The organism is Limnobacter sp. UBA7229 (assembly GCF_002473065.1).
GTDB lineage: Bacteria > Pseudomonadota > Gammaproteobacteria > Burkholderiales > Burkholderiaceae_B > Limnobacter > Limnobacter profundi.
Genome location: NZ_DKTN01000022.1, coordinates 1 through 56343, shown reverse-complemented (window position 1 = coordinate 56343; position 56343 = coordinate 1). Strand labels below are relative to the sequence as shown.

Sequence of the window (56343 nt, the reverse complement as noted above, 5' to 3'; positions counted from 1 at the left end):
GTCTGCGGCTTGTCCAGCTCGATACAGACAAAATGCACCACCCTTCCTATCTGTGTGCAAGCGTCCATTTCTAGACTGCTGATTCTAAATAAAAAAATGTTTTGCCTCACTCTGGCACAAGTTTTGCAATTAATTGCCAAATAACCAAAATAGAAGTATCAATACAATGACCAACTCGGATGTGTTTGTGTGTGGTTGCCAGGGAAGCGGCGAGACGATCGACAAAGCGTTGCAAAACGTGAATGTGGAAGGTATTCGTTTTGTGTCCGCCCAACGTGCTTGCCGAGACGGTATTGCCACCGTGCTTGATGCAAAAAACAAAACCAGCGGTGCACGTTGTTTCGTCGGTTGCACCCAAGAGCAAGCCGTATTCGAATCTTTGGTCGATAGTACAACTTCTCAAGCTGTTGAGTTTTTCAACCTGCGTGGTTTGCTCCGGGGTCAGCCTTCGGCTCAAAACTCCACCGAAGCTGCCGCGACTGTGGCTGCACTGGCTGCTTACGAGACCGACTTTCAGGTTGAGCCCGTTCCTGCCGTGTTGTTCAAATCACAAGGCCGGGTTGCGATTGTGGCGAACAGCGACAAGCAATTGCACCATGCGCAAACTCTTGCCAACAATCTGACTGTCGATTTGCTGGTGTCCGATCCTTCAGGTGTTGTTTTGCCAGCCAAGCGCGATTTGAACGTGCAGGCATTGCATGTAGACGCTGCAGAGGGTTATTTGGGTGCGTTCACATTGAGCACTCGCAAGACCAACCCTGTCGACATGGAAATGTGCACACGATGTGGTGCCTGCGTGGATGCATGTCCGACGCAGTCCATTTCGAAGGAATCCCTGACGATCGACTTGAACAGCTGCGATCAATCTGGTGCCTGTATCAAGGCTTGCGGTGATTTCAAAGCCATTTCCTTCGCGGACATGAGTGCAGTGACCGCACGGCAGTACGACATGGTGATTGACTGCACCATGCCCGGCCTGTTTGCGGATCGCCAGGCACCACTGGGCTATTGGCATGTCGGCGATAGCGATCAGTTGTTGTTGGAAGCGATGCTTGATGCGGTGCAAACCGTGGGCGAGTTCGAGAAGCCAAAGTTCTTTGATTACAAGTCAAATATTTGTGCTCACAGTCGTTCAAACAAAGAGGGTTGCAGCAACTGTATCGATGCCTGTAGCACCAAAGCAATCAAATCTGCAGGCGAGAAAATTGAAGTTAATCCGCACTTGTGTTTGGGTTGTGGTGCTTGCACCACCGTGTGCCCGACCGGTGCCATTCAGTTTGCGCTGAGTCCGGCTACTGTTCAGGGCCGCTCCATCAAAACAGCATTGAAGGCATTCCGGGCCAATGGCGGCAAGAAAGCCGAGGTGCTGCTGCACGGCCCAGATCTTGAGCACAATTGGTTGGAGTCGGCCAAGAAAGCTGCGAAGCCTGCCTCTGGCAAATCGGCAGTTTCAGATTTCAGCTTGTTGCCGATTGAATTGAACCACAGCGCCAGTGTGGGCCCAGATCTTTGGCTGTCTGCCTTGGCTTTCGGTGCCGATCGGGTTACCGTCATGCAGTCTGCTGTTGAAGCAAGTCACTATGGTGAGCCCTTGGCCGCACAGGTGGGTTGGGTCAATGCCTTGCTGGAGGCTATCGGCCTGCAACGCCGCGTCCGGGTGCTGCATATCGGTCAAACAGAGCAGTTGTTTGCTCCCAGCGATTTGCCGACGAGTAGCGTAACGCCGGCCAGTTTCGAGTTGTCTTCGAACAAGCGCACCCGCATGGAATTTGCAATCGACCACTTGGTTGAACATGCACAGGCGAAGTCAAAGATTACTTTTGCTGAACCCATTGCGTTGCCGAGCGCCGCACCGTTTGGTGCTGTTTTGGTGAACAAAGACAAATGCACCTTGTGCATGAGTTGCACCAGTGCGTGCCCTGCGTCGGCCTTGATTGACAACCCGGAAATGCCTCAACTGCGCTTCATTGAGCGCAATTGTGTGCAATGTGGTTTGTGCGTTGAGACCTGCCCGGAAAACGCCATGCAGCTGGTTCCCCAGTTGCTATTGGGTCCTGCGGCGCGAGAAAGACGCGTACTGAACGAGTCACAACCGTTTCATTGCATCAGTTGCGGAAAGGCCTTCGGTACAAAACACATGATTGACAACATGTTCGCCAAGCTAAGCCAGCACAGCATGTTCGAGCGCAATGCAAACCGCTTGAAAATGTGTGCCGATTGCCGGGTGACCGATATGTACAGCGCCAAGGATGAAATGACAATTTTTGAGGTGAAGAAATGATCGCCCCGGTTCAACAAGACGACAATCTGATCGCCGGTGAAGACTGGGCTCGCGCTGATTTCTACGGCCTGTTGTCGCATCTGTACTCCGGCAACGTGACGGACGAATTTTTGGCAAAGTTTCGGGAAATCGACCGAAGCAGCATGGACATCACTACGCCTTTGGGATTTGAGTTTTCTGAGTTGTTGCGCGTGGTTGCACAATTCGACAGCAAACAAATCAATCAGGAGTTCGTAGACAACTTCATCGGCATTGGTCGTCCTGAAGTGATGTTGTATGGCTCGTATTACATGGCGGGTTTCCTGAACGAAAAGCCATTGGTTTTGCTGCGCGATGATCTGGCGAAATTCGGCCTGACCCGCGATGAGTCATTGGTAGAAACTGAGGATCACATTGCATTTTTGTGCGAAGTGATGCGCTACCTGATCCTTGCAGACGATCCACCTGTTGCATTCCCAGAGCAGCGCGCCTTTTTCCATGCGCATCTGGCCAGTTGGTACAACCAAATGGCGGATGACATTGAGGCCGCGGCCAATACTGATTTTTATAAAACTGTGGGTCGTTTGACCCGCGTGTTCTTTGATGTTGAAACACAGTCTTTCGATTTTGAAAGTGCCGTTTGATTGGAGGTGATGAGATGACCAAGAAAATGATAAGTCAAGACAAGCCAAAACTGGCAAGGCGCCAATTTCTGGTAGGTGCCGGAGCAGGTGTTGCTGCAGCCGGTGCTGCGCTCGTGGTGAGCAAACAACCTGAAGTGGCCGAACAAGCCGCTGCCGCAGGCACTGAAAAAAAAGCCAAGGGTTATCAGCTCTCTGAGCATGTGAAAACCTATTACAGAACCTTGCTGGTGTAATTCAAGGAGACCAGGATGTTAAAGCGAAGAGACGAAAAGACAGTGGCCAAAGTGATTCCCAATCACAACCACAGCCTGCTCAATAAAATCGGATCCCGTTTGGGCGCCACCATGGACCGCCGTGCTTTCCTGAAGCGTTCCGGTATTGGTGTGGGCGCGGGTGCTGTTGCAGGCAGCCTGCCATTTGGCATGGTGCGTAAGGCTGAAGCGGCTGCCGAAGGCGGCGCTGCCAGTGGTGCGATCGAGATCAAGCGTACGATTTGTTCACACTGTTCAGTGGGTTGCGCCACAGACGCAGTCGTACAGAACGGCGTGTGGGTTCGCCAGAACCCCGTGTTCGACAGCCCAATTAACCTGGGTGCACATTGCGCCAAAGGTGCAGCGCTGCGTGAACACGGCCATGGTGAACACCGCTTGAAATACCCAATGAAGCTGGTTAACGGCAAGTACGAAAAAATTTCCTGGGACGAAGCCCTGGAAGCCGTCAGCAAGAAGATGATGGAACTGCGCGAGGCCAATGGTCCCGACTCTTTGTTCTTCATCGGCTCATCCAAACACAGCAATGAGCAGGCTTACCTGCTGCGCAAGTGGGTTTCACTCTGGGGCACGAATAACTGTGACCACCAGGCTCGTATTTGCCACTCCACAACTGTGGCTGGTGTTGCAAATACATGGGGCTATGGTGCAATGACCAACTCCTACAACGACATGCAGAATACCAAGTGTGCGTTGTACATTGGCTCGAACGCCGCTGAGGCGCACCCCGTTTCCATGATGCACATGCTGCATGCCAAGGAAACAGGCGCGAAGATGATTGTGGTGGATCCGCGTTTCACTCGCACGGCTGCCCGTGCCGATGAATATGTTCGCATTCGTTCCGGTTCAGACATTCCATTCTTGTTCGGTTTGCTGCACCACATTTTCAAGAATGGCTGGGAAGACAAAAAGTACATCAACGACCGTGTGTACGGCATGGACCAGATCAAGGCCGATGTGATGGCCAACTGGACACCCGACAAGGTAGAAGAGGCTTGCGGCGTTGGTGAAGCTCAGATGTACAAAGTGGCCGAAATGATGGCCAAGTCCAAGCCGGCGACCATCGTGTGGTGTATGGGTCAAACCCAGCACACCATCGGCAACGCCATGGTTCGTGCATCTTGCATTTTGCAACTGGCACTGGGCAACATCGGTATCTCCGGCGGTGGCGCCAACATTTTCCGTGGCCACTGTAACGTGCAGGGTGCAACTGATGTGGGTCCAAACCCAGATTCATTGCCTGGTTACTACGGTGTTGCCGAAGGTTCCTGGAAGCACTGGTGCCGAGTTTGGGGCTTGGATTATGAATACGTCCAGAGTCGCTATGCCGAAGGCATGATCACCAAGGGCGGCATGACCGTGTCCCGTTGGGTCGATGGTGTTCTTGAGAACCCAGAACTGATTGACCAGAAAGCGGGTAATCTGCGTGGTCTGTTCTTCTGGGGCCATGCGCCTAACTCGCAAACCCGTGGTTTGGACATGAAAAAAGCCATGGACAAATTAGACCTGTTGGTGATTGTTGATCCGTACCCAACAGCTGCCGCTGCAATGGCCGCCATGCCAGGCGACCCTGCCGGTTTGAACCCAAACCGAGAAGTGTACTTGTTGCCCGCGACAACCCAGTTCGAATCTTCAGGTTCAATTACAGCGTCCAATCGTTCCATTCAGTGGCGCGAGAAGGTCATCGAGCCATTGTTCGACAGCCGCAACGACCACATGATTATGTATCAATTGGCTGAGAAACTTGGTTTCGAAAAAGAGCTCACCAAGAATCTCACCATGGTGAAAGGCAAGGGCGGCATGATGGAACCAGAAATTGAGTCCATCTTGCGCGAAATCAACAAAGGCACCTGGACCATTGGCTACACCGGCCAAAGCCCAGAGCGTTTGAAGCTGCACATGAAAAACATGCACACCTTCAACGTGCGCACATTGAAAGCCGAAGGTGGCCCCTGTGACGGCGAATACTTTGGCTTGCCATGGCCATGTTACGGCACTCCAGAAGCCAAGCACCCAGGTTCACCAAACCTGTACCAGACTGACAAGCACGTGATGGACGGTGGTGGTAACTTCCGCGCCAACTTCGGTGTGGAAAAAGACGGTGTTAATCTGTTGGCCGAAGACGGCTCCCATTCATTGGGTGCTGAAATCACAACCGGTTACCCAGAATTCACAGCCGACATGGTCAAACAGTTGGGCTGGTGGGACGACCTGACCGAGGCAGAAAAAGCCGAAGCAGAGGGCAAGAACTGGAAGACCGACCTTTCCGGCGGTATCCAGCGCGTGGTTATGAAGCACGGTTGCCATCCGTTCGGTAATGCCAAGGCGCGCGCCGTGGTGTGGAACTTCCCGGACCCAGTGCCAAAGCACCGTGAGCCGCTGTACTCGACCAAGCCCGATTTGGTGGCCAAGTACCCGACACACGACGACAAGGCCGCTTTCTGGCGCTTGCCGACCCTGTACAAGTCTGTTCAGGAAAAGAATGCCGACATTGGCAAGTCTTTCCCGTTGATCATGACTTCGGGCCGTTTGGTGGAATACGAAGGTGGTGGTGAAGAAACACGTTCCAACCCATGGCTGGCTGAGCTTCAACAGACCATGTTTGTTGAAATTAACCCGGCAGCAGCGAACGACCGTGGTATCAAGCACGGCGACACCGTGCGTGTAACAACCCCAACAGGCGCGAAAATCGAGGTTCAGGCCCAGGTTACACGCCGAGTGGGACCCGATACGGTCTTCCTGCCATTCCACTTCTCTGGACATTGGGAAGGCAAGGACATGATCAGCAGTTACCCAGAAGGTTCAGCGCCAATTGTTCGCGGTGAATCCGTGAACACGGCCACAACCTACGGTTATGACGTGGTGACCATGATGCAGGAAACGAAGACCACCGTTTGCCAGATCGAAAAGCTGGTTTAAGCACTAATGCAAAGGAGATAAGAAAATGGCACGTATGAAGTTTCTGTGTGATGCCGAGCGTTGCATTGAGTGCAATGGCTGCGTCACCGCATGTAAAAACGAGCACGAGGTAGAGTGGGGCATTAACCGCCGCCGCGTGGTAACCATCAACGACGGCGAACCCGGAGAACGTTCAATTTCCGTGGCTTGTATGCACTGTTCAGACGCGCCTTGCCAGGCCGTTTGTCCCGTAAACTGCTTCTACAAAACCGACGAAGGTGTTGTGTTGCACGACAAAGACCTGTGCATCGGCTGCGGTTACTGCTTCTACGCCTGCCCGTTCGGCGCACCACAATTCCCTCAGGAAGGTGCGTTTGGTCAGCGCGGCAAGATGGACAAGTGCACATTCTGTGCCGGTGGTCCAGAAGAGGATGCGTCCGAAGCCGAGTTCGAGAAGTATGGTCGCAACCGTTTGGCCGAAGGCAAGCTGCCACTGTGCGCCGAAATGTGTTCAACCAAGGCATTGTTGGCGGGTGACGGCGACGTAGTCTCCGACATCTTCCGCAATCGTGTGGTTGTTCGCGGCAAGGGTGCTGAAGTGTGGGGCTGGAGCTCTGCTTATGGTCAACCTGCCAAGGAGGGCGCGTAATATGGCGCTTCGCGGCAAGTTGATTCTTTCCGGGGCCTTCGCGGGCCTTATTCTGGCCACTGGCTGCTCACCCCTGGAAGACGCCAACAATGGCAAGGGCTATGCAGGCAAAGCCGATACACCAGCATTTGAAACGGGCGGCGGTCAGTACACTGCTGGCGGTTTCAAGGCAGGTGACAAGGAAAGCTGGCAAGAAACCCTGAACGTCCGAGCCAAAGCCCAGAACGAGTATGTTCGTACTGGCGATTCGGCAAAGGCCCAATAAGGAGAGTCAATCATGACACATTCAACCATTCGGGCCGCTACAAAGCCAGGCTTGAACAACGCCCTTGTGGCTTTGTTCATGGCCATGGTTTTTGCCGTGTGCTCTCTGTGGTCGGTGGGGGCCATGGCGCAAGATGCTTCTGAACGCTCACAAGCACAAGTTCAAAAGCAACAAACGCAACCCCTCAATAATTCGCCAGTTTGGGAAGGCGTTGCGTCTGGTGAATCATTCACCACCGTGACCAAAGGCCGTGAAACTGGCGTATTGATCAACAAAAGCGGTGAAACATGGCGCCAAATGCGCAATGACTGGATTTCCTACTACGGTGGCTGGGCTGTCGCAGTAATTTTCCTGTTGATTGTGGGCGCTCATCTGGTGAAAGGCCCTGTAAAGTTGCCCGAACCACGTACCGGCAAGTTGATCGAGCGTTTTACCTCGGCAGAGCGTGTGGCCCACTGGACCATGGCATTTAGTTTTGTGGCACTGGCGCTTACCGGTTTGTTGTTGATGTTTGGCAAACATGTGCTGGCACCGTGGATGGGCTTAACGCTCAACTCGTGGCTTGCATCGATCAGTATTGTGATTCACAACTTCGTGGGTCCGTTGTTTGCTGTCAGCATCATTGTGTTTTTCATCATGTATGTGAAAGACAATCTGCCAGAGAAAAACGACATCGAGTGGCTCAAAAAAGGTGGTGGTTTGTTCGGGCACGCCCCGGCGGGTCGCTTCAATATGGGCGAGAAAATCTGGTTCTGGGGCGGCGTTACGGTGCTTGGCATTGTGGTGTCTGCAACTGGCCTTATTCTCGATTTCCCGAACTTTGACCAAGACCGCTTGCTGATGCAGCAGTCGCATGTGATCCATGCCAGCGCTGCGCTGTTGTTCATCATTATGTCCATGGGTCACATCTACATCGGCTCAATTGGTATGGAAGGTGCACTCGAGGCGATGCGTGACGGTTATGTGGATGAAACATGGGCGAAGGCTCACCACGATGCCTGGTACGAGGACATCAAGTCTGGCAAAATTTCGCCAGTGCGCTCCAAGGAGGGTGCAACAGCCATGGGTTCTCAGGTGATGGCGCAGTAGTTTCAAACGCCGTTTATTCACCTAGGCGCCACTGGCAAATAGGGAAAAGCCTGCTCAGAAATGAGTAGGCTTTTTTTATGTATTTGGTGCATTGATCAGCAATGAATGGTGCAACGCACAAACAGCGTGCGCACTAAATATAATCACACTATCAAATAGTGCGTTAATTTATCCGGAATTAATCAGTAAAACCACATTAGCAAATGATGTATTTTTACTGCTATCAACATTCAAAAACTTCCTTGAAAGCATTGTCAGATTGTGATTGCAAAATAATGTGAATTAAATTGCATTCACCTGGTACGCAACTTGCGATTTCAGACTTGAGGAGCAGGGCTCTTGACCCACCTTAAAGAAATTTGGCTTTCCGCCCTTTTTTATCCTATCCCGGATTTTTTAGCCCGGCAGAAAGAATCTGAACAAGGATTTGCAATGAAACCATTCAAGCTGTTTGTAATTTCCTCTTTTCTAGTATTGTCTGCGTGTGGGTCAGACAATTCCACCAATTCGGAGTCCTCCCGAATCGCTTCCAGTGGCTTTGTCCCAGCTGATAGCCCTTCGCCACCTTTGTTAATTTCCGAGCAAGAACTTGATGCAGCCATGCAGTGCAGTGAGGGCTTTGGCAGCGATTCCGGACGCGCTGTTTTGCTGGTTCCGGGCGCGACCCAAACAGTTGAAAGCAACTTCAGCTGGAATTACATTCCAGCTTTTGATGAAGCAGGCATTCCTTGGTGTGCCGTTGACTTACCCAACAGCAATACTGGCGAGCTTCAAGCATCGTCGGAATACATCACGCACGCAATTCGCAAGATGTTTCGTACCACCAACACCAAAATTGCAATTGTTGGTTTCAGTCAGGGCGGCGTAATGCCCCGTTGGTCTTTGAAATTTTTCCCGGACACCCGTGACATGGTTGAAGACATGATTGGCATTGCTGCTGCAAACCACGGTTTGATTGAGACCAGCTTGTTGTGTGCGACGCCAGTGATCGGTTGTATTACTTCATTCACCCAAATTGCTGTTGCAGCCAAGTGGCTTGATGCTTTAAATGCTGGAGGCGAAACTTTGCCAGGTATCGATTACACGCAGGTCTACACCCGAACCGACGACGTCGCCATTCCGAATTTCGATGAGGAAAATGGCGTGTCAAGCCTGCGTACAGGTGAGGGAAACAAAGTCAATATTGCAACCCAAGACGTGTGTCTAACCAACACGGCAGATCATTTTCTGGTGGGTTCTTCCGATGCGGTCGGGTACGCAATTGTGAGTGACGCACTTTCGCATCCTGGTGTAGCCAGTCTTGAGCGTCTGAAAGCGCAGGTTCCAGCATTGTGTTTGACACCCTTCATGCCTGGCGTTGACCCCTTGTCATTCCCTATTAACTTTGCGACCAAGATGATGAGCACATTTGCACAGTCGGTGGCTTTGCAGCCCAAAAGCACAGAAGAGCCCCCATTGCGTTGTTATGCGGGTGGAATGTGCTGAACTCAATTTGAATAAGAAAAGCCCGGTGACTGGCTTGTCACCGGGCTTTTTTGTTTCAGCACAGGGATCTGGCTGAGACGATATTGCTTTAGTTCGAACCTGACCTGAATTCTGGCTTGGTTTCAACCAGTACCAGGTTCTCGCTTGCAATTTGAACAACCGGCTTGCGCGCACGCGGAACACGTGCGGGTTTTGGTGTGGACGCCAGGTTGGCTTGAACCACAGACCATTTTTCATGGTCAGTTTCAACCCACAGCATGCCAGCACTGCTCAGCATTTGCTCAAGGCCTTCCTTGTTCAGCTTGGGTACCGGAGTTGCGAAAGTCGCGGCAACCGGCGCTTCCTGAACCTTGGATTCAACAACTGTTTCAACCGCTACCGGCACAAACGGTGTTGGATCTGCAGGAGTTTGGTCTACAAACGCATCAACTGCGATCGCAACCGCGGCCTGCTCGGTTGTCGGCTCACTTGTCGCTTCATTGGTAGCTTCATGGGCGACTTTGGTTTCAGTTTGTGTAAGTTCGAGCTCTTTGGGTTGAGCCACCGCAGCAATCACCGATTGCACAGCCTGAATTTCAGGCGCGCGCGCATTGGATTCATCCGGGTTGTTTTCAGTCGAGCCCATTTGTGTTGGCTCGGCTGGCAGTCCCATCTCAGAAACATTCATACCTGTTGCTGCAATGGTGTGCTCCGGGGTTTCCTCTGAAGACTCTGAAGCGTTCAATTCCGATCCTGCGTTTTCACGCGCACCATCACGATTGCCACCACGACCACGGCGACGACGACGGCGACGTGGCTCATCGCCACCTGCCTCTTCATCGCTGCCGTACGACATGGTTTCAGCAATCTTGTTGGCCAGTTCTTCGTCTTCTGCTGCGTCTGCAGCCTGGAATGCGTCTTCCGATTGCATCGCAGCCTGATCCACGGCTGTGCCGGTTTCACCTTCACCTGCACCGCGGCCTCCGCGACCACGACGACGGCGGCGGCGACCACCAGTGCGCTCGCTTTGTTCGGCAGAGGACTCAGCCGAATCCCCAGCTACAGCCTCTACGGCTGCCAAAGGTTTCACTTCCAAGACCTCGGCGCCTGCTGCGCGTTCATCGCGTGGTTTGCCTCGGCCACCACGATTCTGTTGACCAGAACGTGTTTGCTGGGCATCAGCGGCCTTCACCTCGTCGCCGCTTGATGTGCTTGTTGCCTCATCTTCACGACCACGGCCGCCGCGTCGGCGATTTCTTCCACCACGACCATTGCGTTGGTCATTGCGGTCACCTTGTGAGCGGTTTTGCCCGCGGCCTCCACGGTCGTTGGTTTTCTGCTCGATCACCGCCGCTGGCGCTTCCGCCGTGGTATCTCGTTTGAACCAGCCAATAATTCGCTGAATCAACGAAGGGCCTGCCGGTGCAGCAGCCGCAACTGCCAATTCAGTTTTGGGCTTGCGTTCCTGGTGGGGCGGTGCGGGCTGGGTTGGAATTACACCCTTGATCACCGCTTCCTGACGTTTTACAGCTTCGCCTTCGGTTTTCTTGTCGTAGTAGCTTTGCTCATCTTTGGACGTGGCCAACTCAAAACTTTGGCGCGGGTCTTCCAGACGTTCATCGTCATGGCGCAGGCGAGTAATTTCATAGTGGGGTGTTTCCAAATGTTTGTTTGGAATCAGCAGCACATTCACCTTCAAGCGCGCTTCCAGTTTGTAAATTTCTGAGCGTTTTTCGTTCAGCAGAAATGTAGCCACATCGACCGGAACCTGCACATGAACGCTGGCTGTGCCTTCTTTCATGGCTTCTTCTTGCAGAATACGAAGCACATGCAAGGCGGTGCTTTCGGTGTCGCGAATTACGCCGGTGCCATTGCAGCGAGGGCAAGTGGTGTGCGAGCCTTCATTCAGGGCAGGGCGGATGCGTTGACGGCTTAGTTCCATCAGGCCGAAACGGCTGATTTTGCCCATTTGTACGCGCGCACGGTCAAAATGCAGACTGTCTTTAACCCGGTTTTCGACCTCTTTCTGGTTGCTGGCTTTTTCCATGTCGATAAAATCGATCACGATCAGGCCACCCAGGTCGCGCAAGCGTAACTGACGGGCCACTTCTTCAGCGGCTTCCAGGTTAGTGCGCAAGGCGGTGTCTTCAATGTCGGTGCCGCGGGTGGAGCGGGCCGAGTTTACGTCGATCGATACCAGTGCTTCAGTGTGGTCGATTACAATCGCTCCGCCCGAGGGCAGAGGAACCATGCGGCTGTAGGCGGTTTCAATTTGATGTTCAATCTGGAAGCGACTAAACAAGGGAATGTCATCGCGGTAGCGCTTCACCAAATTCATCATGTCGGGCATCACATGCTGCATGAATTGCTTGGCTTGGTCGTAAATTTCATCGGTATCAATGAGTACTTCACCGATATCCGGGCTGAAATAATCGCGAATGGCGCGAATAACAAGGCTGCTTTCTTGGTAAATCAGGAATGCGCCATTGGCAGATTTGCCGGCGCCGTCGATCGCAGTCCACAGTTGCAACAGGTAGTTCAGGTCCCATTGCAGTTCCTCAACTGAACGCCCAATACCCGCTGTACGGGCAATAATGCTCATTCCCTTGGGGTACTCAAGCTTGTCGAGTGCTTCGCGCAATTCCTGGCGTTCTTCGCCTTCAATGCGGCGTGAAACGCCACCACCACGCGGGTTATTGGGCATCAGCACCAAATAACGGCCAGCCAGCGAAATGAAGGTGGTCAGGGCAGCGCCCTTGTTACCACGTTCTTCTTTTTCGACCTGAACAAACAGTTCTTGGCCCTCTTTGACGACGTCTTGAATACGGGCCTTACCCGCTTCAACGCCTTCTTTGAAATATTGTCGAGAAATTTCCTTGAACGGCAAAAAACCGTGTCGGTCTTCGCCGTAGTTGACGAAACAGGCTTCAAGACTGGGTTCTACGCGGGTAATAACACCCTTGTAAATATTGCTTTTCCGTTGTTCACGGCCCGCTGTTTCAATGTCAATGTCGATAAGTTTCTGGCCGTCGACAATTGCGACCCGCAACTCTTCTGAATGAGTTGCGTTAAATAACATGCGCTTCATGCACACTCCAATGGCACCGTAGTGCGAAAAGAGATGCTGAAAAAGCGGAAGGAACAAAGAGATACAAAAACGAATACAACAAAGCGCCGCTCGGCTTTAACCAAGAGCGGCGATTATACTAAGGCATTGATATTTAATAATAAATATTGGTTCAAATTTCACCTGCGTAAGGTGGGCCTGCGTCGTTTTTGTTAGTACCCAGCGCTTCTTGTGCGCGCTGGTGCGTAAAATTCTTTGTTTCCAGCTTAAGGCGGGCATTCAGCCGCGCGCCTCTTTTTCAGCCATCATTGCCACCATCCAGGGTAGGCGGCACACCCACTAAATAAAATCGCGGTGGGGCGTATCCAGAAGTGATTTCGGACGCTTCCCAAGCGATAATCGGATTATATGCTGAACCTGCCCAATTGGTAAAACAAAGAATTGAAAACACAGGAAAAACCCAATCCCGACAGGGCTGTTTTGCTCGAAATTGACGAAAAACATCAAGACCAACGATTGGACAACTTTTTGTGCAGCGTATGTAAAGGCGTGCCCAAAAGCCATGTATTCCGAATTATCAGGTCCGGAGAGGTTCGAATCAATAAAAAGCGTGCCGAAGCAAAAACCAAGCTATGCCTTGGTGATGTGGTACGTATTCCTCCTATTCAAGTTGTTGAAAAACAAACACTTGAATCTCTTTCGTCAAGTAGTGCTGTAAATAAAACGCAACTTTTAAAAGCAGCCGCTGAAATCCCCGTGTTGTTTGAAGACGAACATTTGCTGGTAGTCAACAAGCCTTCTGGCATGGCAGTTCATGGTGGGTCGGGTTCAAGCTTCGGATTAATTGAATGTATTCGAGCACTTAGGGCTGAAACCCATCAAGATTTGGAGCTTGTTCACCGCATTGACCGTGAAACCTCCGGAATCTTGATTATTTCCAAAAAGCGCAGTGCTCTCCGAAAGTTACAAGAGCAACTTAGGGCCAGGTCCTGGAAAAAGTACTATAAAACCTTGGTGTTGGGTTCTTGGCCAGAAACACTTAGGCAAGTTGATCTTCCGTTGTTGAAAACACAGGCTGGCGAAAAAGAGGCGAGGGTTTTTGTTGATGAAGCTGGTGACAAAGCCTGTACAAAGTTTCAAATAATTCAAACCTATAAATCATCTTATTCAATATTTACTTTAATTCAAGCTCAAATTCTGACAGGTCGAACTCACCAAATTAGAGTGCATACCAGTGCCAACAAATTTCCAATTGCTGGCGATGATCGCTATGGCAATTTTGAAATGAACAAGCAGCTTGCCAGGCAGGGCTTGAAACGCATGTTTTTGCACGCAGCACGCCTGCATCTGGTTCATCCAGCCACAAATGAAACTATAGTATTGGAGGCGCCATTGGCCCCCGAATTGGACAGTTTTTTAAAATCGTTACAGGCAGTACAAAGCAGATGACCTACAAAATGGTGGTGTTTGACTGGGATGGCACCATACTCGACTCAACCGGTGCTATCACACGCGCCATTCAGCATGCATGCCTCGATGCCGGGTTGCCCGACCCTGGTGAAGAAATTGCCTCCTATGTTATTGGGTTGGGCTTGAGCGACGCCTTGCGCCACGCAGCCCCCGGAGCCAGCGAGGCTCAAATTGCCCTGTTGGTTGAAAGTTACCGCAAGCATTACCTCAGTAAAGATCACGAATTGGAGCTGTTCAGTGGCGCAATACCCCTTTTGAAGCAATTGAATGCGATGGGCGTTATTTGCACAGTGGCCACTGGTAAAAGCAGGCAAGGCCTGAACCGTGCCATGGCGAACTCCGACACAGCCCGTTACTTCATGGGCTCGCGTTGTGCTGATGAATGCCACAGCAAGCCGCATCCCCAGATGATTCTGGAATTGATGGAAGAGTTTGGTATTGATGCTGCGCATGTCGTGATGATTGGTGACACCACACATGACTTGAACATGGCCAATGCGGCTGGTGTGCATGCACTTTCGGTTCAAACTGGCGCGCATCCGCCCAAACTCTTGAACCAGGTGCCCCACTTGCAGTCTTTTCGTTCAATCAATGAATTGGCCCCGTGGCTAATTCAAACTATTTCAGCCCAGTCATGACTATGCAGCAAATTCAGGTATGCCAATCCGGTGATCTTGAAGAGGGTGGCACAGGTTACCGCTTCAGGGTGCTGTACAACAGCGAGGAAACCACCGCATTCATCGTGCGGGTTGATAACGAAGTCAGGTGTTTTTTGAATCGATGCTCCCATGTGCCCGTTGAGCTTGACTGGAACTATGGAGAGTTTCTTGATGATTCGGGTCGAATTGTAATTTGTGCCACGCACGGGGCCAGTTATGATGCCACCGATGGCAGCTGCCTGGGCGGCCCATGCGACGGTAACCCGTTGGTGCGATTGAATATCGAGGAAAAGGACGGTGCAGTGTACTGGACCCCGACCGAATTAATTACAGTGCCTTCCGATGGTATTGAGGACTAAAGATGAGTGAAGAAAACAATCAATGGGAACGCAAGCTTCTAGAGAAACTCGCCTCTGAGGCACTGGTGGAGCAACGCAGAAAGCGTCGCTGGGGTATTTTTTTCAAGCTGATTGGTTTGGTGTATGTGGGCATTTTGATTGCTTCTGTTTTGGGGCTCACAACTACCTCCAGCCTCGAGGTCAGTCGTCACACGGCTTTGGTCGACCTTGATGGGGTCATTGCCAGCGATAGTCTGGCCAGTGCTGACAGAATCAATTCCAGCCTTCGCACTGCATTTGAAAGCGAAGGCTCCGTCGGTGTCATTCTTCGCATCAATAGCCCTGGTGGCAGTCCTGTTCAGGCAGGTTTGATCAACGATGAGATCAAGCGCCTTCGAGCAAAGTATCCCCAAAAACCCTTCTATGCAGTGGTAGAGGAAGTGTGCGCCTCGGGTGGGTATTACGTCGCCGCGGCTGCCGATAAAATTTATGTCGACAAGGCCAGTTTGGTTGGTTCTATCGGCGTGGTCATGAATGGTTTCGGCTTCACGGGCACTATGGAGAAACTGGGCGTCGAACGCCGCTTGATCACCGCGGGTGAAAACAAGGGCTTTCTCGATCCCTTCAGTGAAGCAGACCCTTATCAAACTGAATTTGCCAAACAAATGGCAGAGGAAATTCACCAGCAGTTTATTCAGGTCGTGAAACAAGGGCGAGGCGAAAAACTGGTCCAAAACCCCGAATTGTTCAGTGGTTTGGTCTGGACCGGCGCCAAGAGTGTCGAGTTGGGCTTGGCCGACGAGCTGGGTTCAATTGACACTGTTGCGCGTGACGTGTTGAAGGCTGAAGATATTTTGGACTACACCGAGCAGGATTCATTTGCGGAGCGTTTCGCCGAGCGTGTCGGTGTGGTGTTCGGGCAGGGTGTTCGCAGTGTGTTTCCAGAGTTCGGTGCTCGCCAAACCCTTGGTTTTCAGTAACCTGATTGCTCAGTAGGTCAGGCCGATAGCCACAAAAACAGGCAAGGTAACTTGCCTGGCGTTGGCATCCGTTTCTTCCATTGCTCCACAGTTTTGGTGTGAATTTGCTGCTCGTCGCCTGTCAAATCCCACCCTATGCACAGCAATGTGGAGTCTGAAAGCTGTTTCAAAAGTGCTTCAATCAGTTTCTCGTTCCTGAAAGGCGTTTCGATCACGATTTGAGTGCATTGCTGAACCTTTGACTCCCGCTCAGTTTGCTTGATCCACGCATCGCGCTGCGCAGGATCTAAGGGAGGGTAACCGTAAAAGCGGAAATTCTGACCATTCAAGCCACTGCCCATCAAGGCCAATAAAATAGAGCTTGGTCCAACCAAAGGGTGAACAGGGCATTGCAGCCGATGTGCCAATGCCACAATTTCTGCACCAGGGTCGGCCACGCCGGGGCAGCCAGCGTCACTCATCACTGCGATGGGTTCTCCCGCCTTGCAGCGCTGAACAATATCCTGGCGTTGCTGTGGGGTCAGTTGCGCAATTTCAAATATTTGAAGATCCCGAATGGCCACTGGCATGTTGAATTGCCCCAGTGCAGCCCTGGCAGGTTTTGCGTTCTCCACCAGCCAGGTGTTGCATTGTCGCACCAGGGGCAGGTCGGCCTCCAGCACAGGCTGTTTTGGGGTTTTCTGGCTGAGTGGGCTTGGAACCAAATAAAGCATGTCAGGGCAAGATGAGTTCGAATTGTCGAAGTGCGTTTGCCACTTCGATCAGAGGTAGTCCTATCAGGGCAGTTGGGTCGCTCGATTCAATCCTTTTGAGCAGCGAAATGCCCAATCCCTCACTTTTCGCCGAGCCTGCGCAGTCGTAAGGCTCTTCTGCAATTAAATAGCGTTCAATTTCCGCGGCGTTCAACTCCCGAAACTCAACGGAAGTGGGTACCGTAAATTCCACCGTTTGCGAAGTTTCATGGCAACAAATGCAAACCGCGGTGTGAAACACAATTGTTTTTCCGCTCATGTTGCGCAATTGTGCACGAGCCCTGTCATGGGTGCCCGGCTTGCTAATGGCCACGCCCTCCACGTCGGCCACTTGATCCGAACCAATCACAATGGCCGCCGGGTGTTCGGTCGCCACAGCCATGGCTTTTTCCCGGGCCAGGCGCTTGCAGGTGTCCAGCGGGGTTTCATCTGGTTCAGGTGATTCGTCAATTTGGGGAGATTCGCACCTGAAGTTGATTTGCAGGCGAGTCAACAACTCACGGCGATACTTGGAACTGGAGGCTAGATACAGTGAACGGGTCATTTGAATAGCGCGCTGGCTTTGACAGATTACGTTAAGCAGAGTATTATCGCGCGTTTCCTGCTTTTCTTATCGGCATGCGCCAAAAAAGCCCATTAAAACAGTTTGATGAATTCGACGCATGGTCGTTTTCTCGCTTGGGTGAAAGCATCCGCAGTGAAAATGTGAAGTTTGATTTCCCAAGGCTGGCGAGTGACGAGAATATTTTGTCCAGTCAAATCGAGAATTGGGAAGTGTCCGGGCGAATCAACGCCAAGTCTGAAAGCGTTATCCGGTTCAAAGGCCGGTTTACCGCAGAGCTTTCTTGTGTAGTGTGTGGTTCAGGTGTGCAGCACGCCATTGACTTTGATCGTCATTTGATTTTGATGACTTCCGAAGCACAGGCCGACAGCTATGATGAAGACACACTCGACGAAGACACAGACGTTGTTGCGTGCCCGGGTGCGATAAACTTGCGAGATTGGCTGGAAGATGAAATTTTGTTGGCATGCCCTATGTTCCCCAAGCATGATGCCTGCGCTGAAGAAGCCGGGCGAAGCTGGCGAGAAGAGGGTGCCGATATCGAAGATACTGACGACCATCAGGATGACACTGCTGATGGCCCAACACAGGAAGTACAGCGTCCTTTTGCCAACCTGAGCGATTTGCTCAAGAAAAGCAAGAAGTAACACCTTTATACATGGAGCTTTAAAATGGCCGTTCAACAGAACAAAAAATCACCTTCGAAGCGTGGCATGCACCGCTCACACCAGAACCTGACAGCGCCAACTTTGTCCGCTGACTCCTCTTCTGGTGAAACCCACCTGCGCCACCACATCAGCCCCAATGGCATGTACCGTGGCAAGAAAGTAGTAAAAACCAAAGCTGACGAGTAATTATTTACAAATCAACAAGGCAACTGCAGTCATGTTGCCATGAAAACCAAAAGGTCTAAGAACGGATGGTTCGCATAGCGATTGATTGCATGGGTGGAGACCACGGTTTGTCGGTCACCATCCCGGCCTGTTTGCGCTTTCTCATGCAGCACCCCGATGTTCAGCTAGTGCTCGTCGGAAAGCAGGCTGAAATAGAGGCGGCCTTGGCCAAGAAAAAGGCTTTGGAGCATCCCCAGATCACCATTCGTCACGCCAGTGAGGTGGTTGAAATGGATGAACCGCCAGCACAAGCCTTGCGCAACAAGAAAGACTCATCCATTCGAGTGTGTGCCAATCTGGTAAAAGACGGGTTGGCGTCCGCATTCGTCAGTGCAGGTAACACTGGCGCGCTGATGGCCATTTCCCGTTTTGTGCTCAAAACTCTGGATAGCATTGATCGGCCCGCAATTGCCTCGGCCTTGCCCAATATGAAAGGCAAAGGCACGCTGATGCTCGATCTGGGAGCCAACGTGGATTGCGAACCGGCCCATTTGTTTCAATTCGCTGTCATGGGCTCGGCCTTCGTGAAAGGCACTGAGGGAATTGAAAAGCCCACAGTGGGTTTGCTGAATATTGGTGAGGAAGTGATCAAGGGCAATGATGTGGTCAAAAAGGCCTCGGAATTGTTGCGCGCCAGCGAATTGAACTTCTACGGCAACGTAGAAGGAAACGACATTTACAAAGGCACCACCGACGTAGTGGTGTGCGACGGTTTTGTGGGCAATGTGGCCCTGAAAACGTCTGAGGGTCTGGCACAAATGCTGGGCGATATAATAAAGACAGAGTTCAAGAGAGGCCTGTGGCCCAAAGTTGCTGCGGTATTTGCAGCGCCAGTGTTGCTTCGATTCAAAAAAAGGGTGGACCACCGCCGCTACAACGGAGCTGCATTGCTTGGGCTGAAAGGGATTGTGATCAAAAGCCACGGCTCGGCAGATGCCTATGCCTTCTTCTATGCGATCAAGCGAGCTTACGATGCAGCCAACGGCAATTTGCTGGACAGCATCAGACTCACCATGTCGCACTATGTGCCATTGGCCGCCCCAGCGTCCAACAGCACTCCAGAGGCAGCAGCTGCACCAGTCGAGGCAAAACCAGACCAAGTGATTTAATGTCTCAATACAGTGCAATCCTTGGCACCGGCGCAAGCCTGCCAAGGCGTGCGGTTTCAAACCAGGAGCTGACTGAGTTTCTTGCCTCAAGGGGCGTGGAAACCAGCGCAGAATGGATCGAAACGCGCACCGGGATCAAGCAAAGATACCTTTGCGAAGCCGATGAAACCAACTGTCAAATGGCCAGCAGGGCCGCCTTGCAGGCCCTGAAGGCCGCAGGCGTTCTGCCCGATCAAGTGGACTTGATTGTGTTGGCTACCTCAACCCCTGATCAGGTTTTTCCATCCACTGCCTGCGCAGTTCAAGCTGAAATTGGCGCCAAAAAAGCCATGGCTTTCGATATTCAGGCCGTGTGCAGTGGCTTCGTGTATGCGTTGACTGTTGCTGATTCCATGATCCGTTCCGGGCAGGTAGGTAATGCGCTGGTCATAGGTTCTGAGGTGTTTAGCCGCCTGATGGACTGGAACGACCGCACGACCTGCGTGCTGTTTGGCGATGGCGCAGGTGCGGTATTCATCCAAGCCAGTGCCGAGCCGGGTATTTTGGGCTGTAAGTTGCACTCTGACGGCACCCTGGGCTGTATTTTGAACACCACTGGCCGAATTGATGGCGGGAAGATTGTTGGTGATCCCTTTTTGCGCATGGATGGCCAAGCGGTGTTTCGCCAGGCTGTATCCGTGTTGGGAAGCAATGCACTGGAGTTGTTTGAAAGCCTTTACTTCAGGCTCGAAGACCTCGATTTCCTGGTGCCACACCAAGCCAATGTGCGAATTTTGCATTCCGTTGCGAAAAAACTGAAGCTTCCTGAAGAAAGGGTTGTGATCACTGTCGGTATACATGGCAACACGTCTGCAGCCTCTGTTCCACTGGCTTTGAACCATGCAATCGAGCAAAAACAGATTAAAAAAGGCGATAACGTGCTCTTACAGGGTGTCGGGGGCGGTTTTACATGGGGCAGCGTGCTCGTTCGCATGTAAAATAGCGCAAATTGCAAATTAGATGAATTCCTCGAAAATGACAAAGAAAATCGCCTTCCTGTTTCCAGGGCAGGGTTCGCAATCGGTAGGCATGCTGAACGCCTTTAAAACCAACAATGCCACAGCAAGCCTTTACACCACGGCAGCGCTCGAGGCAGAGCAGGCTTTGGGGCAAAATCTTGCCGCGTTAATCGAGCAAGGGCCTGCCGAGTCGCTCAACTTGACCACCAATACACAGCCAGCCATGTTGATGGCCGATGTGCTGGTTTTGCGCGCTTGGCTTGCTGCGGGTGGTGCCATGCCCAGTTTGGTTGCGGGACACTCCTTGGGTGAATATGCAGCGCTGGTTGCGGCCGGTGTTTTCAGTCTTTCAGAAGGCTTGGGCCTTGTTCGTATCCGGGCTCAGGCCATGCAAGAGGCCGTTCCTGTGGGGCAAGGCGGCATGGCCGCCATTTTGGGTTTGACTGATGAGCAAGTAAAGCAGGCTTGTCAACAGGCTTGCGCGAATGGTGAAGTGGCTGAAGCTGTGAATTTCAATGCACCCAGCCAGGTGGTCATCGCAGGCAGTGCCCAAGGCGTGAAAGCAGCTTGCGAGGCTGCCAAGGCACTGGGTGCCAAGCGTGCCCTTGAGTTGCCCGTCTCTGCGCCATTTCATTCCAGCCTGATGAAGCCCGCCTCTGTAAAATTGGCGGCTGCTTTGGCCAGCACAAATTTCAATTCTCCGGCAGTGCCTGTGTACAACAACATTGATGTCGCTGTAGAATCCGATCCCGCGAGAATTCGCGATGCGCTGGTGCGCCAGGCCTATGGCCCCGTTCGTTGGGTTGAAACCATTCAAGCCATGACTGCTGCGGGCACAACGTTGTTTGTGGAGTGTGGCCCCGGGAAGGTTTTGGCAGGATTGGCGAAGCGAATCAGCGATGTGCCTGTGGTCAATATTTTTGATCCGGACAGCATTCAAGCGGCGCTTGTCGCCGAATAAAGGGATTAACCGAATGACCATGTTTGATTTGACCGGAAAAGTGGCTTTGGTGACAGGTGCAAGTCGCGGTATAGGCCGGGAAATTGCCATTACCTTGGGAAAAGCAGGCGCCGCTGTAGTTGGCACGGCCACATCGGAAGCTGGTGCAGCCGACATCTCGGAAGGTTTGAAAGCAGCTGGCATCAAAGGCTTCGGAGCGGTACTTAATGTGACCGACACGGAAGGTCTTGAACCCCTGTTTTCAAAAATTGCTGAAGAATTAGGGCCAATGACAATTTTGGTCAATAATGCCGGGATTACCCGTGACCAGTTGTCCATGCGTATGAAAGACGAAGATTGGGATGCAGTGATCGCCACCAACCTGACTGCCGTGTTCAAGTTGTCCAAGCTGGCCATGAAACCCATGATGAAGGCACGTACTGGTCGCATGATCAACATCACATCCGTGGTGGGTACCAGTGGCAATGCTGGGCAGGCCAATTATGCCGCGGCCAAAGCTGGCGTGGCCGGAATGACAAAAGCGCTTGCGCGTGAACTGGGAAGCCGCAATATCACGGTAAACTGTGTGGCGCCCGGATTTATCCAAACTGACATGACTGATGCACTGAATGAAACACAGGTGGATCAGTTGAAGCAACAAATCCCGTTGGGCCGTATGGGGCAGGTAGGCGATATTGCTGCGGCAGTGTTATACCTGGCCAGCGACCAGGCGGGGTATGTAACTGGAACCACATTACACGTGAATGGTGGAATGTGGATGGGCTAATAACAAGGCATTTAGAATATGATCTGTCATATCGCTTTGCTATTCTCACTCGATTTTATTAAAAACCCACGGAGGCTCCGTAATGGAAAACATCGAACAGCGCGTTAAAAAGATTGTGGCCGAGCAACTCGGCGTAAAAGAAGAGGAAATCAAGAACGAATCTTCTTTCGTAGATGATCTGGGCGCTGATTCCTTGGACACAGTGGAACTGGTCATGGCTTTGGAAGAAGAATTTGAAACAGAAATTCCTGACGAAGAAGCTGAAAAGATCACCACAGTTCAACAAGCGATTGATTACGTTAAGACAAACTCTAAGTCTTAATGGCTGAATTTGAAGGGGTGCAGAGGAAGCATTGCTTTCCTCGGCCCCTGCCTGTTCAAGCAAACATTGGATAAAGGGAGGGCTTGTGAGCCGTAGACGTGTTGTTATTACCGGTTTGGGCATCATTAGCCCTGTGGGTAATTCTGTTAGCGAGGCTTGGACAAGCCTGACCCAAGGCAAATCTGGCATTTCGACCATTACCCGGTTCGAAACCGAGGCCCTGACGGCAAAAATTGCCGGTGAAGTGAAGGGCTTCGACGTGGCTGAATACATTCCTGGAAAAGAAGCGGCTCGGATGGATACCTTTATCCATTATGGGTTGGCTGCTGGTATTCAAGCATTCAAAGATTCAGGTCTTGAAGTGACCGAACAAAATTCCGAACGAATCGGTGTGAGCATTGGCTCGGGCATTGGTGGTTTGCCGATGATTGAAGACACACACACTGACTTGATCAACAAAGGGTATCGCCGTATTTCCCCTTTCTTTGTGCCCGGCAGCATCATCAATATGATTTCCGGCCACATGTCCATTATGTACGGCCTGAAAGGCCCGAATATCGCCATGGTGACCGCCTGTACAACGGGTACACATTCAATCGGCGAGGCTGCGCGCATTATCGAATACGGTGACGCGGATGTCATGATTGCCGGCGGTGCTGAATCAACTGTGTCACCACTGGGCATTGGTGGCTTTGCTGCAATGCGCGCTTTGTCTACCCGCAATGATGACCCCACAGCCGCAAGTCGCCCTTGGGACAAGGACCGTGATGGGTTTGTTTTAGGCGAAGGCGCCGGTGTGCTCGTGCTTGAGGAATTTGAGCATGCCAAAAAGCGTGGTGCAAAAATTTATGGCGAGGTGGTGGGTTATGGCATGAGTGCCGACGCTAGCCATATGACTGCTCCTTGCGCAGATGGAGACGGTGCAGCGCGTTGCATGAAAGCCGCTTTGCACAATGCTGGCATGAATCCCGATGATGTGAATTACGTGAATGCGCACGGCACGTCGACGCCCTTGGGTGATGTGGCAGAAACCATGGCAGTCAAGCGAGCACTGGGCGATCACGCCTACAAAACTGTGATCAATTCAACCAAAAGCATGACAGGTCATCTGTTGGGTGCTGCGGGCGGTATTGAAGCGGTATTTACGGCGTTGGCGGTTCACCACCAGGTTTCTCCACCCACCATCAATTTGATTGAAGCGGGTGAGGGTTGTGACCTCGATTACTGCGCGAACACGGCCCGTGAGATGAACATCAAACTGGCCTTGTCTAACTCCTTTGGCTTTGGCGGTACCAACGGTACTTTGGCCATTGCACGGGTGTAACGGGGCGCTCCTTGTCAAACACACGGTCGGGCAGCATGTTGAATGAATTTACATTCGCTGCCCGAGTTGTATCTGCCTCGCGCAAATCTGAAAAGCTTGTGTTCAATTTCACCTCCGAATGCGATTCAAGCATGCACATAAAATTTGATCCCCGGTTTTTTCTACTTCGCGCAACATCAAATGGCTTGGAGTATTGCCTGGTTTCCTTTTATCGGGCTTGGGTTTTGCCGTTCGGTATTTTCCTGTTTCCACAACAACCGGTGCTGCTGAAATCCAGGGTTTTGTTCGTGCCTGCTTCCTCCTCGGCTTTTCGGCAGTTGCGTATTTTGGTGTGTCGGCTGCAGTCACATGAAAATGGGGATAAGCCCTCACTTTCCAGCTATTTTTGGAGGATGAATGTCCTCCGATAAAGACGATGATCTGTTGATCGTTCAGCGTGTTCAGGCTGGTGACAAACTCGCGTTCAACTTGTTGGTCAACAAATACCACAGGCGAGTTGCCCGCTTGCTGACGCGCATGGTTCGCAATCAGGAAGACATTGAGGACGTGGTGCAGGAAACCTTCATCAAGGCCTACAGGGCAATCGGTAATTTTCGGGGTGACAGCGCGTTTTACACTTGGATATACCGTATTGCCATCAATACAGCCAAGAATTTGTTGGTGACCCAAGGGCGTCGTCCTTCTACCCTGAAAGAATCAAATGACGGGGACAGTGAAACTTTTGAAGACAATGCTGCTCTTAGTAACATTGATACGCCGGAATCGCTCTACCAAACCAAGCAGATCGGTGAAGCGGTCAATGAGGCCATGGCGGCGTTGCCTGAAGAGTTGCGGTCGGCAATTGTCATGCGCGAGATTGATGGCCTGAGTTACGAAGAGATTGCTGCAGCAATGGATTGCCCAATTGGCACGGTTCGATCGCGAATCTTCCGCGCTAGAGAATCTATTGCAGCAAAAATCAAACCTTTGTTGGAACCCAAAGGCAGCAAGCGTTGGTAAACCGGTGAGTGTAGAAATGAACAGAAACGAACAAATTTCCGCGATGTTGGATGGCGAGCTTGATGAGGTTGAGCTTAAATTCCTTCTTGAGGCCATGGGGGCTGAAGAAGCCCAGACCTGGCAAGGCTATTGCGCGGTGGGCGACTTGATTCGTTCCAGCGAGATGATTGCATTTCACTCTCCGGATTTAGTAGGGCGCATTGCGGCAAGTCTTGAAAGTGAACCAACAGTGGTCGCGCCGGTGCTAGCTACCCAAATTGGTCGTCAAACTGCATTGCAACGCGTGTTTGCGGCAGGGCGCTCGCGCCGTTTGTTGGCCTCGGTGGCTGCGGTGGGGTTTTTCAGCTTTGCATTGAACCAGGCAGTTCCGCCCCTGGACAGCCAGGTTCAAATGGTTCGAACGCAAGCAGTCGAAAACACATTTACGGATCAAGAGCTGGCACTTTGGCAAGAGTATTTCATGGCCCATCAGCAAAACAGCATTCGAGGCGGGTTGTCCGGTGTGTCCCCTATTGCCCGGGTGGAAGCTGATCGCCCGATGCTGGACAATACAGAAACCATCATCGTGAACAATTCTGGCGCTGGTGAATGGATGAATGTGTGGGAACCTTCCCCATACAGCACGGACCCCAGCGTTGAGTTCAACTACGTTTCATCCAGCCGCTAAATGACATTGAAACCATGAAGATGTACCGCCCGTTTCACTTTGCCAAACATGTTGCAACCGGCGTTTTGTTGGCTTCGGTGGCTTTGACCGCTCAGGCAGACCAAAGCCTTTGGAGTTTGGTGTGGGCCAGCCATGATCAAGCCAAGTTCTTGAGCTATTCCGGGTTGTTGATCACCGAGTCTGGCAAACATTCCCAAACCAGCAAGTTGCTTCATCAAGCAACAGCGGGCAGCGAGTTCGAGGTTCTTGAGCGTTTGGATGGGCAGCCCGCAAAATGGATTCGACACAACGATCAAATTCAGTGTGTTATCCCCGATCGGAAAATGATTTTGACCGAGCGGCGCCACACTTCGATCGCCTTTCCCCGAGTACTTGCGGGTGCTGACGGCTCCAATTCACTTGAAAAACTGTACACGATCAGCGAAATGCCGGGGCGCCGAGTGGCTGGCCGTGCAGTCCGGGTGCTGAAGTTGACCCCCAAAGATGATCTGCGTTACGAATACCGTTTGTATGTGGATCGCGAAAACAAGCTTTTAATGCGTTCAGAATTGTATTCTCCGCAGGGTGAAGTTCTTGAAAACGTGGGTTTCAAGGAAATATCATTTGAACCGGCATTGATTGAAAACCCCTCTTTGGTCAAAGCGGGACCAGGTTGGCGAACCAGTAGTACCGAAGTGCGTACACTCACGTCCGATGAATTAAGTTACGATTTGCCAGATCTTGCGTTTGGGTTCAAGAAGGCTGACACGGTTTGCAGGGTAAAGTCCAAAGACGATCAAATTCACCAAACAGTGTATTCGGATGGTTTGTCGACTTTGTCTGTGTTTATTCAGAAAGTTCAGGCCAATCACTCCATGCCGCAAGTGCCCATGAGCCACGGCGCAGTGATGTCGAAGTCTGAAACTCAGGGGCAACACCTGGTGACAGTACTGGGTGAAGTTCCCGAGAAAACCTTGGGACTGTTTCTTAAGTCCGTTCGTTGGAAGTCTCAATAACAAGGAAATTTTTAAATGAGATCTGAAGTGTTGAATTCCCGAAATTTTGTATGGATGGCCTTTTTTTTGCTGGCCACCCTGTTTTTTGCAGGTGCAGTGCCAGCCCATGCGCAGACCAACTCGCGCGGCTTGCCTGACTTTTCCGATTTGGTGGACCGTGTTGGCCCAGCAGTGGTCAACATTCGCACCACTCAAAAAGTAAGCCAGAATCCGCAGGGCTTCCCCGGTTTTCCGGGTATGGATCCCAACGATCCGTTTTTCGAGTTTTTCCGCAGATTCATGCCGCCCGGCACACCCATGCCAGGACAGCCGGGTCAGCCTGGACAGGCGCCTCGTGGTGGTCAGCAGGCTCCCGAGCGTGAAGTGCCGAGTGGTGTTGGATCGGGCTTCGTGATTGATTCTGATGGTTATCTTTTGACCAATCATCATGTGGTGGATGGTGCTGAATCAATTATTGTGACTTTCCCTGACAAGCGTGAATTCAAGGGCAAGGTCATTGGTTCAGACCAGCGGACTGACGTTGCTTTGGTCAAAATTGAAGGCAAAAGCCTGCCATTCCTGAAAATCGGCAATGTGAACAACACCAAGGTAGGTCAATGGGTTGTTGCGATCGGCTCACCTTTCGGTCTTGAAAACTCAGTAACTGCGGGGATTGTGAGTGCCAAAGGGCGCGACACGGGCGAGTATTTGCCTTTTATTCAAACGGATGTGGCGGTGAACCCTGGTAATTCTGGCGGTCCGCTGTTGAATCTGGATGGAGAAGTCATTGGCATCAACTCTCAGATTTACAGCCGCACCGGCGGCTTCATGGGCATTTCCTTCGCCATTCCGATTGACGAAGCCATGCGTGTGGCCAAGCAATTGCGCGAGAACGGCAAAGTAAGCCGGGGGCGCATTGGTGTGGGCATCGGCGAAGTGGATAAAGATGTAGCCAAGGCTTTGGGACTTGATTCCGCTGTGGGTGCGCTGGTGGGTTCGGTCGGCAAAGACAGTCCGGCTGACAAAGCCGGTGTGATTGCGGGCGATATTATTTTGCGATTTGATGGCAAGAAAGTGGAGAAGGCCTCCGACTTGCCGCGCATTGTGGGTGAAACCAAGCCAGGAAGCAAAGTGAACATGGTGTTGTGGCGCAAGGGTGCCGAGAAAACCGTGTCGATTACCGTGGCAGAGTTTGAAACCGAGGCGGCAAAACCGGCAGCGGCACCTGCTGAAAAACCAAAGCCTGTTGAGGCCGACAAACTTGGTTTGACTGTGACTGATCCAACTGCGCAAGAGAAATCTGCCTTGAACCTCACGGGTGGTGTGGTGGTGCGCAATGCGGTGGGTATGGCCGCATCGGCAGGTATCACCGCGGGTGATGTCATTTTGCGAGTGGGTCGAACCGACATCACCTCGGCCAAGCAGTTTGCCGACTTGGTGAAGGCGATTCCAAAGGGGCAGGCAGCCCCAATGTTGGTACGTCGTGGAGAGAACTCTTTCTTCGTGGTGCTGACACCCTGAGCCTTTAGTTCTGAACAACTCGGCAGGCCTCGCGAAATATGCTGTAAAGCAAGGCCTGATCGGGTAAAATGACACGTTACCGAAATTTTCAGGGGGCCAAGCAGCCCCCTTTTTAATGATGCAAATGCAGCACATACGCAATTTTTCGATCATCGCCCACATTGATCACGGGAAATCCACGCTTGCCGACCGCTTGATTCAGAAATGCGGTGGCTTGAGCGACCGGGAAATGGATTCTCAAGTGCTTGATTCGATGGACATTGAGCGAGAGCGTGGCATCACGATCAAAGCGCAGACCGCCGCGCTCACGTACAAAGCCAAAGACGGCAACACCTATTTGCTCAATTTGATTGACACACCGGGGCACGTTGACTTTTCTTACGAAGTAAGCCGGTCATTGTCAGCCTGTGAGGGCGCTTTGCTGGTTGTTGATGCCTCGCAGGGCGTAGAGGCCCAAACCGTGGCCAATTGCTACACAGCCTTGGATCTGGGTGTTGAAGTATTGCCCGTGTTGAACAAAATTGATTTGCCACAAGCCGACCCTGAAAATGCCAAATCCGAAATTGAAGATGTGATTGGCATTGATGCTTCGGAGGCCATTGCCATTTCCGCAAAAACCGGTCTTGGTGTGGACGAGGTACTGGAGCTGATCGTCAACAAGGTGCCACCTGCTCGCGGCAGTCGCGATGCACCTTTGCAAGCCTTGATCATCGACAGCTGGTTTGACAACTATGTGGGTGTGGTGATGTTGGTCCGCGTGATCAACGGTGTGCTCAACCGCAAAGACAAAATCAAGTTGATGGCCACGGGCGACACTTACATTGCCGACGACGTGGGTGTGTTTACGCCCAAGTCGGTTGCGCGTGAATCGCTGTCTGCTGGCGAAGTGGGGTACATCAACGCAGGCATCAAATTGCTTGAAAGTGCCAAGGTTGGCGACACAGTCACCTTGGCTGGCAAGCCAGCTGACAAACCCCTGCCTGGTTTCAAGGAAGTGCAGTCGCAGGTGTTTGCAGGTTTGTTCCCTGTGGAATCAAATCAATACGAGGCCTTGCGTGAGGCTTTGGACAAATTGCGTTTGAACGATGCTGCCCTGAATTACGAGCCCGAGGTGTCTCAGGCTTTGGGTTTTGGTTTCCGTTGTGGTTTCTTGGGCATGTTGCACATGGACATTGTGCAGGAGCGCCTGGAACGCGAATTTGACATGGACTTGATTACGACCGCCCCCACGGTGGTATATGAAATCAAGCAGCGCGATGGCACCATACTTCGCGTGGACAATCCGTCGAAAATGCCAGACCTGAGCAAGGTCGACGAAATTCGTGAACCGATTGTGATTGTGAATTTGTTGATGCCGCAAGAGTATGTGGGGTCGGTAATGACGCTGTGCACGGGGCGGCGTGGTACACAAACCAATATGGTTTACCACGGGCGGCAGGTGCGTATTACGTTTGAGATGCCCATGGCCGAGATCGTTCTCGACTTTTTCGACAAACTGAAATCGACTTCGCGTGGCTACGCGTCCATGGACTATTCCTTCAAGGAATACAGGCCGGCAGACATTGTGAAAGTGGACATGTTGATTAACGGTGAGAAAGTGGATGCCTTGTCGATCATGGTTCACCGAAGCAATGCGATTTACCGTGGCCGTGCAGTGGCTGGCAAAATGCGGGAAATCATTTCTCGTCAAATGTTTGACGTGGCAATTCAAGCGGCGATCGGCGCCAATATTATTGCCCGTGAAACTGTGAAAGCCTTGCGTAAAAATGTGTTGGCCAAGTGTTACGGCGGCGATATTTCACGCAAGAAAAAGCTGTTGGAAAAGCAGAAGGCAGGCAAGAAACGCATGAAGCAGGTCGGTAACGTGGAAATTCCGCAAGAGGCGTTTTTGGCCATTCTCCAAGTGGAAGACAAATAACAATGAATTTTTCCCTGATCCTGTTTTTGCTGGTGTTGTTCACCGGCTTTTTCTATGTGCTTGATGTGTTTGTGTTCAAGCCAAAACGAAAAATGGCAGCAGAGCAAGCCTTGGCTGGTGCAGGGGGCAATGCCAACCTGAATGGTGATGCCGAAAGGCGAATTCGCCAGCAGTACATGAAGCAGCCCTTGTGGCTTGAATACAGTGCGAGCTTCTTTCCGGTCATTTTGTTTGTGTTTGTGTTGCGCTCGTTTGTGGTGGAGCCGTTCAAAATTCCATCTGGATCGATGATTCCAACTTTGCTGATTGGCGACCTTATTCTGGTGAACAAATTCACCTACGGTATTCGCTTGCCAATCGTCGACAAAAAAATCATTCCAATCAATGATCCTCAGCGTGGTGATGTCATGGTGTTTCGTTACCCGCTTGACCCCTCCCTTGATTACATCAAGCGCGTGGTGGGCGTGGGTGGTGACGTGGTGGAATATCGAAACAAGAAGCTGTCGATTAATGGTCAGGTACTGCCAGTGAAAGAACTGGACAAGTACTACGACCCCAATAATTTTTCTTATTCACTGCAATTTCAGGAAACCCTGGGCGGTAAAAAACACCTGGTATTGAATGATGAAGATGCGCCGCCTTACGTGATTGGTGCGCAGTCGTTCAAGAATCGGGACAACTGCAAATACGATGTCACAGGCTTTCGCTGTGTGGTACCGCAGGGGCATTATTTCATGATGGGCGACAACCGGGACAACTCAAGCGACAGCCGTATCTGGGGCTTCGTTTCGGATGAGCAAGTGGTTGGCAAGGCATTTTTGGTGTGGATGAACTTCAATGACTTTTCCCGAATTGGCTTGTTTCATTAAAGCCAGCCTGGAGGTATTGAGTGGATAGTTCAAAGTATTCAAGTCTTGAAGCTGCATTGGGGTACTCGTTCAAAGACCAGGCCTTGCTTCACCTTGCCTTGACACATCGCAGCTACAGCAGCCATCACAACGAGCGTCTGGAATTTCTGGGTGACAGTGTACTGAACTGTGCGGCTTCCATTTTGTTGTTTGAAACGCATCCCGACATGGATGAGGGCAAAATGTCGCGTGTGCGCTCGCATCTGGTCAAACAAGACTGCTTGGCCATGGTGGGTCGCAATCTGTTGCTGGATCAATATTTGTTTCTGGGTGCGGGCGAGCTTCGCAGTGCGAAAACCATCAAGGACAGCATTGTTGCCGATGCACTTGAGGCCCTTTTTGGTGCCATCCTTCTGGATTCAGGCTTTGAGGCAGCACGCGATTGCGTGGTGCGTTTGCTCAAGCCTGTGATGCTTGAAACTCCAATCGAGTCCATGGGCAAAGACCCCAAAACCCGCCTGCAGGAATTGCTGCAGGGCAAGCGCATGAAACTGCCCATGTACCGTGTGTTGGTAGAGGGTGGAACCTCGGCCAGTCCCGAGTTCAGTGTGGAATGTGCGGTTGAAGACCTTGAAATTACCAAGGTTGGGCAGGGGCATTCTCGCCGGGTGGCTGAGCAGCACGCCGCGCAAGCGGTGCTTATCGAATTGCTTGAACGGGAGTATTCTGATCCCAATCAAGCCAGCAGGAGGCAATGACATGGCCGAATCAAAATGCGGCGTGATTGCCGTGGTGGGGCGCCCCAATGTGGGCAAGTCCACCCTTATGAATGGAATGATCGGCGAGCATTTGTCGATCACCTCCAGCAAGCCACAAACCACGCGTCACCGGGTGCTCGGTGTAATGACCGAGACCATCAAAGACGTGCCCACCCAGTTTATTTTTGTGGACACCCCCGGCTTTCAAACCAAGCATTCAAATGCCCTGAATAAAACCATGAACCGCGCCGTGCTCACTGCGTTGGCTGACGTGAATGTGATTTTGTGGGTGATAGAACAAGGCAAGTTGACCCCGGCCGACATGAAGGTGCTGGAGTTGTGCCCCAAGGGTGTGCCGCTGGTGGCGGTGGTGAACAAGGTGGACTTGCTGGAAAAGAAAGCCGAGATGTTGCCTTTTCTTCAAAAGGTAAGTGGGCAACGTAATTTTGATGCAATTGTGCCGTTGAGTGCGCAGGCCATTAAAAATCTGGATGCGCTAAAAGAAGCAGTGTCAGCCCTGTTGCCCGAGCAACCTTTCTTTTACGACGAAGACACCCTGACAGACCGCCCTGAAAAATTTCTTGCCGCAGAGCGTATTCGGGAGAAGCTGTTTCGCTTGGTGGGCGATGAGTTGCCTTACACCTGCACAGTGGTGATCGATAAATTCGAGATTGAAGAAGGTCGCAGGGTTATTTATGCCTCGATCCTGGTGGATCGCTCTTCCCACAAGGCCATGATTATTGGCAAGGGTGGCGAGAAACTGAAACGAATCGGTTCGGAAGCACGCCAGGACATGGAGCGTTTGTTTGGTGGCAGCGTGCATCTTGAAACCTGGGTGAAAGTGCGCAGCGGTTGGGCTGACAACGCAACACTGCTTCAAAGCCTGGGGTATGAATAACACTCGATCCAACACTGATTTTGCCTATGTACTGCACAGTGTGCCGTACAAGGAAACCAGTTTGATTGTTGAGCTGTTTTGCAAGGAACACGGGCGCCTGCCAGTGGTGGCGAAGGGTGCAAAAAGACCGCATTCAGGTTTGCGGGCAGTGTTGGTCAGCTTTCAGCCGCTTTCAGTGCGCTTTACTGGCAAGTCGGAAGTAAAAACCCTGATGCAAGCCGAGTGGCTGGGCGGTTTGATGTCGCCAGATGGCAAAGCATTGTTTGCAGCGTACTATCTGAATGAGCTGCTGATGCGCGGTTTAAGCCGTGAGGACACGCACCCTGATCTGTTTGAGTTGTATCAGAATACCTTGCTGGGTTTGGCTGGGGGCGATGACATGAATGTGTGTATTCGTCAGTTTGAGGTGGGCTTGCTTCAGTCCCTGGGCTACGGCTTTGATTGGCAACAAGACAGGGCCGGTGTTGCAATTGATCCCGATCGTCACTACGTGTGGCAAGAGCAGGAAGGCTGGGCTCCCTCAGACGGGGGAAATGTAAACAATTCGACGAACAGCAGCGTTGAACAGCTAGTCCAGGGTTTGTGGATTGCTGAAATTCAGAATGGCATTTGGTCAAAGTCTGCTGCAAGTGCCTTGAAACCAATTACCCGCAAACTGTTGATGACGCACATTGCGCCGAATGGTTTGATGTCTAGAGTCTGGATGGAGCATTTGTTAAGAGCATGATTGAACTCGGTGTAAACATTGATCACGTGGCCACGATCCGCCAGGCCCGCAGAGGGCACGAGCCCGATCCATTGAGGGCCGCATTGCTGGCGGAAGAATATGGGGCGGACGCCATCACCGTGCATGTTCGCGAGGACAGGCGCCACATGCAGGATGACGATGTACGCCGAATTCGACCTTTGATCAGTACCCGCATGAACTTTGAATGCGCAGTGGTTGAGGAAATGATTCGCCTGGTAGAGGACGTAAAACCTCAGGATGTGTGTTTTGTGCCGGAACGCCGGGAAGAGGTAACCACTGAAGGTGGCCTGGATGTGATTGGTGGTTTTCACCTGATCGCGCCTGCTGTGGCACGCTTGAAAGACCAAGGAATGCGAATTTCGCTGTTCATTGATCCAGACTTGGATCAAATCGAGGCTGCTTTGAAATGCGGGGCAGACGCGATTGAGTTGCACACCGGGCGTTATGCCCACGCGCTGGGATCTGCAGTTGAGCTTGAGCTGTCCAGAATTCGGAAGTCGGCCAATTTCGGTGTGGCCGAAGGGTTGAGGGTAAATGCTGGGCACGGCTTGAACTACGACAATGTGCAGCCTGTGGCCGCGATTGAAACCATTTCAGAGTTGAACATTGGGCACAGCATTGTAGCCAATGCGGTGTTCATGGGTTGGGAATGCGCAATCAAGAAAATGAAAGAGTTGATGATTTCAGCGAAGTTGGAATCAATTCGGCCGCGATAGGCTAAAAATAGGTTTAATTGCCCCATGATAGACGACATTCTAGGTTTGGGTTGTGACATTCTCGAGGTGGGTCGTCTCGAGGGTTTGCTGCGCAAAGGCAGGGATGTGTTTATCAAGCGCGTGCTGACACCCGGCGAGATTGATGAATACGAGCGCCGGTCTGACAAATCGGCCATTCGGGGCACACTGTTTGTTGCAACACGCTATTGCGCCAAGGAGGCCTTTTCAAAGGCCATGGGCACAGGAGTGGGTGCCCAATTCTCGTTTCAGGATTTGTCGGTGTTGAACAGCGATTCCGGGGCACCCGTTTTGGTCTATTCCGAACGCCTCGAGAATTGGTTACAGTCCCGCAGGGCTCAGGCAAAAATTTCCATCAGTGATGAACAGAATTACGTGATGTCAACGGTTATTTTGTATTCAAAACAATAAATTACATTAAGGAATTCATTCAATATGTTAGGTCCATTCATCATTGGTTTGACGGGTTTGACTTTGTCCAAGGAGGACATTGCACGCATTCAAAACCCGGCCGTTGGCGGACTTATTCTTTTCACACGAAACTTTGAAAGCAAGGCGCAACTGATTGATTTGGTGGAGTCTATCCGTTTAAATGGGGGTTTGAACAAGCCCGTTTTTGTGGATCATGAAGGTGGTCGCGTGCAGCGTTTTCGGGATGGTTTTACCGCAATTCCCTCGATGCGCCAAATTGGACAACGCGCCGAAACTGATTTTGACGACGCAGTGCTTTTGGCCCGTGAAGCCGGATTTGTCATGGCTGCCGAATTGCGTGCCTGTGGCATAGACATGAGTTTTGCGCCAGTACTGGACCTGGATTGGGGCAATAGTGAAATTATCGGTGACCGCTCGTTTGGCAAGGACGCCCGAATGGTCTCCCGCCTGTCCTCGGCCTTGATGAATGGCATGGCCCTTGCAGGCATGCAAGCCTGCGGAAAACACTTTCCGGGGCATGGTTGGGTGAGCTTGGACAGCCATTTGGCTTTGCCTCACGACAATCGCTCATTGAATGAAATTTTGAAGGTGGATGCGCTGCCGTATCAATTGAATTCGACCTTGAATATGGCCAGTATCATGCCGGCGCATGTGGTGTATTCCGAGGTGGACCCAATGCCGGCGTGTTTTTCCAGCTTCTGGATTCAAGAGGTATTGAGGGTGAAATTCAGTTTTGACGGTGCAGTGATCAGCGACGACCTGGACATGGTGGGTGCACACGGTGTTGGGGACATACGTGCCCGAGCCAGCGCCGCTTTGCAGGCGGGTTGCGATGCAGTACTTGCTTGCAACAACTTTGACGACATTGACACTTTGGTCAACAACCCGGTACCTGAAGTTCATGAACACATGGAAGTGCGAAATCGCCGATTGAGTCGCTTGCTGTCAGGGCAATCGCTGAATTGGGAAAGCCTGCGTCAAAGTTATATGTATCAGGCGGCAATCGACAGGATTACCAATGCATGAATAACTGCAGATTGAACCACTGATGCACGAGTGAATTCGGTAAAAATAAAAAAGCCGCCAGCAAATTAACTGGCGGCCTTTTTTTTGGGGTTTACTGCTTACTTTACTTTTGCCCCGGACAACAGCTTGCCTTGATACTCTTCCCACTTGTCATTGATCATTTTCTGTTCAAGTTGTGGGCGAATTTCTTCAAGCTTGGGTGGTGTGGCCTGGCGGGTGTCGGCCAACAGAATAACGTGGTAACCAAACTGGCTTTTCACGGGAGTCTTGGTGTATTCGCCTTTCTTCAGGCTTACCATGGCTTGAGAAAACTCGGGTACAAAGCTGTTGGGGTTGGCCCAGTCCAGGTCACCACCATTGGGCGCTGAGCCAGGATCTTTAGACTTGGCTTTTGCGATGTCTGCAAACTTTCCGCCTTTGCCCAACTGATCGATAATGGCTTTGGCCTCAGCCTCCTGCTCAACCAGAATGTGGCTGGCTCGGAATTCGCTGCCACCCATCATTTTGGCGATTTCTGCGTAAGCTGTCTCAACTTCCTTGTCGGTCAGCTTGGTGTTTTTGTAAAAGTCCTCACGCAGGGCATTGGCCAAAATGGCCTGGTTCATCATTTGCACCTGGTACTTCACTTCTGGGCTGCTTCCCAAACCTTTTTTAACGGCTTCCTGCTTCATCACTTCCTGATTAATCAGTTCTTGACGAATGGTAGCGCGCATTTCCGGAGAGGCTGCCTGGCCGCGCTTTTCCTGCTCGGCCATGATGAAATCAACCAAAGCGCTGGGGATGGACTGGCCATTGACCACGGCGGCATTTTGGGCGTAAACGGGGTTGCCAAGAACCAATACGGCTGCCAGGCAAGTTGCTTTCAGGGTGGTTTTCAACATAACAAAATAACCTTGTGTCTCAGAGAGTTAAAACAATGGGCTTGGCTCGAATCCCGGTGCGCGTCTTCTGTTCAGTTCCCTGTGGAGCCTTCAGTGGAGTCCTCAGTGGAATCTATAGCCAAAGCATGGATTTCTTTTTTCATCCATTCTGCCAAAGCATCATACACGAGACGATGGCGCGCTAATGTTCTTAGCCCATTGAAGCGTGCAGACTTCAGTTTGACCCGGTAGTGCCGCCCGCCAGACTTTGCACCTTCATGGCCTGCATGCAAATGTGATTCATCAACCACTTCGACTTTGGCATTGAGTGCGGTTTCAAGACGCTGTTTGATGTCTTCACTGGTGACCATGCTTTACTTGGCCTCGCTGCTTTGTTCATTGGTTTGCTTCATGTGTTTGGACATGTAAAAACCTTGCCCGAACACGAATATCAGAGTGGCCCCCAAGGAGCCGAACAATTTGAAGTCTACCCACACATCGGTTGAGAACGAGTAGGCAACCACAATATTCAAAACGGCCATCACCACAAAAAAGCCTACCCAAGCCCACAATAAATTGACCCAGACCGGGGCGGGAAGATCAACCTGGCCTTTCATCATCAATTCAATAGGATTGCGCTTGAAGGCGTAGGCGATCAGGAAGCCTGCTGCCATGGCGAGGTAGAGCACAGTTGGCTTCCATTTGATGAAGGTTTCGTTTTGCAAAACCAGTGTGGCGCCACCAAACACAGCGATCAGGATCAGGCCGATCCATTGCATGTTTTCCACTTTTTTACCGGTGGCTTTTTGGTAAACGATTTGCAGCACCGTGGCCAGAATGGCGACTACCGTGGCCAGCAAAATTGGCAATTGCGCAGTTTGCACTTCCGCATTGGAAATGCTGCCCAATATGGGTTCAAGCATGGATTGCGCCTGTTCAGGGTTGCTGCCAGCCCATTTAAAGCTGACAAAGAACAGAACAATCGGTAGAAAATCGAGGAGCAGTTTCATGTTGTAGTTGTAGTGTAGTTAAGCCGATGAGTCAGAGGCAAAGGGTTCAAACGCCAAGCTGACCGAGTTGATGCAGTAGCGCAGGCCTGTGGGTGCGGGGCCGTCTTCGAACACATGGCCCAAATGCGAATCGCATATCTTACAGGTCACTTCGGTTCGAATCATGCCGTAGCTGCGGTCTGTGTGTTCTTCTATGTTGTCAGGGTTCAACGGTGCGAAGTAGCTGGGCCAGCCGCAGCCCGAGTCGAACTTGGTGTCTGATGCAAACAATGGGGTGCCGCAGCAAATGCAACGATAAATACCGGGTTCATGGTGATCCCAATATTGCCCGGTAAATGCACGTTCTGTGCCTTTTCTTCGGGTGACTTCAAAGCTGGTGGGTGTGAGTTCTTCGCGCCATTGGGCCTCTGTTTTTATTACTTTTTCAACCATGATCTTGTCTCTCTCATTCATGAAGAACAGCTCAGTACCAGCGATTTTGCCCAGTCGGGTGGCTGTGCCGTGTACTCATCCGGCATTTGTGCTGCATCGTAAGGGTCAGACAACGCCGTGAACAATCGGTTCACCTCGGCAAAATCACCTTTTTGCGCTTGCTCAATGGCGTTTTGCAGCAGGTGGTTTCGCAGCACGAATGCAGGGTTAGTGTGGTCGAGCTGGTGTCGCCACGCTTCAATAGGCAAAGTTTGCTGCTTGGCGACTTCTCGCCATTGTTTGAGCCACAGTTTTGCGTTGTCCACCTGTGCCTCGTCGCCCAAAGCCAACGGGAAAAAGGTGCTTTGCTGCCAACTGGCGAAGTTTTCCTCGTCCGTGGCACTTGGGTTCAGTGTTGAAATTGATCTGAAAAACCGCGTGAAATCGAGTGAATATTCGTGCATGAATTTCAGGGTGTTTTCAATCAGGCTGTCTACGTTATGGCCTCGCTCGTTGGGTAGACCCAGTTTGCGCGAGAATAAAGCGCTGTGCTCGGCGTGAAATACATCCGCAAAGCCATCCAGCAGATTTTGCAGCGTTTCTTTGCTGTCGGGGATTAGCGGGCTTAATGCTTGGGCCAATGCATACAAGTTCCAGTGAGCGATTCTAGGTTGGTTGCGATAGCTGTAGCGGCCCTGGTGGTCGGAATGGTTGCAGATGTGGTCAATGTCGAAACCATCGATGAAGCCATAGGGGCCATAATCAATGGTTAAACCCAGAAGGCTCATGTTGTCGGTGTTCATCACGCCATGACAAAACCCCACGGCTTGCCACTGGGCCACCATGCGCGCTGTGCGTGCCACTACTACACCAAGCCACTGAAGCAAACCGGCATGGAAACTGTCATCGGACTCGCCCAGTTCAATGTCGGGATGATGTTGCTCAACGTGCCAGGTCAGCAAGTTTCGCAACGCCTGGAGCTGATTGGTGTAGCAAAAAAATTCCACATGGCCAAAGCGCATGAAGCTTTCGCTGACACGACACACAATGGCGGCGGTTTCCGTGGTTTCGCGAAACACAGGGTCGGCACTCGCCGTCAGGCTAAGTGCGCGGGTGGTGGGTATGCCAAGTGCATGCATGGCTTCTGAGGCAAGATATTCCCGAATAGACGAACGCAACACCGCGCGGCCATCGGCGTGGCGGGAGTAGGGGGTGGGGCCTGCACCTTTGAGTTGTAGCTGGCGGTATTGCTTGCCCTTGCGAACCTCTGCAATCAGAAGGGCGCGGCCGTCGCCCAACTGGGGTACAAATTGCCCGAACTGGTGGCCGCAATATACGCTAGCTCTGCTTTGGTAACCGGGAAATGGCGAGTTGCCAGAGAGAATATCAATGCCATGTGTGCTGCTCAATTCTTGAGCATTCAAGCCCACTTCGGTGGCCAAGGCGGTGTTAAGGTGAACCAGGCCAGCTTCGGTGCGAAGGGGTGTGGTGGGTACCTCAGCAAGATAAGGCGCACCCAAACTTGCGTATTCTTGAACCAAAATAGAATCGTGATTATGAAACAAAGGGCGGTCCTGAAGTATAGTTTCGTTAAACAACCCCACCATTGTAGTCGGGGATGGCACCAGAACTAATGTAATACCCGGAGGAGAGAGCGCAAATGCAAGGTTTGATGATGAACATGCCCCTGTTGATTTCATCGGTGATGGAACACGCAGAGCGGCACCACCCACATGTTGAAGTTGTGTCACGCCGCACAGAAGGCGATATTCATCGAACTACTTATGGGGAAGTGGCCAAACGCACCAAGAAACTGGCCAATACCTTGACGAACCTTGGCGTTCAACAAGGCGAAAATATTGCTACATTGGCCTGGAACGGCTATCGCCATGTTGAAATTTACTATGCGGTGTCAGGCATGGGCGCGGTGGTACACACCCTGAACCCCCGACTGTTCCCAGAGCAATTGGTTTACATCATCAATCACGCGAAAGACACCATGGTGTTCTTCGACAGCACATTCGCACCATTGATCAAGGCCATTGCACCCGCATGCCCCACAGTGAAGCGCTGGGTACAAATGTGCGATGAAACTGCCATGCCAGCTGAGCCGGCAGTGGCTGGCTGCCTGAACTACGAAGCCTTGATCAAAGACGCTTCCGACCACTATGTGTGGCCGCAACTGGATGAAAATGCAGCCTCGGGTTTGTGTTACACATCGGGCACCACAGGTAACCCCAAAGGTGCCTTGTATTCACACCGTTCAACGGTATTGCATGCCATGGCGGCCTGCACACCCGATGCCTTGGGCTTGAGCAGCCGCGATACGATTTTGCCTGTGGTGCCCATGTTCCACGTCAACGCCTGGGGCATTCCTTACATTGCGCTAATGACTGGCGCAAAAATGGTCATGCCCGGCGGGGCTTTGGACGGTGCTTCCATTTACGAATTGCTGGAAAGCGAGAAGGTGAATTTCTCGGCTGGCGTGCCCACCGTGTGGCTGGGTTTGTTGAACCATGTGCAACAAAATGGCTTGAAGTTTAATCACTTCAATCGCACCGTGATTGGCGGCTCTGCAGCGCCGGCAGCGATGATTAAAACACTGAACAGTTTGGGAGTTGAGGTTATTCATGCCTGGGGCATGACTGAACTTTCGCCCTTGGGCACGGTATGCCGTTTGAAAGCACAGCACATGGAGTTGTCTCTGGAAGAAAAGCAAAACATCATGCAAAAGCAGGGCACTGCAATTTTCGGGGTGGACATGAAAATTGTCAGCGACGATGGCGAGGAATTGCCATGGGACGGCGAGGCTTTCGGTGATTTGCTGGTTCGCGGGCATTGGGTGATTGACAGCTACTACGGCGGAGAAGGTGCAAAGGCATTCACAACCGACAAGGATGGCAAGAAGTGGTTTGCCACAGGCGATGTGTCGAAGATCAATCGCGAAGGCTTTATGCAGATCACTGATCGAAGCAAAGACGTGATCAAGTCTGGCGGTGAATGGATTAGCTCGATTGACCTTGAAAACGTGGCCATGGCGCACCCTGCGGTGCATGAGGCGGCGGTGATTTCTGTTTACCACCCGAAATGGGATGAACGGCCCTTGCTGGTTGTGGTGCGCAAGCCAGGCGTAGAAGTCAGCAAGGAAGAACTGCTGAACTTTTATGAAGGTAAGGTGGCGAAGTACTGTTTGCCCAACGATGTGGCGTTTGTTGATGAATTGCCGCACACAGCGACTGGTAAAATCCAGAAACTGAAATTGCGCGAGCAATTCAAAGACTATCAGTTACCAAACTGAGATTACCCAACCAAATCTAGAGAAGTTCAATGATTAAGCACATCGTATTCTGGCAGTTGAAAGACGAAGCCCTTGGCAACACCAAGGCCCGCAACATGGAGCTGGTGAAGGAAAAGCTGATGGCTTGCGCCAACATCGTACCCGGCATTGTGGACTTTGAAGTGGGCTTGGGCGGTACCAGCCTTGAGTGCACGTACGACGTGGTGTTGTACTCGACCTTCGAGAACAAGGCCGCGCTGGATGCCTACGCGGTGCATCCCACGCATGAAGCCATTAAAAGCTTTATTGGTGAAGTGCGCACGGCACGGCAGTGCATGGATTACGAAGTCTAAAAACAACTTCGACTAAAGCTTGGGCGACAGGGGTATTTCAAACCTTTGTCGCCCAATTTCATTTCCGGCCTGGTCGAGTGTAATTTCGGTGAAGTGAATGGTGTTGCTGCGGTCCAGCAGAATTACCGCGCTTGAGCGAGTGCCGTACAAAGGCGATACAATTTTCACCGCCGACAACATTTTTTCCCACTCATAAGGCACACCCGTGCTGGGCAACTCAGCATCCTCAGCAAGCTCGGTGTTGGCGAGCAAACCCAACAAGGTTTGTTCAAAAGCAGCCAGTGAAGTGTGATTTGAGACATTCGCCTCAATTTCTTGTTGCAGTCCTGTTTTCAACAGACGTGATTTTGGCCAGGGCGCATTCAGGTAGCCATTGGACAGGCTGTGCAAGCCCGATTGCAATGCCGTGGTGAAATCGAGCCCATTGTTGAGTTTGACGCCCTGGTTGCTGGTGCAGCGAAGGTTCAGGGTTTGCAGACTGCCGTGAATCAAATTAAAACCTGCAAACTGAAGTGAGTTTGCTTCATCGGGTGCAGTCCCGGTTTGAATTGCATCGAGTACCAACTGACCGCGCGAAGGAGCCGTACCGGGCATATTCAATGTGCTGTTTCTGACATTGGTTAGCATTGCAAACTCACCATGGCTGCCAATTCCAAGCCAGGTGCCACCAGATTGCAGGTCTTTCCCGGCCCAAAGCGAACCATACGAGGTTGGCCAAACTTGCAATGGGGCAGTGGGGCGATTGTGAAATTCATCCCGGTTGGCCAGGCAAATAAAGGGATAGTCAGGGTGTGCGTGAATTGCGAGCACGGCCAGGCACATTACTCTTTGACCCCGCTATCAACCTCACTGAACAATTCGATATGGCGGCTGGGCAAACTTGGCAAACCAGCAAAACAAGATTTGGCAAGCTGCTCCAGTGTCTCGATGAATGCTGCGTGACAAGAGGAGTGTTCATGCGCAGGGTGAATCACTTCCATCAAAGTGAAGTAGGGTTTGCCCGCTTCTTCACGTTGAAACAGCTGGCTGTGGCCCAAGCCCTGTTCTTTTAAACAAGCTGCCATGTGCCTGGCGCATTGCAAACCCAAGGCAATGTCGGCTTTGGGTATGCGGTAGTAAATGAAAAGCTGGCGCGTCATTCAAATACGCTGCCTTTTTGATGTACATCGTAGGGAGGTGGCTGAACGTTCAACGCAATGGCGCCTGCGTCGTTTTTTACGGTGAAAGTGGCACCGCTTTGCTCGGCATCGTCGACTGGCAGTTCAACCAGCAAATACTGCTGACCATTGAAGTTCACCGCAGTGGCTACGGCACCTGCCGGCTCGTTTTCCTTTCCTGCAAGCCAAACGTCTTGGCCAGCGGTAATGGTTGAAGAGCCTGTTGCTGTGGCTTGAAACACGCGCCGCTTTACCTTGCCAAGGTAGTGGCTTCTGGCCACAATTTCCTGGCCGGGGTAGCAACCCTTGCTAAAACTGACACCACCCACCAAGTCGAAATTAATGGCTTGTGGAATAAACATTTCAACAGTGGGTTGTGACACATAAGCAATGCCTAGTTGCTGCAATGCAAACTCGAATTGATCATCGGCGCTGGATTGTTCGGTTTGTCCGTTGCCAGTTACAAGCTGAAAACCTGGCATTGTGCTGTTCAATACGCGCAGGCTGGCGGTGGCGTTGCCCTGTTCATCCCACTGAACCCGCATGGGCGAGGTAAGCCCCGAATCAGGCAAGAAAGCAAGTTGATAATCGGCTGTGCAGTCTCGTACTTTGCATTTGCTGCGCAACACAAACATACTCAGGCGCTTAGCCAAGGCTGCTACGGTTTCTTTGCGGCACACCAAAAACACCTGCTTGCTCTGGCGCAATACGAAAAAGCTACCCAACAAGCGGCCTTTTGCGGTGCACAGGCCTGCCATGCGCAGTTGACCTTCAGCCATGCCAGCCACGTCGTTGCTGAGTTGTGATTGAAGAAAGGTCACTGCGTCGTCTCCGTCCACGCCAATGACACCCCAACGCGATAAAAACTGTGCAGACATGCTCAAATCCTTAGTAACAAACAAAACAAACAGTGCCGATAAGCCATGGAAAAACTTTCCCGCTATCATGAATGGCAATCTCCACATTGTAGTGGCTTCTGGTAAGGTCTCGCCTTCCAACAACCCAAGGTGAAGCAAAGTCGTGCGCAAAGCTAAAAAAACAAAGAATGCAATGAAAAAAACTGCGTCTGGTTGGCGTTGGTTCAAACGAATTCTGATTGCCAGTGTTGTCGCGGTGTCTGCAATTATTGTGGGTATTTACTTTGTGTTGAACATGCCAATCGATCGCAGCCAGCCCCGTGTGGATGCGCATGTGAGTTCAGGTTTGGGTGCGCGCGCCATCGCCAATGAACTGAACCAGCAGGGTTTGGATGTCAGCCCTGATTTTTTTGTGTTGGCTGCACGGTTAACTGGTAATGCCGGCCACCTGAAAGCCGGTCGATATGACCTTCCCGAGGGAATCAGTACCTTGGGTTTGGTGGATTACCTGAGCAAAGGGCAGGGGGTGCTAAGCAGTGTGGCCCTGGTGGAAGGGCAAACCGCGCGTGCCTTGTTGGCAAAGTTACGCGCACAGCCCGATTTGATTGATGATTTGCCTGGCATGGATCACCGAGCAATTGCTACAAAATTAGGCCTGGAAGGGGCAAGCCTGGAGGGCTGGATTTACCCGGATACCTACAAGTATTCACCTGGCTCAAAGTTGTCTGAGCTATTGAACAGGGCAGTGCGCCTGCAGCAAGTAGAGCTTGAACAGGCCTGGGCGCAACGCGATCCCCAAACACCTTTGAAAACGCCTTACGATGCTTTGAAAATGGCCTCGATAGTCGAGAAAGAGACAGGCTTGGCCAGCGACCGTGGCAAAGTCGCCAGCGTGTTTGTAAACCGTTTGCGCGTGGGCATGTTGCTGCAAACCGACCCCACGGTAATCTACGGTGTTGGCGAGGTTTTTGATGGCAATTTGACTCGAAAACACCTTCAAACTGATACGCCTTACAACAGTTACACCCGGGCAGGTTTGCCTCCAACACCTATTTCCAACCCCGGCAAAGCTGCTTTGTATGCAGCGGTAAACCCTGACAAAACGCCTTACTTTTATTTTGTAGCCAAGGGTGACGGCGGCAGTTATTTCAGCAAGAATCTGAATGAGCACAACAACGCTGTGCGCAAATACCAACTTGGGCGATGACTGCGTCATGAAAAAGCAAAAGCAAGGTTACCTGATCAGTTTTGAAGGCGTGGACGGCGCGGGTAAGTCATCGCACATTGCGCGGGTCAAAGCACGCCTTGAAGAATTGGGTTTTGAATGCCTGCAAACCCGTGAGCCTGGTGGAACACCCGTGGGTGAGGCCATTCGGGAACTGGTGTTGCACCATGACATGGACGTGAACACCGAGTTGCTGCTGATGTACGCCGCACGCCGACAACACATGGTTGAAACCATTCAGCCTGCCCTGGATCGCGGTGTGTGGGTTATTACTGACCGGTTTGAAGACAGTAGTTTCGCTTACCAGGCCGGGGCGGGCGGTGCCAGTTGGGAAGACTGCCAACAATTGAGCAAGTGGGCCTTGCAGGGGTTCGAGCCCACATTGACCTTTCTGTTTGATTTACCCATTGCCGTATCGCAAAGCCGCATTCAGGGCAGGGCGGGCGCTAGCGACAAATTTGAAGAAAAACCGACGAGTTATTTTGAAGCAGTGCGCGCGGGTTTTATCAAACGCTCGCAGTTGAACCCACGCCGAATTCGGCTGATCGACGCCCAGCCTCCTGAAGCGGAAGTGGGTGAAACCGTGTTGGCTGAACTCGACAAGTTCATGCGGACCCATTTAAACCTGGGTTTGGCATGAGTACCGCTAGCTGGTTGTTGCGTGCCCAGGCGCAGTTGGGCAGTTTGATGCAAGCCACCACGGCGCCGATTTTGGTGCATGGTCACCAGCCCAAAGGGCTTTACGAGTTGGTGGGCCAGCACCTGGCCGAATTGCTTTGCGAGACCCCAGCTGGCAACAAGCCTTGCCTGCAATGTCCAGGGTGCCACATGCGTGTGGCGGGCAATCACCCGGATTTGCGCTACTTGATGCCACAAGCCGTTGCGCTTGAACTGGGTTTCAATGTGGAAGTAAAAACGGGTGTTAAACCCAGTCAGGACATTCGAATTGATGACGTGCGGGACCTGCAAAACTATTTCAACACCGCATCCAGCCGTGGCGCTTCCCGTTACGTGGTGGTTTATCCATTTGACAACATGAACGCCAACACGGCCAATGCGCTGCTAAAAACGCTGGAGGAGCCAGCCAATGGTCTTCGGTTTGTGCTGGTGGGCAGTCGTGTAGACAAATTGCTGCCCACCATTCGTTCGCGTTGCCAGGAATTAACCATGCCCATGCCCGCTATTTCTGAATGCCTGGCCTGGCTGGAAACGCAAGGTGTGCAGCAGCCAGATGTGGCTTTGGGTGTAGCCATGAACGATCCTTTTGAGGCACTCAGCCTGGCACAAACAGCAGCAGACCAACTTGATTTGCGCAAGAAGTTTCTGGAGTGGCTTGCCAACCCTGACCAGCACGCCAACCCGCCAGCCGGGCTTGAAAAAGTGGGTTTGCCCACGGTGCTTGAGCTGGCCATGCGCTTATGTAGTGACTGTGTTGCACAAGCCCATGGCTTGAAAGCCACCAATTTTCCCTGGTTGTCACCCAAACTCATGTGGGTGAAATCGATTGGCATTGAGCGTTTCAGCCAGCTTTATCAAAATTTACAGAAAGAATTTCGCTTGGCAAATCACCCTATTAACCCCCGTTTGGCGCTAGAGTATGTGGGGCAACAGTGGCAAAATTTAACGAAGTAATTCATTGAAGAATTCCCTTTCCGGACAGCGCACGCCATGACCAGTAACTTGATGAATAACCCGCGCAGCAACAAGGAAGCCAGCCGCCCATGGATGCTTTCTTTGACCTTGGGTGACAAAAATACGGCAGCCAACCTGTACATGCCTTTCATCAAAGGCGGTGGTGTGTTCGTGGAAAGTGACAAGGAATACAATTTGGGCGATCCGGTTTTCGTGTTGCTGACTGTGGGTGAGGAAGCCAAAAAGTTTCCCATCAATGGCAAAGTGGTGTGGATTTGCGGTGCAAATGCGCGTGGTGACAAAGCGCAGGGCATTGGTGTGCAGTTCCCGAAAGACGACAGTGGGGAAGGCGTGCGGGTGGCAATTGAGCAAATGATTGGTAAAATGCAAAATTCCATGAAAAAAACAGCAACCTTGTAGTGTTTACTGATTCACATTGTCATCTTGATTTTCCCGGTCTGGTCGAGCAGCTCCCAGACATTCTGAGTCGAATGCAGGCAGCGCAGGTGAGCCGCGCCCTGTGCATTTCTGTTCAACTTGAAGATTTCCCCAATGTGCTGGCGCTGGCCGAAAACCACGAGCAATTGTGGGCCACCGCAGGCGTGCATCCTGATTACGAAGACATAACCGAACCCACTGTTGAAAAACTGCTGGAACTGGCTGATCACCCCAAGGTAATTGGCATTGGCGAAACAGGTCTGGATTACTTTCGCCTGAAAGGCGATTTGCACTGGCAACGTGAACGTTTCAGGGTGCACTTGCGTGCAGCCAATGTGTGTAAAAAGCCCGTGATCGTGCATACGCGCGCCGCAGGTGATGACACCTTGAAAATTCTTGCTGACGAAAATGTACAAGGTTGTGGTGGCATTATTCACTGCTTCACCGAATCCCTCGATTTCGCGCGTAAAGCGTTAGATTTGGGCATGTATTTGTCATTTTCGGGCATTGTCAGTTTCAAGAATGCAGCCGACCTTCGCGAGGTGGCCAAGTTTGCACCCATGGATCGAATCCTGATCGAAACCGATTCGCCTTACCTTGCACCCGTTCCGCACCGTGGCAAAACCAATGAGCCAAGCTTTGTGCCGCATGTGGCCAAAGTGATTGCGCAAGAAAAGGGTGTTGGGGTGGAAGAAATTGGCATTCAAACATCGGCCAACTTTGATCGTTTGTTTGGTTTCGCACAAACCGGAGTGGCCGCGGTTTGAAGCGGCGTGTGTTTGTAAGCAGCCTGCTTTTGTTGGCCATGCCAGCTGTTTCCCTGGCAGGTGCTTTCGAAGACTTTTTCGTGGCAATCAAGTTTGACGATGAATACCGTTTGAAATCGTTGTTGCTTAGGGGCATGGACCCCAACACAGTGAACGAACAAGGCTTTCCCGCCATCGTCTTCGGCATGATGCAAGACTCGCCCAATGCAGTGCGCGTTCTGTTGTCTTCCCGTAAATTGAATCCAGACCAAGTCGATCGCCGCGGCGAAACCCCACTGATGGTGGCTTGTACACTGAACAAGCCCGAGTGGGTTGCTGCTTTGCTGGAAAAAGGCGCGAAGCAGGGCGGTGATGGTCAGTGGACGGCGTTGCACAATGCGGCAGCGTCGGGCTCGCTTGAGTCCATTGAATTGTTGGCAAAGTCGGGGGTGAAAATTGATGTGCTGTCCCCGAATGACACCACGCCTTTGATGATGGCTGCACGCGAGGGCAGGGAGGCTGCCGCTCGAATGCTCCTGAAGTTGGGAGCCAACCCAGCCTTGAAAAACCAGGCTGGTTATAACGCGGCAGGTTATGCCATGAAAGCGAATCGAAAAGAATTGGCTTTCGAAATCATGAAAAAAGAAAGGGCGCTGAGAACAGCGCCCTTGAAGCCTAACAAGACGAACTAATGCATTCGCCTGATTGACGGGTGAAAGTGGACGGTTGGAAAGTGCCTAAAGGCTTGCCTCAAAATGTTTAACCAAGGTGCGCAAGTCGCCCGAAGTTGAGGCCAGCTGTTTTGCGGCGCTGTCCAAATCGTTAATCGCAGCCACGTTGCTCTCGGTCAGGGCACTCATGCGCTCCATGCTGTTGGCCACTTCAAGCGAGGCCTGTGACTGCTGTTCCAGCATGGCTGAAATATCCTTGGCTGATTGGGCAACACCACGACTGGCCACCTTGATGGCTTGCAGGCTTTCGCCCGCTTCCAGAATCAGGGTGGTGCCAATATTGACCTCCTCGACAGCCCGGCCCATGGTTTCAAGGCCCTTGTTCGTGCCGCTTTGAACTTCTTGCACTGTGGCAGAAATTTCCGTGGTCGATTGTCGAGTCATTTCAGCAAGTTTGCGCACTTCGTCGGCCACCACAGCGAATCCGCGGCCTGATTCACCCGCTCTGGCCGCCTCAATGGCAGCATTCAGTGCCAGCAGGTTGGTTTTCTCGGCAATCTCGGTAATGGTGCGGGTCACGTTGCTGATCTTCACCACAGCGCGGTTCAATTCTTCAATGTTCTGTTTTGCATCCTGCACTACCTGTGCCACTTTCTGAGTAGCTTGGGTGGACTTGTCCATGCTCTGTGCGCCTGTGTCCACTACATCCATGGCGTTTTTGGCATGCGCCGAACTCTTGCCCGTGGCTTCAGAAATTTCCGAAACAGACACCGAGAGTTCCTCCAGCGCCGAAGCAACACCGTTGATGCCGTCGGACTGCTGTCTCGAGCGGTTCATCAAATTAATGGCCAACTGGCTGAGGTGCTCCGCATTGTTTTTTACTTCCGATGAACTTGAAATGACGTCTGCAATAATGGCGCGCAGGTTCACTTGCATGCTCTTGAAAGCGGTGTGCACCTTGTTGAATTCGCGTGTGCTGGACTCTGGAATTTCATGCTTGAAATTGCCTTCTGCCAAGGCGCGCATGGCGTGCAGCATCGAGTTGTTGGTGTGTTCAACACGGCCTTTCAACCACATCAGCCCGAGGGCTGCGGCTACAAATGATGCTGCGGCGCTGCCATAGCTGAGGGCAGGGATGTTGAGCATGGAAAGCAGGGCGATGATTACTGGCAAAAAACCGACGATTGCCAAATCAACAATGAATGGGCGCCCTTTTGCAGGCTTTGTGAATGGAAAGCTGGCGCTGCCGGCGTTGATTGCCTTGTACAAGGCCTCGGCTTCCCTTTTTTGGGTGTCGCTGGGCTTGGAGCGCACCGACATGTAACCAATTTTTTCCCCGTTTTGCGTCAGCGGCGTGACGTAAGCATCAACCCAATAGTAGCCACCGTCCTTGCAGCGGTTCTTCACCAGACCTTTCCATGGTTCATCCCGGCGGGCTGTGTCCCAAAGGTCTTTGAATGCGTCGCGAGGCATGTCGGGGTGGCGAACCACGTTGTGAGGCTGACCCAGCAGCTCTTCAAGTGTAAAACCGGAAATTTCGACAAAGGCAGGGTTGGCGTAGGTAATGCGACCTTTCAAATCTGTTTTGGTCACAATTGGAATTCGGGGGTCCAGCAGGCGCTCTACAGCGGTTGTAGGGGCGGCCATCATTCTGGCATTGCGGCCTTTGAGATCGTTTTGGGCTGTTGCTGACATGAAGGTTCCATACCGTAGGGGTCGATTTACCTTCACATCATACGAACACTGAGGTTTGATGAAGACCCGCAACAAAGGCCCAAATCAACCTCAATTTGGGGGTTTACATGTTTTGGCCAACCACAATTACTTTGGATTGAAAGCCCTGGATAATGTCCTGGCCAGCAGCAACAGCTTCGATGGGCCAGTCGGGATACACGGCGCAAACCACAAAAGCGAAGAACATGAATTTGTACATAAGAATAGCCTCAGATAAAAGTGAACCAACCTATGTACTTTTTCGGCGATTACTGACTGGAGAGCATCGCCAGTATTGGTGGGGGTCACTCTGGGTAACCCTTTTTATGTTTAATCTATTTGTCGCATAATTTGTATTATGTAAACTATTATATTTTTGCAAGTTCTCCCACAGAAGCAAAGCCGACTGTTCTATTAAAGTTGTAACGATTTTTTGCCTAAATTTGTAAAGTGATGTACTTTTCGCTTAATTTTGTAAAGAAGCATTACTTCTAGGCAACATTCCACACTACTCCAACCGCCAAATCTATGCAAACTTCAGAAATCAATCATGAATCTGCTTCATGGTTTTCCTGCGGCTATTTTTTGGATGTGTGATGTTCTGTTTTGCACTGAGTTGTTCTAGTTGAGCTTTAAGCTGGCCGTTTATCCTGGTTTGTTCTTCATAGCTGATGCGGATCGTTTGAAGATTTGCGGTGGTCATTTCAAGTTTTGTCTTTGCTGCGCTTAAATCTCGTCTAGATTCTTCAAGCTCCGATGCGAGTTCAAGGAGTTTGTCGTCCCGTTGTCTTAATTCATCCTCTCGGAGTTTCAGGGCGTTCGTGGCATCCTTGATTGCTTTATTTGCTGCTTGTCGTTCTCTTTCAATCTCCATTAATGCCCGGTTTTCGTGGTCTTTCAATCTGGCCAATCCCTGTTCGTGCTCCTGTGACATTCTGTGGCTTTCAGCAATAAAGTCGTGTCTGGCTTTATCTAGTTGTTTTTTCAACTCCTCACACTGATCTGTGGCGATTGCGAGTCGGTTCGATTCCAGCGAAAGTTTGGTTTTACCCTCACCAATCTCCTTTTGCATCTCCGATACATGAATGTCTTTCTCAGCGAGGATTTGCGCCATTTCATCGATGCGAGACTCCAAACCTTGATTTTTGTTGTCCAGTTGTTCGATCTGCTGAGTGAAACGATTTAATTCCCTTTGGTGCTGTTCATTTTGTTCACGAGCCGTTGCGGAGCTAATTTGAGAGGCGATTCGCCAAGTCTCCTTTAGCGCTTCTGTGAACGTCGTTTTCAGCGATTCTGGCATTTCTGGAATCTCCAGTTCTATTCTGCCCTTCTCTTTTTGCTGTGCTAAAAATTCCTGTATTGCTTTACCTGGCGTTGACATGCTCCCTTTCCTAACCAACGCATAGAGTCTGGTTGGTGTCGGCATTATTCCATGTTGATAAAAAAGGATTGCACACGTTTTCTTGTAAATTTCCAGTGTGGACAAGCCTTGGTTCATCAATTCAAGGATTAGCTGACGGATTTCATCATCAGAGTTTACATCGTTCATTTGCTTGTACAGAGATTGGCTAAGAGTCATATATTATTACATAATACGTAATCTAATTACTAATTTATTGATTATTTTTGACATTACACTTATAATGTCAATGTACTTGTTCACCCGAGGTTGTTTTGAGTTTTGAGCTCATTCCCAGTGCTTTTTCTAAGAATCCAGCATTCCAAATCAGTGCTTTTGATGGTTCTACTGGAGTAAATCGTGCCTCTGGTTCCCGGCAAATTGCGGCCAACAGAGATGTCGATGCCATTTCTGCGTGGCTCATGCAGTTTCAGGCCTCTAAAAGTACATTTGATAGTTACCGCAAAGAGGCCGAGCGGTTGCTGTTGTGGTCTGTTTTGCAGCTGTCAAAACCACTTTCCTCACTCGTGTATGAAGATCTGCAGCTCTATAGGCAATTCTTGTTAGATCCGCAGCCTGCGGACTTTTGGGTGTCTTCCCCAGGACGTCGATTCGGGCGCAACGATCAACGTTGGCGTCCCTTTGCAGGGCCTTTGTCAACAAGTAGTCAAAGGCAGACCTTGGTTATCCTTAGTTCGATGTTTAGTTGGTTGGTTGAGTCCGGGTATTTGGTGGGTAATCCGCTTGCTTTGGGCAAGCGCAGATCATCGGGTGCGCCTAAAATTATTACTCGCTACCTTGATCCCACTCTGTGGCTTGAGGTGAAGGCTTTTATCCTCGAATTGAGATCGACTGATTTGTCCAAGTACCATCGCTTGAGGTGGTTGTTTTCACTGTTTTACCTAGGTGGTTTGCGCATTTCCGAGGTTTCACAGGGGGCAATGGGTGATTTTTATTGCCGAAGAGCCTCAGATGGCAAAGAATTGTGGTGGCTAAGGGTTGTCGGTAAAGGCAATAAAGAGAGACAAATTCCTATTTCCGGAGAGTTTCTTGATGAGTTGTTGCTGTACCGATCCTATATTCAGGTGCCTGGTTTTCCAAGTGTAGGGGAGCAAGTTCCGCTGTTTGGTTCAGCCCGTAATTTTCGCGTTAGGGTTGGTAGATCTTCCATACATGGGACTGTGACCGATTTGTTTGCACATGTGGCGGCCAAATTGCGCATGCAAGGAGATATGCACGCTTTACGTCGTGCATCGCAGCTTGAATCGGCTTCAGCCCATTGGCTTCGCCATACCGCTGGCTCTCACATGGCAAATTCAGGCGTTGATTTGAGAGTGATTCGGGACAATCTGGGCCATGCGTCGATCAGCACAACCTCTATCTATTTACATACCGACGATGATCAGCGTCATGCCGACACTTCAACGGCTCACCGCGTTGGTTGGTCAAATTGACGATTATGGCAACAACTCTTTGATGTCGCATCCGAGGGTGGCTGCGAGTTTGTAGGCTTTTTCAAGGGTGATACGCACCTCTCCCCTTTCAATCCTTCCCATGTAGCTGCGATCAATTTCTGCTCTCAGCGCCAATTCATCTTGAGAAAGTCCCCTTAGTTTTCGTGCTGCTCGTACTTTGTTGCCGAATATTTTTACCACGTCTTGCATAGTCGCCTCTCTAGAGGCAATGACTATCCAAATTTGCGGCTTTAATAGCCACGGATTATAATCCGTTCTTTTTCAAAAACCCTTTTTCGCAGTTCTTATTTGCAAGGGGGAAAATGACACTGATGGAGCATCATGACTAGAAGTCTTTCACCCGAGTTTTACTCAGTTTTGATCGAGGGGAATTTGAACAATTTTACGGTCATGGAATTGAGAGATGCGATCATTCGTGAATATAAACATGAAACAGATATGAATTTGCGCGACTATCACAAACGTGCGTATCGGGTGGTTCTAAGGCTTCTAACCGCAGGTTTGCTTGAAAAAAGCAAAGATATTTCTGAATTTGCTCGCTATAAGAAAACCCCTCTTTTTGTAGCCTCAGTGTTTCAGCAAAGAGTGACAGTTGATCGGGGCCCCAAGCAGCCCAAGCAGCCCAAGCAAGTCGAGCATGGGGCCCTCATTTTGCCGGTTAACGATCCTTGCATTCGAGATGAATTGGATCAATTGGTAAAAACTTATCAGGTGGATTTGCTATCTTCGATCGGTGAATCCGAGGAGTATCTGCGCTTGCACCAAACCTATCCGCAGCTTAAAGCCAAGCTCGAGCCTCATTACCTTAAGTCCAGGGATGTCAGTTCAAAAATACTCGGCAAGATTCGCGCCATTGAAAGCGTGCTTGCTGGCATGCTGAAAGATCCCGTTTTATGAAGCTGCGTCGATGGCAATCCAACTGTCTTACGCGTGCTTTGAACTGGTTTAAAACTCAGTCACATTTCATGTGCTTGGCAACGCCTGGGTCGGGTAAAACCCGGCTATCCGCAGAACTGGCTAAAAGTCTGCTACAGGCAAATCAGGTTGATTTTGTATTGGCCTTTGCGCCATCAATTGAGGTTGTACAAAACACCTCAAACACCTTCACCAAAGTGCTTGGATGTCGATTTGATGGTCAAATTGGTGCAATAGGTGGCGCTTACACCTACCAAAGTTTGTTGTTCATTCAAGCAGATTTTTGGCAGATATTCGATTCCCATCGTGTTTTGGTGGTCTTGGATGAGGTTCATCATTGTGCTGGCAGTGATCTTTCAAACTCGAATTCTTGGGGGGAACAGGTTTTGCTCCGGATTCAAAATAGAGCCACCTTTAGTATCGCACTTAGCGGCACGCCTTGGCGAAGCGACAATTTTCCTATTGTACTTGCCAAATACACTGATCCAGAAGGCAAGGTTCGATGTGATTATGAGTATGGTTTGGCCGACGCAATCCACGATGGAGTTTGCAGAAATCCAAAGCTGGTCCTCATTGACCATGATCGTATCCGTTTGACGAACCAACAAAATGGAATCCAGTTGTTCGACTCCTTTGCCGAGCTACTGAGCTCGAACGGCATTTCTTATGATCAACTCATTCAAAATTCCCAGGCTGTTCATTTCATGCTGAATCGTGGGTGTCAAAAGCTAAAAGAAATTCGCCTGAAAAACCCCAATGCGGCTGGTCTTGTTGTGGCTCGATCCGTTGAACACGCACATGTCATTGCCGCTGAGCTTTCAAATACGTTCGCGCAGTCCGTGAAAGTTGTGACCTACAGAGATCACGATGCCTCAAAAACGATTGATACATTTAGGCACTCTAATGAACAGTGGATTGTCAGCGTTGGAATGATTAGCGAGGGTACTGATATTCCAAGATTACAAGTGTGTTGCCACCTCAGTATCGTCAAAACAGAAATGCATTTTCGACAGGTTTTGGGTCGAATATTGCGTATGACCAATGATGTCGATAAAGATGGTTGGATGTTTGTTTTTGCTGAGCCAACTCTAGTCGAGTTTGCAAATGATCTTCACCATGAAATCCCGGAGTCTCGTGTTGTTCAATTTGATAGTTACCGTCCACGTGTAGCCGCAGAACAAAGGATCGGCAGGACTTTTGATGCTTCAACAAAGCTCGACGACTATTCGGAAATTCGCTGCAATAATGACTTGCACCTAACGCTTCAACCAGAGATTTCCGATTCTGAACCAGTGAGGTATTCCCGTACTCGGTTGGAATGGGCTGGTCAGTTTAGAGAGCAGGTCATTGCAACATTCAACTCATCATTTTAACGGATGAAGATGTTTTGTTCGCGCTGGTGTATAGGGTGCTCCCATTAGTAGCCCCCTCGCCTTTTGTTCATGCATCATAGCTCCTTCTGCATGCTATGTTTACGGGAATGTTCTATTTTAAGTGAGGCATGGATTGGGCACTATTACGCGTGTAAATGAAGGTGACTGGAGTGACAGCACCTCCCTGTGGCGTTATATGGATGTCTACGGATTTCTGAGCCTTATCGCCGGACAGAAACTTAAGTTTACAAATCTTTCCAAATTCGAAGACGGTTTTGAGGGCCGAATGCCCTTTAGCAATTCCGCTACTCTGAATATTGATTTTTCAGATGACAGCAAATGTTTTTCGAGGTCTATCGACGAAGTTACTGCCCTTAGAGAAAGTCTAGAAAATATTCGTACAAGAACATGGGTGACCAGTTGGCAGCAATCAGACGAAGAGTGCTCTTTAATGTGGCGAGTTTACGGTAGCAGGTAAAACGGAGTTGCTGTAAAAACTACTGCTGGTAATTTGATGGCTGCACTAGATCCAGCCCACGACTACATCGCTGGTCCAGTTAAGTACATTAATTACATCCGAGAGAGGATCCCCGAGGAGTCAAATTTTTCTTTTTCTTTTCATAAGGGGGTCGTCTCAGAAAACGGAAAATAAAGCACGCTAAGGCGTAGTCAGCCCGTGAGGCTCCCGCGCCGACGCAGCGAACTTCGTTCCGTCTTGTAGTGACGCAATCAGCGGACAGGAAACGTTCCCTTGCCGCGCATGACAGGCGCACACCAGTTCAGACAACACGGCCTCCATGCGCGCCAGGTCAGCCATCTTCTCGCGCACGTCCTTGAGCTTGTGCTCGGCCAGGCCGCTGGCTTCCTCGCAATGGGTGCCATCCTCCAGCCGCAGCAGCTCGGCGATTTCATCCAGGCTGAAACCCAGCCGCTGGGCTGATTTCACGAAGCGCACCCGCGTTACATCCGCCTCGCCATAGCGACGAATGCTGCCATAGGGCTTGTCCGGCTCCGGCAGCAGGCCCTTGCGCTGGTAGAACCGGATGGTCTCCACATTGACCCCGGCCGTCTTGGCAAAAACGCCGATGGTCAGATTCTCAAAATTGTTTTGCATATCGCTTGACTCCGTACATAACTACGGAAGTAAGCTTAAGCTATCCAAACCAAATTTGAAAGGACACGCGTATGTCTGAACCACAAAACGGGCGCGGGGCGCTCTTCACTGGAGGGCTGGCCGCCATTCTTGCGTCGGCCTGCTGCCTGGGGCCGCTGGTTTTGATCGCCTTGGGGTTCAGCGGGGCATGGATCGGCAACCTGACGGTGCTGGAACCCTATCGCCCGATCTTCATCGGCGCAGCGCTGGTCGCGCTGTTTTTCGCCTGGCGGCGCATCTACCGCCCGGCGCAAGCCTGCAAACCGGGTGAGGTCTGCGCGATTCCCCAAGTGCGAGCTACTTACAAGCTCATTTTCTGGATCGTGGCCGCGCTGGTCCTGGTCGCGCTCGGATTTCCCTACGTCATGCCATTTTTCTATTAATCACAGGAGTTCATCATGAAAAAACTGTTTGCC

60 protein-coding genes are annotated in these 56343 nt (G+C 51.2%); 44 read left to right on the top strand and 16 right to left on the bottom strand.

What is annotated here, in order from left to right; genetic code table 11:
• The first annotated feature begins 166 nt into the window (after window positions 1–166).
• The 8 genes from B4C79_RS12045 to B4C79_RS12010 all read left to right on the top strand — a co-directional run bounded on the left by B4C79_RS12045 (window position 167) and on the right by B4C79_RS12010 (window position 9559).
• Complete coding sequence (locus B4C79_RS12045; protein WP_291752039.1) at window positions 167–2281, top strand: 4Fe-4S binding protein; 2115 nt, start codon at window positions 167–169, stop codon at window positions 2279–2281.
• On the top strand, window positions 2278–2904 hold the full coding sequence (locus B4C79_RS12040) for a TorD/DmsD family molecular chaperone (RefSeq protein WP_291741898.1): 627 nt from the start codon (window positions 2278–2280) through the stop codon (window positions 2902–2904). Before B4C79_RS12045 ends, B4C79_RS12040 begins: the two co-directional genes overlap by 4 nt.
• 14 nt (window positions 2905–2918) lie before the next feature.
• Window positions 2919–3137, top strand: a complete 219-nt coding sequence (locus tag B4C79_RS12035) for a twin-arginine translocation signal domain-containing protein (RefSeq protein ID WP_291741901.1) — start codon at window positions 2919–2921, stop codon at window positions 3135–3137.
• A gap of 15 nt (window positions 3138–3152) precedes the next feature.
• Window positions 3153–6092, top strand: coding sequence for a molybdopterin-dependent oxidoreductase (locus B4C79_RS12030; protein WP_291762639.1), 2940 nt, complete (start codon window positions 3153–3155; stop codon window positions 6090–6092).
• A gap of 25 nt (window positions 6093–6117) precedes the next feature.
• Entirely contained in the window at window positions 6118–6720 is a 603-nt protein-coding gene (gene fdh3B / locus B4C79_RS12025) for a formate dehydrogenase FDH3 subunit beta (protein ID WP_008249081.1), read from the top strand.
• 1 nt (window position 6721) lies between these two features.
• Complete coding sequence (locus B4C79_RS12020) at window positions 6722–6985, top strand: hypothetical protein (protein WP_105029010.1); 264 nt, start codon at window positions 6722–6724, stop codon at window positions 6983–6985.
• Between the two features lie 12 nt (window positions 6986–6997).
• Complete coding sequence (locus B4C79_RS12015) at window positions 6998–8074, top strand: formate dehydrogenase subunit gamma (protein WP_171098939.1); 1077 nt, start codon at window positions 6998–7000, stop codon at window positions 8072–8074.
• Between the two features lie 432 nt (window positions 8075–8506).
• The gene (locus B4C79_RS12010) at window positions 8507–9559 is read left to right on the top strand and encodes an esterase/lipase family protein (protein WP_171098941.1); all 1053 of its coding nucleotides are present in this window, start codon (window positions 8507–8509) and stop codon (window positions 9557–9559) included.
• 88 nt (window positions 9560–9647) lie between these two features.
• Here the strand turns inward: B4C79_RS12010 and B4C79_RS12005 are convergent, their stop codons facing one another.
• Window positions 9648–12626, bottom strand: a complete 2979-nt coding sequence (locus B4C79_RS12005) for an Rne/Rng family ribonuclease (protein ID WP_291752032.1) — start codon at window positions 12624–12626, stop codon at window positions 9648–9650.
• Between the two features lie 420 nt (window positions 12627–13046).
• On the opposite strand from B4C79_RS12005, the gene B4C79_RS12000 reads away from it, so the two are divergent.
• Genes B4C79_RS12000 through B4C79_RS11985 form a run of 4 tightly spaced genes read left to right on the top strand, consistent with a single transcriptional unit; the run spans window position 13047 to window position 16052 of the window.
• Complete coding sequence (locus tag B4C79_RS12000; protein ID WP_291752030.1) at window positions 13047–14054, top strand: RluA family pseudouridine synthase; 1008 nt, start codon at window positions 13047–13049, stop codon at window positions 14052–14054.
• Complete coding sequence (locus B4C79_RS11995) at window positions 14051–14713, top strand: HAD-IIIA family hydrolase (protein ID WP_105029026.1); 663 nt, start codon at window positions 14051–14053, stop codon at window positions 14711–14713. Before B4C79_RS12000 ends, B4C79_RS11995 begins: the two co-directional genes overlap by 4 nt.
• Entirely contained in the window at window positions 14710–15093 is a 384-nt protein-coding gene (locus tag B4C79_RS11990; RefSeq protein ID WP_291740689.1) for a Rieske (2Fe-2S) protein, read from the top strand. Before B4C79_RS11995 ends, B4C79_RS11990 begins: the two co-directional genes overlap by 4 nt.
• A gap of 2 nt (window positions 15094–15095) precedes the next feature.
• Window positions 15096–16052, top strand: a complete 957-nt coding sequence (locus tag B4C79_RS11985) for a S49 family peptidase (RefSeq protein WP_291740687.1) — start codon at window positions 15096–15098, stop codon at window positions 16050–16052.
• Between the two features lie 17 nt (window positions 16053–16069).
• On the opposite strand, the gene B4C79_RS11980 is transcribed toward B4C79_RS11985, so the two are convergent.
• Both B4C79_RS11980 and B4C79_RS11975 read right to left on the bottom strand, forming a co-directional pair.
• On the bottom strand, window positions 16070–16765 hold the full coding sequence (locus tag B4C79_RS11980; RefSeq protein ID WP_171098951.1) for an SAM-dependent methyltransferase: 696 nt from the start codon (window positions 16763–16765) through the stop codon (window positions 16070–16072).
• A 1-nt stretch (window position 16766) separates the two neighbouring features.
• Window positions 16767–17348, bottom strand: a complete 582-nt coding sequence (locus B4C79_RS11975) for a Maf family protein (RefSeq protein ID WP_291740685.1) — start codon at window positions 17346–17348, stop codon at window positions 16767–16769.
• 74 nt (window positions 17349–17422) lie between these two features.
• Here B4C79_RS11975 and B4C79_RS11970 point away from each other — a divergent pair, with 74 nt between their 5' ends.
• The 20 genes from B4C79_RS11970 to nagZ all read left to right on the top strand — a co-directional run bounded on the left by B4C79_RS11970 (window position 17423) and on the right by nagZ (window position 35262).
• Complete coding sequence (locus tag B4C79_RS11970) at window positions 17423–18013, top strand: YceD family protein (protein WP_291740683.1); 591 nt, start codon at window positions 17423–17425, stop codon at window positions 18011–18013.
• Between the two features lie 24 nt (window positions 18014–18037).
• The gene (gene rpmF / locus B4C79_RS11965; protein ID WP_008249122.1) at window positions 18038–18220 is read left to right on the top strand and encodes a 50S ribosomal protein L32; all 183 of its coding nucleotides are present in this window, start codon (window positions 18038–18040) and stop codon (window positions 18218–18220) included.
• Window positions 18221–18285: 65 nt separating this feature from the next.
• Entirely contained in the window at window positions 18286–19368 is a 1083-nt protein-coding gene (plsX, locus tag B4C79_RS11960) for a phosphate acyltransferase PlsX (protein ID WP_291740682.1), read from the top strand.
• Window positions 19368–20345, top strand: coding sequence for a beta-ketoacyl-ACP synthase III (locus tag B4C79_RS11955; RefSeq protein ID WP_291740681.1), 978 nt, complete (start codon window positions 19368–19370; stop codon window positions 20343–20345). The genes plsX and B4C79_RS11955 overlap by 1 nt, the downstream gene beginning before the upstream one ends.
• 37 nt (window positions 20346–20382) lie before the next feature.
• Window positions 20383–21327, top strand: a complete 945-nt coding sequence (fabD, locus tag B4C79_RS11950; protein WP_291740678.1) for an ACP S-malonyltransferase — start codon at window positions 20383–20385, stop codon at window positions 21325–21327.
• 13 nt (window positions 21328–21340) lie between these two features.
• Window positions 21341–22093, top strand: a complete 753-nt coding sequence (gene fabG, locus B4C79_RS11945; protein WP_105029034.1) for a 3-oxoacyl-ACP reductase FabG — start codon at window positions 21341–21343, stop codon at window positions 22091–22093.
• Between the two features lie 82 nt (window positions 22094–22175).
• Window positions 22176–22415 (top strand): acyl carrier protein, encoded by a 240-nt coding sequence (acpP, locus tag B4C79_RS11940; RefSeq protein WP_008249131.1) that lies wholly within the window; start codon window positions 22176–22178, stop codon window positions 22413–22415.
• Window positions 22416–22500: 85 nt separating this feature from the next.
• Window positions 22501–23739: a beta-ketoacyl-ACP synthase II gene (gene fabF, locus B4C79_RS11935; RefSeq protein WP_291740676.1), complete on the top strand. Its 1239-nt coding sequence runs from the start codon at window positions 22501–22503 to the stop codon at window positions 23737–23739.
• Between the two features lie 396 nt (window positions 23740–24135).
• Window positions 24136–24738: an RNA polymerase sigma factor RpoE gene (gene rpoE / locus B4C79_RS11930; protein ID WP_008249133.1), complete on the top strand. Its 603-nt coding sequence runs from the start codon at window positions 24136–24138 to the stop codon at window positions 24736–24738.
• A 16-nt stretch (window positions 24739–24754) separates the two neighbouring features.
• Window positions 24755–25405 (top strand): sigma-E factor negative regulatory protein, encoded by a 651-nt coding sequence (locus tag B4C79_RS11925; protein ID WP_146106686.1) that lies wholly within the window; start codon window positions 24755–24757, stop codon window positions 25403–25405.
• Between the two features lie 14 nt (window positions 25406–25419).
• On the top strand, window positions 25420–26400 hold the full coding sequence (locus B4C79_RS11920; protein ID WP_171098965.1) for a MucB/RseB C-terminal domain-containing protein: 981 nt from the start codon (window positions 25420–25422) through the stop codon (window positions 26398–26400).
• 15 nt (window positions 26401–26415) lie between these two features.
• Entirely contained in the window at window positions 26416–27900 is a 1485-nt protein-coding gene (locus tag B4C79_RS11915; protein ID WP_171098966.1) for a DegQ family serine endoprotease, read from the top strand.
• A 124-nt stretch (window positions 27901–28024) separates the two neighbouring features.
• Complete coding sequence (gene lepA / locus B4C79_RS11910; protein ID WP_291740693.1) at window positions 28025–29818, top strand: translation elongation factor 4; 1794 nt, start codon at window positions 28025–28027, stop codon at window positions 29816–29818.
• Window positions 29819–29820: 2 nt separating this feature from the next.
• Window positions 29821–30687 carry a signal peptidase I gene (gene lepB, locus B4C79_RS11905; RefSeq protein ID WP_105029040.1) on the top strand — a complete coding sequence of 289 codons (867 nt, stop codon included), beginning with the start codon at window positions 29821–29823 and terminating at the stop codon, window positions 30685–30687.
• 20 nt (window positions 30688–30707) lie between these two features.
• Window positions 30708–31424, top strand: a complete 717-nt coding sequence (gene rnc, locus B4C79_RS11900) for a ribonuclease III (protein WP_105029041.1) — start codon at window positions 30708–30710, stop codon at window positions 31422–31424.
• Between the two features lies 1 nt (window position 31425).
• A complete protein-coding gene (gene era, locus B4C79_RS11895) occupies window positions 31426–32322 on the top strand; it encodes a GTPase Era (protein WP_275271550.1) in 897 nt (298 codons plus the stop codon).
• The gene (recO, locus tag B4C79_RS11890; RefSeq protein WP_171098972.1) at window positions 32315–33049 is read left to right on the top strand and encodes a DNA repair protein RecO; all 735 of its coding nucleotides are present in this window, start codon (window positions 32315–32317) and stop codon (window positions 33047–33049) included. Before era ends, recO begins: the two co-directional genes overlap by 8 nt.
• A complete protein-coding gene (locus B4C79_RS11885) occupies window positions 33046–33786 on the top strand; it encodes a pyridoxine 5'-phosphate synthase (protein WP_291740668.1) in 741 nt (246 codons plus the stop codon). The genes recO and B4C79_RS11885 overlap by 4 nt, the downstream gene beginning before the upstream one ends.
• A gap of 24 nt (window positions 33787–33810) precedes the next feature.
• Entirely contained in the window at window positions 33811–34215 is a 405-nt protein-coding gene (acpS, locus tag B4C79_RS11880) for a holo-ACP synthase (RefSeq protein WP_171098976.1), read from the top strand.
• Window positions 34216–34239: 24 nt separating this feature from the next.
• Window positions 34240–35262, top strand: coding sequence for a beta-N-acetylhexosaminidase (gene nagZ, locus B4C79_RS11875; RefSeq protein ID WP_275271547.1), 1023 nt, complete (start codon window positions 34240–34242; stop codon window positions 35260–35262).
• 98 nt (window positions 35263–35360) lie between these two features.
• On the opposite strand, the gene B4C79_RS11870 is transcribed toward nagZ, so the two are convergent.
• The 5 genes from B4C79_RS11870 to B4C79_RS11850 form a co-directional block, all read right to left on the bottom strand.
• Window positions 35361–36143, bottom strand: a complete 783-nt coding sequence (locus tag B4C79_RS11870; RefSeq protein WP_105029046.1) for a peptidylprolyl isomerase — start codon at window positions 36141–36143, stop codon at window positions 35361–35363.
• Window positions 36144–36214: 71 nt separating this feature from the next.
• Window positions 36215–36493 carry a BolA family protein gene (locus tag B4C79_RS11865; protein ID WP_105029047.1) on the bottom strand — a complete coding sequence of 93 codons (279 nt, stop codon included), beginning with the start codon at window positions 36491–36493 and terminating at the stop codon, window positions 36215–36217.
• Window positions 36494–36496: 3 nt separating this feature from the next.
• A complete protein-coding gene (locus tag B4C79_RS11860; RefSeq protein WP_105029048.1) occupies window positions 36497–37132 on the bottom strand; it encodes a septation protein A in 636 nt (211 codons plus the stop codon).
• A gap of 18 nt (window positions 37133–37150) precedes the next feature.
• A complete protein-coding gene (gene msrB, locus B4C79_RS11855) occupies window positions 37151–37564 on the bottom strand; it encodes a peptide-methionine (R)-S-oxide reductase MsrB (protein ID WP_291739371.1) in 414 nt (137 codons plus the stop codon).
• Window positions 37565–37581: 17 nt separating this feature from the next.
• On the bottom strand, window positions 37582–39108 hold the full coding sequence (locus tag B4C79_RS11850) for a protein adenylyltransferase SelO (protein WP_291739368.1): 1527 nt from the start codon (window positions 39106–39108) through the stop codon (window positions 37582–37584).
• 95 nt (window positions 39109–39203) lie between these two features.
• On the opposite strand from B4C79_RS11850, the gene B4C79_RS11845 reads away from it, so the two are divergent.
• Window positions 39204–40841: a 3-(methylthio)propionyl-CoA ligase gene (locus B4C79_RS11845; protein WP_291739369.1), complete on the top strand. Its 1638-nt coding sequence runs from the start codon at window positions 39204–39206 to the stop codon at window positions 40839–40841.
• 29 nt (window positions 40842–40870) lie between these two features.
• Window positions 40871–41173 carry a Dabb family protein gene (locus tag B4C79_RS11840; protein ID WP_105029050.1) on the top strand — a complete coding sequence of 101 codons (303 nt, stop codon included), beginning with the start codon at window positions 40871–40873 and terminating at the stop codon, window positions 41171–41173.
• Window positions 41174–41185: 12 nt separating this feature from the next.
• Here the strand turns inward: B4C79_RS11840 and B4C79_RS11835 are convergent, their stop codons facing one another.
• The 3 genes from B4C79_RS11835 to B4C79_RS11825 are packed head-to-tail and all read right to left on the bottom strand — an operon-like array spanning window position 41186 to window position 43208.
• Window positions 41186–41983 carry an NRDE family protein gene (locus B4C79_RS11835; protein ID WP_291752022.1) on the bottom strand — a complete coding sequence of 266 codons (798 nt, stop codon included), beginning with the start codon at window positions 41981–41983 and terminating at the stop codon, window positions 41186–41188.
• An 11-nt stretch (window positions 41984–41994) separates the two neighbouring features.
• A complete protein-coding gene (locus B4C79_RS11830; protein ID WP_291742263.1) occupies window positions 41995–42312 on the bottom strand; it encodes a DUF4936 family protein in 318 nt (105 codons plus the stop codon).
• Entirely contained in the window at window positions 42309–43208 is a 900-nt protein-coding gene (locus B4C79_RS11825; RefSeq protein WP_291742266.1) for a YgfZ/GcvT domain-containing protein, read from the bottom strand. Before B4C79_RS11825 ends, B4C79_RS11830 begins: the two co-directional genes overlap by 4 nt.
• 172 nt (window positions 43209–43380) lie before the next feature.
• Here B4C79_RS11825 and mltG point away from each other — a divergent pair, with 172 nt between their 5' ends.
• From mltG to B4C79_RS11795, 6 genes are read left to right on the top strand one after another with little or no spacing between them, the layout of a single operon-like run.
• On the top strand, window positions 43381–44394 hold the full coding sequence (mltG, locus tag B4C79_RS11820; RefSeq protein WP_291762636.1) for an endolytic transglycosylase MltG: 1014 nt from the start codon (window positions 43381–43383) through the stop codon (window positions 44392–44394).
• Entirely contained in the window at window positions 44351–45052 is a 702-nt protein-coding gene (gene tmk / locus B4C79_RS11815; protein ID WP_291752019.1) for a dTMP kinase, read from the top strand. The genes mltG and tmk overlap by 44 nt, the downstream gene beginning before the upstream one ends.
• A complete protein-coding gene (locus tag B4C79_RS11810; RefSeq protein WP_291752016.1) occupies window positions 45049–46044 on the top strand; it encodes a hypothetical protein in 996 nt (331 codons plus the stop codon). The genes tmk and B4C79_RS11810 overlap by 4 nt, the downstream gene beginning before the upstream one ends.
• Window positions 46045–46080: 36 nt before the next feature.
• Window positions 46081–46464: a PilZ domain-containing protein gene (locus tag B4C79_RS11805; RefSeq protein WP_105029056.1), complete on the top strand. Its 384-nt coding sequence runs from the start codon at window positions 46081–46083 to the stop codon at window positions 46462–46464.
• Window positions 46464–47249 carry a TatD family hydrolase gene (locus tag B4C79_RS11800; RefSeq protein WP_291743496.1) on the top strand — a complete coding sequence of 262 codons (786 nt, stop codon included), beginning with the start codon at window positions 46464–46466 and terminating at the stop codon, window positions 47247–47249. The genes B4C79_RS11805 and B4C79_RS11800 overlap by 1 nt, the downstream gene beginning before the upstream one ends.
• Window positions 47246–47920, top strand: a complete 675-nt coding sequence (locus B4C79_RS11795; RefSeq protein WP_291743499.1) for an ankyrin repeat domain-containing protein — start codon at window positions 47246–47248, stop codon at window positions 47918–47920. Before B4C79_RS11800 ends, B4C79_RS11795 begins: the two co-directional genes overlap by 4 nt.
• Window positions 47921–47965: 45 nt before the next feature.
• Here B4C79_RS11795 and B4C79_RS11790 read toward each other — a convergent pair whose 3' ends face one another.
• The 3 genes from B4C79_RS11790 to B4C79_RS11780 form a co-directional block, all read right to left on the bottom strand.
• Complete coding sequence (locus B4C79_RS11790) at window positions 47966–49594, bottom strand: methyl-accepting chemotaxis protein (RefSeq protein ID WP_291743501.1); 1629 nt, start codon at window positions 49592–49594, stop codon at window positions 47966–47968.
• Window positions 49595–49697: 103 nt separating this feature from the next.
• Window positions 49698–49832: a hypothetical protein gene (locus B4C79_RS11785; RefSeq protein WP_008249188.1), complete on the bottom strand. Its 135-nt coding sequence runs from the start codon at window positions 49830–49832 to the stop codon at window positions 49698–49700.
• 324 nt (window positions 49833–50156) lie between these two features.
• On the bottom strand, window positions 50157–51161 hold the full coding sequence (locus B4C79_RS11780; RefSeq protein ID WP_291743506.1) for a DNA-binding protein: 1005 nt from the start codon (window positions 51159–51161) through the stop codon (window positions 50157–50159).
• A gap of 125 nt (window positions 51162–51286) precedes the next feature.
• Here B4C79_RS11780 and B4C79_RS11775 point away from each other — a divergent pair, with 125 nt between their 5' ends.
• Window positions 51287–52465, top strand: a complete 1179-nt coding sequence (locus B4C79_RS11775) for a tyrosine-type recombinase/integrase (protein WP_291743508.1) — start codon at window positions 51287–51289, stop codon at window positions 52463–52465.
• Between the two features lie 3 nt (window positions 52466–52468).
• Here B4C79_RS11775 and B4C79_RS11770 read toward each other — a convergent pair whose 3' ends face one another.
• Window positions 52469–52675, bottom strand: coding sequence for a helix-turn-helix domain-containing protein (locus tag B4C79_RS11770; protein WP_138515507.1), 207 nt, complete (start codon window positions 52673–52675; stop codon window positions 52469–52471).
• 132 nt (window positions 52676–52807) lie between these two features.
• On the opposite strand from B4C79_RS11770, the gene B4C79_RS11765 reads away from it, so the two are divergent.
• Window positions 52808–53383: a hypothetical protein gene (locus tag B4C79_RS11765; RefSeq protein WP_291752012.1), complete on the top strand. Its 576-nt coding sequence runs from the start codon at window positions 52808–52810 to the stop codon at window positions 53381–53383.
• Entirely contained in the window at window positions 53380–54774 is a 1395-nt protein-coding gene (locus tag B4C79_RS11760; protein ID WP_291752010.1) for a DEAD/DEAH box helicase, read from the top strand. Before B4C79_RS11765 ends, B4C79_RS11760 begins: the two co-directional genes overlap by 4 nt.
• A gap of 658 nt (window positions 54775–55432) precedes the next feature.
• Here the strand turns inward: B4C79_RS11760 and merR are convergent.
• Window positions 55433–55888, bottom strand: coding sequence for an Hg(II)-responsive transcriptional regulator (gene merR, locus B4C79_RS11755; protein WP_291762633.1), 456 nt, complete (start codon window positions 55886–55888; stop codon window positions 55433–55435).
• Window positions 55889–55959: 71 nt separating this feature from the next.
• Here merR and merT point away from each other — a divergent pair, with 71 nt between their 5' ends.
• A complete protein-coding gene (gene merT, locus B4C79_RS11750; protein ID WP_169631846.1) occupies window positions 55960–56310 on the top strand; it encodes a mercuric ion transporter MerT in 351 nt (116 codons plus the stop codon).
• Window positions 56311–56343: the final 33 nt, after the last annotated feature.

Excerpts from the sequence above, each read along its gene's own strand:
- B4C79_RS11995 (WP_105029026.1), top strand. The coding sequence starts at position 14,051 with ATGACCTACAAAATGGTGGTGTTTGACTGGGATGGCACCATACTCGAC.
- B4C79_RS11920 (WP_171098965.1), top strand. The coding sequence starts at position 25,420 with ATGAAGATGTACCGCCCGTTTCACTTTGCCAAACATGTTGCAACCGGC.
- B4C79_RS12030 (WP_291762639.1), top strand. The coding sequence starts at position 3,153 with ATGTTAAAGCGAAGAGACGAAAAGACAGTGGCCAAAGTGATTCCCAAT.
- acpP (WP_008249131.1), top strand. The coding sequence starts at position 22,176 with ATGGAAAACATCGAACAGCGCGTTAAAAAGATTGTGGCCGAGCAACTC.
- B4C79_RS11825 (WP_291742266.1), bottom strand. The coding sequence starts at position 43,208 with ATGTCTGCACAGTTTTTATCGCGTTGGGGTGTCATTGGCGTGGACGGA.
- B4C79_RS11780 (WP_291743506.1), bottom strand. The coding sequence starts at position 51,161 with ATGAACGATGTAAACTCTGATGATGAAATCCGTCAGCTAATCCTTGAA.
- B4C79_RS11845 (WP_291739369.1), top strand. The coding sequence starts at position 39,204 with ATGCAAGGTTTGATGATGAACATGCCCCTGTTGATTTCATCGGTGATG.
- B4C79_RS11770 (WP_138515507.1), bottom strand. The coding sequence starts at position 52,675 with ATGCAAGACGTGGTAAAAATATTCGGCAACAAAGTACGAGCAGCACGA.
- B4C79_RS11830 (WP_291742263.1), bottom strand. The coding sequence starts at position 42,312 with ATGACGCGCCAGCTTTTCATTTACTACCGCATACCCAAAGCCGACATT.
- B4C79_RS11985 (WP_291740687.1), top strand. The coding sequence starts at position 15,096 with ATGAGTGAAGAAAACAATCAATGGGAACGCAAGCTTCTAGAGAAACTC.
- nagZ (WP_275271547.1), top strand. The coding sequence starts at position 34,240 with ATGTTAGGTCCATTCATCATTGGTTTGACGGGTTTGACTTTGTCCAAG.
- B4C79_RS12010 (WP_171098941.1), top strand. The coding sequence starts at position 8,507 with ATGAAACCATTCAAGCTGTTTGTAATTTCCTCTTTTCTAGTATTGTCT.
- B4C79_RS12020 (WP_105029010.1), top strand. The coding sequence starts at position 6,722 with ATGGCGCTTCGCGGCAAGTTGATTCTTTCCGGGGCCTTCGCGGGCCTT.
- B4C79_RS11955 (WP_291740681.1), top strand. The coding sequence starts at position 19,368 with ATGTCTCAATACAGTGCAATCCTTGGCACCGGCGCAAGCCTGCCAAGG.
- B4C79_RS11925 (WP_146106686.1), top strand. The coding sequence starts at position 24,755 with ATGAACAGAAACGAACAAATTTCCGCGATGTTGGATGGCGAGCTTGAT.
- B4C79_RS11785 (WP_008249188.1), bottom strand. The coding sequence starts at position 49,832 with ATGTACAAATTCATGTTCTTCGCTTTTGTGGTTTGCGCCGTGTATCCC.
- B4C79_RS12045 (WP_291752039.1), top strand. The coding sequence starts at position 167 with ATGACCAACTCGGATGTGTTTGTGTGTGGTTGCCAGGGAAGCGGCGAG.
- recO (WP_171098972.1), top strand. The coding sequence starts at position 32,315 with ATGAATAACACTCGATCCAACACTGATTTTGCCTATGTACTGCACAGT.
- B4C79_RS11760 (WP_291752010.1), top strand. The coding sequence starts at position 53,380 with ATGAAGCTGCGTCGATGGCAATCCAACTGTCTTACGCGTGCTTTGAAC.
- B4C79_RS11765 (WP_291752012.1), top strand. The coding sequence starts at position 52,808 with ATGACTAGAAGTCTTTCACCCGAGTTTTACTCAGTTTTGATCGAGGGG.
- rpoE (WP_008249133.1), top strand. The coding sequence starts at position 24,136 with ATGTCCTCCGATAAAGACGATGATCTGTTGATCGTTCAGCGTGTTCAG.
- B4C79_RS11790 (WP_291743501.1), bottom strand. The coding sequence starts at position 49,594 with ATGTCAGCAACAGCCCAAAACGATCTCAAAGGCCGCAATGCCAGAATG.
- lepA (WP_291740693.1), top strand. The coding sequence starts at position 28,025 with ATGCAGCACATACGCAATTTTTCGATCATCGCCCACATTGATCACGGG.
- mltG (WP_291762636.1), top strand. The coding sequence starts at position 43,381 with ATGAAAAAAACTGCGTCTGGTTGGCGTTGGTTCAAACGAATTCTGATT.
- plsX (WP_291740682.1), top strand. The coding sequence starts at position 18,286 with ATGGTTCGCATAGCGATTGATTGCATGGGTGGAGACCACGGTTTGTCG.
- merT (WP_169631846.1), top strand. The coding sequence starts at position 55,960 with ATGTCTGAACCACAAAACGGGCGCGGGGCGCTCTTCACTGGAGGGCTG.
- era (WP_275271550.1), top strand. The coding sequence starts at position 31,426 with ATGGCCGAATCAAAATGCGGCGTGATTGCCGTGGTGGGGCGCCCCAAT.
- B4C79_RS11970 (WP_291740683.1), top strand. The coding sequence starts at position 17,423 with ATGCGCCAAAAAAGCCCATTAAAACAGTTTGATGAATTCGACGCATGG.
- B4C79_RS11870 (WP_105029046.1), bottom strand. The coding sequence starts at position 36,143 with ATGTTGAAAACCACCCTGAAAGCAACTTGCCTGGCAGCCGTATTGGTT.
- B4C79_RS11840 (WP_105029050.1), top strand. The coding sequence starts at position 40,871 with ATGATTAAGCACATCGTATTCTGGCAGTTGAAAGACGAAGCCCTTGGC.
- B4C79_RS11915 (WP_171098966.1), top strand. The coding sequence starts at position 26,416 with ATGAGATCTGAAGTGTTGAATTCCCGAAATTTTGTATGGATGGCCTTT.
- B4C79_RS12015 (WP_171098939.1), top strand. The coding sequence starts at position 6,998 with ATGACACATTCAACCATTCGGGCCGCTACAAAGCCAGGCTTGAACAAC.
- B4C79_RS11860 (WP_105029048.1), bottom strand. The coding sequence starts at position 37,132 with ATGAAACTGCTCCTCGATTTTCTACCGATTGTTCTGTTCTTTGTCAGC.
- B4C79_RS11885 (WP_291740668.1), top strand. The coding sequence starts at position 33,046 with ATGATTGAACTCGGTGTAAACATTGATCACGTGGCCACGATCCGCCAG.
- B4C79_RS12040 (WP_291741898.1), top strand. The coding sequence starts at position 2,278 with ATGATCGCCCCGGTTCAACAAGACGACAATCTGATCGCCGGTGAAGAC.
- rpmF (WP_008249122.1), top strand. The coding sequence starts at position 18,038 with ATGGCCGTTCAACAGAACAAAAAATCACCTTCGAAGCGTGGCATGCAC.
- B4C79_RS11980 (WP_171098951.1), bottom strand. The coding sequence starts at position 16,765 with ATGCTTTATTTGGTTCCAAGCCCACTCAGCCAGAAAACCCCAAAACAG.
- B4C79_RS11810 (WP_291752016.1), top strand. The coding sequence starts at position 45,049 with ATGAGTACCGCTAGCTGGTTGTTGCGTGCCCAGGCGCAGTTGGGCAGT.
- fabD (WP_291740678.1), top strand. The coding sequence starts at position 20,383 with ATGACAAAGAAAATCGCCTTCCTGTTTCCAGGGCAGGGTTCGCAATCG.
- B4C79_RS12005 (WP_291752032.1), bottom strand. The coding sequence starts at position 12,626 with ATGAAGCGCATGTTATTTAACGCAACTCATTCAGAAGAGTTGCGGGTC.
- B4C79_RS11805 (WP_105029056.1), top strand. The coding sequence starts at position 46,081 with ATGACCAGTAACTTGATGAATAACCCGCGCAGCAACAAGGAAGCCAGC.
- fdh3B (WP_008249081.1), top strand. The coding sequence starts at position 6,118 with ATGGCACGTATGAAGTTTCTGTGTGATGCCGAGCGTTGCATTGAGTGC.
- tmk (WP_291752019.1), top strand. The coding sequence starts at position 44,351 with ATGAGCACAACAACGCTGTGCGCAAATACCAACTTGGGCGATGACTGC.
- merR (WP_291762633.1), bottom strand. The coding sequence starts at position 55,888 with ATGCAAAACAATTTTGAGAATCTGACCATCGGCGTTTTTGCCAAGACG.
- msrB (WP_291739371.1), bottom strand. The coding sequence starts at position 37,564 with ATGGTTGAAAAAGTAATAAAAACAGAGGCCCAATGGCGCGAAGAACTC.
- B4C79_RS11990 (WP_291740689.1), top strand. The coding sequence starts at position 14,710 with ATGACTATGCAGCAAATTCAGGTATGCCAATCCGGTGATCTTGAAGAG.
- lepB (WP_105029040.1), top strand. The coding sequence starts at position 29,821 with ATGAATTTTTCCCTGATCCTGTTTTTGCTGGTGTTGTTCACCGGCTTT.
- acpS (WP_171098976.1), top strand. The coding sequence starts at position 33,811 with ATGATAGACGACATTCTAGGTTTGGGTTGTGACATTCTCGAGGTGGGT.
- fabG (WP_105029034.1), top strand. The coding sequence starts at position 21,341 with ATGACCATGTTTGATTTGACCGGAAAAGTGGCTTTGGTGACAGGTGCA.
- B4C79_RS11865 (WP_105029047.1), bottom strand. The coding sequence starts at position 36,493 with ATGGTCACCAGTGAAGACATCAAACAGCGTCTTGAAACCGCACTCAAT.
- B4C79_RS11975 (WP_291740685.1), bottom strand. The coding sequence starts at position 17,348 with ATGACCCGTTCACTGTATCTAGCCTCCAGTTCCAAGTATCGCCGTGAG.
- B4C79_RS12035 (WP_291741901.1), top strand. The coding sequence starts at position 2,919 with ATGACCAAGAAAATGATAAGTCAAGACAAGCCAAAACTGGCAAGGCGC.